The organism is Leptospira noumeaensis (genome assembly GCF_004770765.1).
GTDB lineage: Bacteria > Spirochaetota > Leptospiria > Leptospirales > Leptospiraceae > Leptospira_A > Leptospira_A noumeaensis.
In genome coordinates this window covers 115344-172397 of the sequence record NZ_RQFK01000033.1, presented here as the reverse complement: position 1 = coordinate 172397, position 57054 = coordinate 115344, and the positions used below count along the sequence as shown (strand labels likewise).

Here is a 57054-nt window from a genome sequence, read left to right as displayed (position 1 = left end):
AATTTATTAAAAGGTTTTAAAAGACCCAAAAAAATCGAATTCACTACCGATGTGAATACTCCAAACTACGGTAAGTTTGTTGCAGAACCTTTCGAAAGAGGAATTGGTACTACGATCGGTAACTCCCTTCGTCGTACGCTCATGTCTTCTATTGAAGGTGCAGCAATTTCCGCGATTCGGATTGAAGGAGTTTCTCACGAGTTCTCCTATATTGAAGGTGTAGCAGAAGACGTAACTCGTATCATTCTTAACTTAAAACAAGTTCGAATCAAATATGAGCCTGAAGACAAAGAAGCAAGCAAAGTAATCCACCTAGAACTGAAAGGTGCAGGTTACTTCCGTGCTGCTGACTTGGCAGTTGATTCTTCTATCGAAATTATGAATCCTGACCTTCATATTGCCACTCTCAATGAGGATGCCAATTTGATTATGGATTTGGAAATCCAAAGAGGACGTGGTTACGTTCCTGCGGAAGACAAAAAGAAAGACATCGAAGTTTTGGGAACTATCCCTATCGATTCTATTTTTTCACCAATCCAAAAAGTATTGTTTGAAGTATCGGAAACTCGTGTTGCACAACGTTCTGATTACGAAAAACTCACGATGGAAGTTTGGACTGATGGATCTGTTTCTCCAGAAGATGCAGTCGCACAAGCAGCAAAAATTCTAAAAGACCACTTAACTGTTTTCATTAATTTTGAAGAAGAGATTGAAGAAGAAGAAGAAGAGTTGGATGAAGCTGATGAAAAACTAAAAGCAGCTCTATCTAAACACGTAGAAGAGTTAGAACTTTCTGTTCGTTCTACTAACGTTCTTCGTAGTTTAGAAATCGACTTCATTGGTGAACTTGTTAAGAGATCAGAAGACGAAATGACTAAATCAAAACATTTCAGCGAACAAAGTTTACAAGAGTTGAAAGCGAAACTTTCCTCTATGGGACTTTCTTTCGGTATGAGAGATTTTTAAGATGAATAAACGTAATAAAGTTAAACAACTCAATAGATCAGCAGATCATAGAAAAGCTATGATCCAAAATATGGTAATCTCTTTACTTCGCCACGAAAGAATTGAATCTTCTGTTGCAAAGTTGAAAGTGGCTCGTTCTTACGCGGAACGAATCATTACTAGAGCGAAACGTAATTTAGATGCTAACCTTGCTAACCTTGATGAACAAAAGAAAAATGCAGCAATCCTGCACAACACACGATACCTTTATAGCCACCTTGGTGACCAAGAAATCGTAACAAAACTTTTGAAAGACCTTGCAAACCGTTATGCGGAAAGAGTGGGTGGATACACACGGATCATTCGTTTGGTAAACCGTCCTTCTGACAATACGGCAATGGGAATTTTGGAACTTGTGGATCGCAAAACTCAAGATGAGTTGAAAGCAGAAGTGCGAGCGAAACGCGAAGAAAAGAAACCTGCTAAAAAGGAAGAAAAACCTAAAAAAGCCAAAAAAGAAAAAGTAGCTGCGAAATAAGCTAAATTTTTTCTATCATTGGAATAAGAAGCCTACTCTAGTTTTGAGTAGGCTTTTTTTTTATTGCATTCGTTTTGTATTCTGATCAAATACTAGATTCCAAACGAATGTCATCCTCTCAGTCTATATCCGATTCCATTTGGCATACAGCCTTTAGTTCTAGTCCCATTGGGATGTCACTCACTGATATGCAGACGGGATTGTATGTGGAGGTAAATGAAGTATATTGTCATTGGCTTGGTCGGACAAAGGAAGAGGTGATTGGAAAATCCACTCTAGATTTAGGGATTTATTCGAATACAAATGATAGAGAGATTATTTTAGAAAAACTAAAAACGGACGGCCATATTCTCAACAAAGAAGTTTCCCTCATAACAAAATCCGGAGCTACGGTCGTAATTCTCTTTAGCGGTAGGATTCTGGAAAATGGGAAGTATCTATTATCTGCTGGACAAAACATAACGGCGCTTAAAGAGAAGGAAAACTTGGCGAGTGCATTACAAAGTGAACTCGTCATTAGCAAAGAACTTTTTGAAAGTGTCTTTCGACTGAACCCAGCGGCCGTTAGCTTATCTGACGCGGAAACAGGCAAATACGATGATATCAATGAAGCCTACTGCCGGTTGATTGGATTTGAAAGGGACGAGATCATTGGAAAAACATCGCATGAATTGAATATCTGGATCACCAAATTAGACCGGGCCAGGCTTCTTGCGGAAGTGCAAAAAAAGGGTTGGAGTACGGGGCTGGAGGCCAGTGTAAGAACCAAAACCGGTGAAATTCGTCATGTGGTTTCAGGGAATACGATCCTCAATAATCATGGAAGGCCTACTTTACTTGCGATTCTAATCGATATTACCGAATCAAAACAGAGTAAAGAAGCTCTTGAATATGCTGTTAAAGAAAGAACCAAAGAACTCAATCGGATTTTAGAAGATTTACAGAAAACCCAAGACCAATTGATCCTTGCTGAAAAAATGGCAACCTTAGGTCAGTTAGTTGCTAGTGTTGCCCATGAAATCAATAACCCTCTGGCAGCAATTTCGGCATTTAGTGAACAAATTTACAACCGCATTGGAAATTTCGGAAATCGTTTGTTCCAGATCAAAGAATCTTTTTCTAAGCATTCAGAAGAAGAAGTTAATGAAATTGTCACTTGGGTAACAAATTTATTTACTATCAAACCCAAATCTTATGCCTTTGCGGAAGCTCGTAAGGCAAAAAAGAATTTGGAAGGTATATTTAATCGATTCGGAATTGAACCGGCCTATGATTTGGCTGACCGTATTGTTGATTTAGGTGTTCCTGATTATTTTCTCGAAAACCAAAGTTTTTTACTTCGTTTCCAATCTTCTCTTTTACTCGACTTAGTTCTTTCTGAACTAAACACATTACGTAGTATTGAATCCATTCGGTTGGCAGTAGAAAGAACATCCAAAATTGTTTATAGTTTAAAGAGTTATGGAAGATTTGATAAAAATGAAGCAAAATCGCCAATCAATATTGTGGATACAATTGAAACAGTTCTAACTTTATACCAAAGTAAAATGAAATCTGGAGTTGATTGTATTCGATTGTATAATTCGAGTCCTACCATTTTAGGATATCCTGATGAACTCATTCAAATTTGGACCAATCTCATTTATAATGCCTTACAGGCCATGGCTTTTAAGGGAATTCTTACCATCCAAGTGGATGAATTCGAAAAGGAAGTTGTGATTCAAATTAAAGACAATGGCCCAGGAATTCCTATTACAATCCAAAAACGAATTTTTGAACCGTTTTATACAACCAAAGAAAAGGGAGAAGGGTCAGGGCTTGGGCTCGGGATTGTAAAACAATCAGTAGAAGAAAGACACCATGGCCGGATTCAGTTCCAATCAGAACCCGGCAGTACGGTATTTGAAGTTTTTTTACCTAAAACCTAGCGAGCTGCATCTGCAATTTTTCTGCCACCAAATCAAACTCTTCGTTTTGGATGACCGTCCTGTAAGCAGCTGTCACAATCGGATGCCTTTTTTCATCTAATTGAATGAGATTTGGTAAAACCTTTAATCCATAAAATCCATTGGTGATTTTTTCGGGTCTTGTGCCATAAGCTAGATCATAACCATATTTTCTATCTCGTGTATCAGATCCGAAACAAGCCAACATAAAGTCTGTCATTCCCGAAAGGCCATTGAACGTGGTTGGATCCCCCCCGAGTAAAACTCCAATGGAAACCATTTCATTGAAGAAACGATTACTCAAATGGAAAAGTGTGTTGTCTACATTTCCACCTAACTCTCGTTTGAAGTATCCTTCTACCAAGCCCATAGCAACGGCATAAATTGTTTTTAAAGCTCCTCCGAGTTGTACACCTTTTGTGTCGCGGGAATTGATCGCGGCCCTTGTAAAAACATAATTGTTGGAGAGAAGTTCCTGGAGTTTTGGAATGAGTGAATCTTCAAAAGCAGATATTTCAAATCCGGATATTTTCCTTTCCATAATTTGATCGGGGTAACAAGCACCGGATACGACAGCCAATCTTTCCCTCTCAATTAGTAAAAGTTCGTTCAAATCTTCTAAAATAAGACCTTTTTTGGAACCTGTAAATCCTTTGATGACATTTACCATCGGGGATTTGTTTTTCTGCAAATAGGTTCTGATTTTAGAATAAATTCCATCAAATTCCCATGGATTGGTTCCTTGGATGAATAGTGTGGCTGATTCCATCACTTCAGGTTTGTCCGAGAATTCAATGTTTGGTGGAAGTTTGTAAATTGGATAATGAACCACATCACGTCTTTCTTCGTTACTTTGTTTTACAATATCTGAATCAGGTGTGTAAATCGTAACTTTTACATTTTTGTTTGCCATTACACAAGCAAAAGCCACTGACATATTGGACGATCCAATGATGACTACATGTTCTTCCGGTTTTTTAGGAAGCGAAATGAGTTGGTTGGTTTCACGAACATCCCCTTTGTAAAGGTTACGATAGGTTCCATGTTTGTGTTTGTTTAAATTGCTACCGACAAGGAGTGCTAGGTTATCAATGATGAACTGTTTTTTATCACCAGTCCCTGGAAAAGAAATTTGTTCGATGTGTTTCGGAAAGGTTTCCATTTCCTTTTTGGTAAGTTCACCAACAAGCACTGGTTTGCCGATCACAAGTTTTCCAACTGCTTGGTTAAAAAGTAATCCTTCAATAGGAAGAATTTTTTCTGTTCCTTCTAGAGAAATTGGGAGGATGACTTTATTGGCAACATAATGGTACACAGTGTCAACAAATGGCATAAGCCTTCCATCCCGAGACCTCGTTCCTTCAGGAAAAATAGAAATCACCTTTCCATCAGATTGTAATTTCTGTGAATTACGAAAGGCCCGCATATTGATTTTGGTCATTACATCCGAAAGAGAAGGGTTGTCGGCCATATCCTTTTTGGAACAAACAAGTAGGGTTCCAAACATATAGAGTCCAAGACGAGTGAAGTCAGGTTCGAAGGCGAGGCGTCCTGCAATAAACACAAGAGACTCGGCAATTTTCCTCCCTTCTGGCCCTGAATTATATAGAAGAGTAAAGATGGCAGGTGCATCTAAATGACTTAAGTGGTTGGAGATTAAAGTGACTGGATATTTCCCGATGACTCCATCTAGAAGTTTCAGGTTTTCTATACCTTCCACTTTGAATTTTTTCATAATGGGATCTAGAAATTTCAACATAAAGTCACGAGGTTCGGGACGTATGTCAGTGAAAACTCCAATCTCTTCCAAACGTTCTGGTTCTTGAAAGATATCCATTACCTTTGGTTTTGGCGTACTTTGTGAAAGGACTAAAAACTCTTCTAAAATGGACTTTGCTTCGGACTCGGACAGTCCCGATTTTACAAATAGGTGAATGTTCTCAAAAAATTCTTTATGCCAGCGTCCCAAAGTGGCTTCTTTTTCTGTCATGTATGCCTCTAAACCGACATTAAATTACTGAAAACTTTCGATTTGTCTATTCGATTTTTACAATTGATTGCGTAAATCCAGGATTTCTCTAAACTGACTTCTTGGGTGATCGAGATCCCGGTATGAATCAAAAACACAAAGCAATTTCCTCGGAACAAAAATGGATTCCGGATGGATTTCATTTTTTAGGCCCCGAAGAAAGCAAAAACCGGCGGATTTTACTACAAACTTTTTCAGAGCTCTTTGAAAGAGAAGGGTATGCTGAAATCAATTTACCATCTTTTGATTATTCTAATTCATTTCGTTCTCATTTGGATCATGGTGTGGAGAGTTTACTTGTCTCTAAAGATTGGGATGGGAATGAAATTTCTCCAGGTGTTGACCTAACACTACAGGTGGTAAAGGGAATGGCCGCTCGTTCCCATTGGGAAGAGAATCAAAATGTATTTTACTTTGCACGTAAGATTCGTGACCACAAAAAACGTAATGCGTCGAGGCGTGAAATCTTACAAATTGGTGTGGAGTCGCTTGGAAAAAGTGATACAAACCAAATTTTATCTCAAATCAAAATTTTAAATAAACTTTGGCAAAGTGCAGCACCCAAGGTTCCCTTCACCATTGTTTTTGGACACTCTGCTTTTTTTCGTTCTGTTGTGAATATTCTTGGTTGGAATGAAGAACAAACCAAAGTTTTACGCCAACTTTTATATACCAAAAACTTACCGGAACTTGTTTCCCTTGCCGCTAGAGAAAATACCTCAGAACCGCATATGGAAATGATTCAAATTTTGCTCAAAGCAATTTCTGTCAGTGAAATGCCAAAATTTCAAGAGTCATTGAGAAATGTATTAGATCCCAAGGAATGGGAAATTTTGAAAGGTGATTTGGAATCGATCACTTCTTTTTTTGCCGAGTGGTCAAAGGTTCTTGGTGGGATTCCTTGCATTTGGGATCCATCCTTACTGAGAGATCTATCGTATTACACTGGATTTATGTTTCAGGGTTATGTAGAAGGTGATCCAGAGCCGGTTTTGGCCGGCGGTGTTTATAATGAATTGTATGAAAGTTTTACTGGAATTAGGAAAGATGCCTGTGGTTTTGCCCTGCATCTTGATTCCATAGAAGAAATTGTAAATAAGGTGAAATGAGGGAATTATGCCTGCAAATTTAGTTGTCGGAGCACAATGGGGTGATGAAGGAAAGGCAAAGGTAATTGATTACCTTTCCAAAGATACAGATATCATTGTAAGATACCAAGGCGGTGCAAACGCGGGTCATACGGTCGTAGTGGGTGGAAAAAAATACATTTTCCATTTGGTTCCGTCTGGAATTATTTATGACAATACGACTTGTGTGATTGGAAACGGTGTGGTTTTAGATCCAGAATATTTTTTAAAAGAATGCGCTGATTTAGAATCCCATGGATTCAAAGTAAAAGAAAAAGTTCTTATCAGTGATTCTTGTCATATCCTACTTCCTTACCATCGTTTGATCGATGAAGCAAGGGAAGCAGGTTCTTCTCCAGAAAGAAAAATTGGAACTACCAAAAAAGGGATAGGGATGTGTTACGCGGACAAAATGCTTCGTAATGGAGTCCGTGCGGGTGATCTTTTAGATAAAGAAAATTTAAAAAAGAAACTCACTCATATCTTGGAAGTCAAAAACCAAGAACTAGTAAAATACTATGATTTAGAACCTGTGAATATCAATGAAATGTATGACCATCTTTTGGACTTCGCGGATAAAATTGGTAAAAACATTGTGAACACAGTGTACTACCTCAATTCGGAACTACAAAAAGGAAAACGGGTATTACTCGAAGGGGCACAAGGGACTGGGCTTGATATCGATTTTGGAACCTATCCTTACGTGACAAGCTCGAACCCTACGACTGGCGGGGCCTTGGCAGGTTCTGGGGTGAGTTTCAGATACTTACAAGATGTGATTGGGATTACTAAAGCCTATGCTACCCGAGTGGGAGAAGGGCCATTTCCTTCTGAAATTTTGGGAGAAGCCGGGGACGTACTTCGAAAGTTAGGTGGAGAGTATGGATCTACCACAGGGAGACCAAGACGTTGTGGTTGGTTTGATGTTCAGATGATCAAACATGCTGTGACTGTCAACGGGATCAACTCTCTTGTTTTAACTAAAATAGACGTACTCAGTCATTATGATTCCATTCCTGTCGTTGTTGGATACGAATACAAAGGCAAAAAGTTAGATTTTTTTCCATCCCAAGGATTAGAAGACGTCAAACCGTTGTTTGCTGAGTATAAAGGCTGGAAAGATGATATTTCTGGTATCAATTCTTTCTCTAAGTTACCTACACTTTGCCAGTCTTACATTAAGTCCTTACAAGAACTAGTGAATACGAAAATTGGAATTGTTTCGACTGGACCTGATCGTGAACACACGATCATCATGGACTAAAAAAATAAGAAACTCTGGATCTTTTTTTTAAGTAGTTGTTGACCGAGAAAGGTGGTTCGATATTCTTGGCTACAGAACGAGTCGTTAGCTCAGCTGGTAGAGCAATTCCCTTTTAAGGAATGGGTCCGGGGTTCGAATCCCCGACGACTCAAAATTAGAGTTCTTGAAACTCTTAAACACGTTCTTCACACGGTGCCATCGTCTAATGGTTAGGACACAAGGTTTTCATCCTTGCAATCGGGGTTCAATTCCCCGTGGCACTACCAAATACCAAACAAACTTCCTTCAAATAACAAGTTTCGCAAACATCCTTTTTATAAGTAGCATTACATTTCTCAATGATTCCTACTCTTGTTAGGTAAAAGTCGTATAACAAAGGATCTACGGGGTTTAGTTGTTTAAAAAACTCGCGAGTTAGATAGGATTCTTTCACTCCAAAACTTTTTCTCGTGGTGATTCCCAAAACTTGGATTAATTTTTGGATATGAACATCTAATGGGAAGGGGATTTGATTAGCGTGTATTTTTTTATAAAGACCAAAATCGGGGTAGGAGTTCCTTACCATCCATCGTAGGAAAAGGGATAATCTTTTTTTCGGAGACTTTGCTGTAGACTTACCAATTAGAAATTGGAGCCCATAGGAGAGGTTTTTTTTACCGCTTGTTTTTTTAAGTTCCTCTTCCCAAAAACTTTGAAACCTTTGGATGGACTTTGTTTCTTCAAAAACTTCTTTTGAATCTAGAAAATACGATTCTAAGAGCGGGGATTTTTTTTCTTTCTCGGCGACTACCCTTGCTAACGTTCGAAAGAAAATTTGATTGTCTTTTTTGGTTTGAAACCTATAAACCTTTAGGCCAGAGAGAACGGATTGAAACTTTGAATCTTGGCCCAATAAGGTTTGGTAGGGGGATTTTCCAAGGTTAAGAAAGATTGGTTTTAGAAAACCTTGTATGCTTTTTACATTCCCATAAGCATATAAACAGGAAATGAAAGAAACTACTTCAATATCGAGAGGATCTTGGTATTGTTTAGGAAAACAAATGGGATCTGTTTCTAAATAACTTAGATTTTGATACTTCTTTTTTAGATCTTCTAACTTAGTATGGAGAAGGTATAAATCAATCGGCATTCTTCATGGCAACGTATGTTCTAGAAGTCAGTTTCCTTCCAATTTTTTCTTCCATAAATTGGCTTGCTGAAACCAGAGAGTCCAATTGGATTCCTGTTTGGTATCCTTCTCTATGTAAAAAATAAACTAAGTCCTCAGTCGCAACGTTACCAGCGGCACCTTTTGCGTAAGGACATCCACCCAGGCCTCCCGCAGAACTATCAAAACTTCGGATTCCCATCACAAGCGCTTGTTTGGTGTTCGCAATTGCCATTCCATAAGTATCGTGGAAGTGCCCTGCCAAATATGTTTTTGGAATTTTTTTCAAAAGGACTTCCAGTAGTTTTTCTACTTCCGTTGGAACAGCAACTCCAATGGTTTCTCCTAGAGAAATTTCATAAGCACCTGCATCTAATAAACGTTCAGCGATCTCAAGAGTTTTTTCTGGTTTGATTTTTCCTTCGTAAGGACAAGCGATGACTGTAGAAATGTATCCTCGCACTTGGATTCCATCTGTTTTTGCTTGGGTAAAGATGGGTTTAAAAAAATCCAAACTTTCTTCGATGGACATATTGATATTTTTTTTAGTAAAACTTTCAGAAGTGGCAGTGAATACGGCTACTTCTTTAAAACCTGCCTCCTTTGCTCCTTCATACCCTTTGGCATTCGGAGTGAGTGAAGAAAATTTGACTTTGTTTTGGAACTTCGGAAGGATGAGGGAGGAAAGTTCAGAAGCATCTCCCATTTGTGGAATTCTGTCCTTTCTAACAAAGGAAGTGAGTTCGATATGTTTCACTCCGGTTTCTACTAGACGAGATACGAATTCAAATTTATCCTGAGTGGAGAGAATGGTTTTTTCGTTTTGTAATCCATCCCTTGGTCCTACTTCTGTGATTTTAACTGTTTCCAATTCGCAACTCTCCTTACTCTTTAGTCTCCCTTTCGAAAAAAGAAACGCAATGATTTTATGGAGTGAACCCAATGTTTACTCTTAAAAATATTACTGTCAAAGTAAATGGGAAAATCCTTTTAAACCAAATCAATCTAAAGGCAGATACAAATAGAATCACTGGTCTGATTGGAAAATCAGGTTCTGGTAAATCCACTTTGATTCGGTTGGCTCTCGGGCTATTGAATCCTTCTGATGGATACACTTGGTCTGGGACTATCGATTGGAAAGGTAATCCCTTATCAAAAAAACAAAATCCTTGTCTCCAACCAGTTTTTCAAGACCCGCATGGCAGTTTTTCCCATTTGGGAAAAATGAAAGACTTACTACTGGAACCCATTCGAATCAAAAAAGGTTTTTTTTTAACAGAAGAAACAAAAAAAGAAGAATGGATACGGATTGAGGGACTTTGTTCTCGGTTTGAATTGCCATTAGATTTGTTAAATAAAACCAAGCAAGAGTTAAGTGGTGGACAGTTGCAACGTTTTGCCATCTTAAGATCTCTTTTGACAAATCCTGAGTATCTTCTTCTGGACGAACCAGTCACAGCACTCGATGTACTGGTTCAAAAAAAAATTGCCGAAGAACTGAAACAAATCAACCAAACGGATCGTTTAGGAATGTTTTTTGTTTCTCATGATTTAGGATTTTTGTCTTATATGTGTGATGAAATTTATGTTTTGGATGGGGGTGAGATTGTGGAAGTTGGGAAACCTAAGGAAATACTTACGCATCCAAAATCCAGATTGTTACAAAGTTTGGTTGCTGCTAGAAATCACTCGTTTGGTGGAGTGGTTTCTTCTTCGGAATCATCCAATTGAGTTCGTTTTGCCTCAGCAAATTTTTTCGCAATGTCACGTCTTCTTGCGATGACTTTGGAAGAGACGGTAGCAAAGAAGGGATCATTGGTAAAACTTAACATCTTTGTATATTCTTCTTCTGCAGTTTCATAGTCAGTGACTTTGGATGCAGTTTCAGCAAAATAATAATGGAATTTTTTATCGTAAGGTTTTGGTTTCCCTTCGGCTGTGGTGAGAGTGGTGCGATTGAAAATTTTATAAGCTATATGGAAATTTCCTTTTTCCATTTCAAGCCTAGCAAATCCTAATTTCACATTTGGACTTTCTTCTTCAATCTTAAGAGCTTTATTCAAATAGAGAAGGGCACGGTTTTTGAGTCCTGTCGCGAGATAATGATCCGCAAGACGGATAAGAGCCTCTGTATCATAGGGATTTTTTTCCACAGCCAATTTGTAATTCATAATCGCATAATAAACTTGCCTTGTGATTTCAGAAAGAATGGCGATATGTAAATAGGTTTTAAAATACTCTGGCATCTCTGCTTTGGCGTATTCAAATTCAACCAGTGCTTTTTCGTAATTCATTTCCAAAGAATACAGCCGTCCTAAGTTGTAACGGAAAGGAAAAAATTGAGGATCAAACCTGACTCCGGCTTCTAAACGTTTGATGACTTCGTTTCTAGTATTTGGTTTTCCGTTCAAAAGAATTTCAATGGTATCGTTATTCCATTTTCCGGAATTGGTGATGGTTTCAGTTCCATAGGTAAAACTTCCATTGGATTTGGGAGGTTCCCCTTGGAAGAGTTTTCCTCGTGCCAAGATAAAATCATCTTTTTGGTAGATAAAGGAACCGTTCGGAAAATCAGAGGTATCAAACTCCTGGTCTTTGCCCCAGAGGATTTCAGGATATTCCTGGTTCCCAATTAATTTTTGTCCCCAAATCAGACTGGGGATAAAAAACATAAGTGCGAGACTGAAGCTACGGAAGAACATGGTGTAGAATGAACCAAACTCTTTTGGAAACAAAAGCGCTTAGTATAAGTGTCGGCGAAAAGGTCTTACTTAGAGAGATCAATCTTTCATTTTTTGAGACAGGGCTTGTGGCAGTGCTTGGAGAAAATGGAGCAGGGAAGTCCACTCTTTTGAAAGAGATTTACCACCATTCCCTTTCTTCTCCCCGATGGAATTGGAACCAAGGCAAAAAAAAACTAAGTTACCTGGGTCACGAGTTAGGATTTTACTCTTCCTTAAGTTTAGAAGAAAACTTAGATTACTTTGCTAAGTTAGATGGGACAATTCCTGATCTTAAAAAAAGAAAATCTTTATTGGAAGCCTTTCGTTTGCAAAAAAGAATCTGGGATCCCATCCATACATTCTCACGTGGGATGAAACAAAAGGTAGCCATCCTTCGAGTTTTCCTTTCTTCTGCTGAAATCATCTTATTTGATGAACCCTATACGGGCCTGGATGCCGAATCTTCAAAAATTTTAAGTGAACTTCTGAATTTGGAATCGAAGTCCAGACTCATTCTAATTGTTCTCCATTCGGTTCCAAAGGAATTACAATGTACATCCCAATTAAAAATTGAGAAAGGAGGAGTGATTGTTACTCACCTTACTTAAAAAAGAATTTTATCTGATAGGCAGATCTCTCGGTGGGATTGTTTCCCTTTTTACCTTAAGTGTATCTGTAGTTTTTATTTTTTATACCTCCATTGAAGTGAATGAAATGTTATCGGAAAGAAGCATTCGTGGAATCAAATGGGCCATTATTTTTTTACTGAACTTTGTGATCGTGAGCCAAAGCCTTTGGGAAGAACGTGAGTCTATGGGTTGGGAAGCCAGTCTCTCTTTTGTAAGTCCGATTTCGCTTTATTTAGCCAAGTCCCTTGCCATTTGGTTTTGTACGATTTTGGTGAACGCCTCCCTTGTCCTTGTCCTTTCTGTTTTCTTTCAAAACATGAGTGTCGACCGGTACTTCGGTGAATGGTTATTTGCCAATTTGGGGAGTGGGTGTTTGGTTTTTCTCGGAGTTTCTCTCGGCCTCATTGCCTTTGAAAGCAGGCTGAAAGAAATCATCATTCCTCTCTTACAACTTCCCTTTTCCATTCCACTTTTTCTTTTTGGGTTGGAAGCAGAAAATCGGTACTGGTTGGAACCAGGGTTTTACCTACCTTCTGTGGGTTTGCTTCTCTTTTTTATGTTATTTTACGCAACCCTTGGTTCGGTGATGATTGAGATTCTAAGGAATGAGCATTAGGTCCTTGTTTTCTCGTAGAATTTCTTTCTATCTCTGAAAATCTGGAAAAAAATGGAACGTAAGATTCGGATATTCCACCCTGTTTTCGACATCGGTTTTTATCTTGTTGTATGTATCTCACTTGTGTTTGCCGTTATTTTTTCGTTAGTGTATCCCAATGTCATTTTGGAACAGGGTTTGAGCCATAGAATTTTTTACTTACATGTTCCGGTCGCATGGGTTGCGTTATATGGCCCAATTTTGTCCTTTTTGTTCTCTTTGGTTTTTCTCTTTTCGAGAAATATGCTTTGGGATAGGCTTGCCTTCACGGCCAATCAACTGGCTTTTTTATTTGCTGTAGGTGTTTTGTTTTCTGGTCCCATTTGGGCTTATAGTGCTTGGGGAGTGCCTTGGGACAAAACGGATGCTAGATTGCAGTCCTTTTTTATCCTTTGTATTTCGCTTGTTAGTTATTTTATTTTTCGTTATTTAGTTCCGGGTAAAACCAAAAAAGCCATCCTTTCGGCTTACCTTTCTGTTCTTTGTGCTGTGAGTGCCATCCTCACTTGGGGTGCCATCCGTTGGATTGAAAATCCAGGAAATCATCCGGGAAGTGTTCTCGGCAAAGGAGGGATGGATTCTGATATGAAACAAAGTATGTGGCTCGGGGTTCTAGCCTTCCACTTTCTATTTCTTTTCCTTTTTCTTATTTCCAATCGCAGTGAAAAAATCCAAGATATCAGATCCAAATTAAAATCGGAACTGGATTGAACTATGGCAACAGAAGAATCCATTCATACCATCCTGATAGTTGATGATGTTCCCGAAAACGTGGAACTATTGAAATACCTTCTGCAACAAGAAGGATTTAAAACTTATACTGCTTATTCTGCGGAAGAAGCAAGGCTCGTATTATTAAACACAGCCATCGATACACTTCTCTTAGATGTCAATATGCCTGTGCAAGACGGATTTTCCTTTTGTAGGGAACTTCGTACCATGGACCAGTTCAAACTCCTTCCCATTCTTTTTATTACATCCATAGAGAGAGAAGTTGGATTTCAGGAAGCCATGAAAAATGGTGGAGACGATTTTATCAATAAACCCTTTAATAAAAGGGAACTTGTGGCAAAAATTCGTTCTGTGATTCGTTTGAAGGATTTACAGGACGAGTTGTACACACAAAAAAGTAAATACGAAAAAGAATTACAAACTGCAAGAAGAGTCCAAGATCAACTCATCCCTGAAAAAAGTTTTATTTGGAATGGAATCAAAGCCCAAACCTTATTCCATCCCTATTTACAAATTGGTGGGGACTTTGTCGATACTTGGATCGAAGAAAAGAAACTTCATATCGTGATTGCTGATTGTTCTGGGCATGGACCGAGTGCAGCTCTCATTGGTGCGATGTTCAAAATGCAATTATTCAATTTAGTTACTTCTATGGGTCTCCATGCACGAGTAGAACATTTACGTAAAAACATGGAACTCGTTCTTCCGGAAGATTATGCCATTACTTTTTGTTATGCGATCCTTGATTCCGATTTAAAACTTTCTTATATCAATGGAGGTCATCCCGCTCCTATTGTTTATATCGATGGAGAGACAAAATTTTTAAAAGGAATGAGTCCTATGATTATGGGGATCAATTTCACTGCTAACGATGAAGTACAAACTGTACAACTAAAAAACGGTTCGATGTTTTTTATGTATACAGACGGTGCCAGTGAAGCAATGAATTCCAAGTCTGAATACATTACCGAAGAGGGAATGAAAGAGATCTTTCATAAATCAGTTAAGTCAGGTGATGATATTTTGTTATCAGTCCAAAATCAAATTTTAGAATTTTGTGGAACTTCCACTCCCAGTGATGATATGGCCATGGTGTGTATACAGTTATGATTCCTAGTCCCAGTTATAAAGGCAAAGTCAGAGATGTTTATGATTTAGGAGATTCGCTTCTCCTTGTGGCAACCGATCGAATTTCTGCATTTGATGTTGTATTTGAAGAACCAGTCTTGGATAAAGGAAAGATCCTGACCCGTATCTCCACGGCTTGGTTTCGACATTTTCCAGAGATCCAAAATCATTTGATCACGGATGATGTGTCCAAATTTCCACCTCCGTTTCAAAACGAAGAGTCCTTACAAGGTCGTTCGGTCCTTGTCAAAAAAGCCAAACGAATTGATTTTGAATGTGTGGTTCGTGGATACTTAACCGGTTCTGCTTGGAAGGAATACAAAACGGATGGAACCATCGCTCACGTAAAATATCCTCAAGGAATCCTTGAGTCTTACAAGTTTGATACTCCCATCTTCACACCGGCTAGAAAAAATGATTCGGGTCATGATGAAAATGTGAGTGAGTCCACAATGGAAGCAGAAGTGGGGAAAGAACTGTTTTCAGAGCTGAAAAACCTATCCTTACAACTTTACAACAAAGCACACGACCTTATGGCAAAACAAGGCATCCTCCTTTGTGATACAAAATTTGAATTTGGCCTCATTGACGGAAAACCCATCTTAATTGATGAAATCCTCACTCCGGATTCTTCGCGGTATTGGGACGGCTCCACTTACGAGCTAGGCAAAACTCCCGCCAGTTTTGATAAACAAATCCTAAGGAATTGGCTCGAATCTACAGATTGGGACAAAAATCCTCCCGCTCCCGCTTTGCCCGAATCCTTGATCCTAGAACTACGTAAAAAATACTTGGAATTGGAAGATAAAATCACCCTATGTTTGTCGCAAAAATAAATGTTACCCTCAAAGAATCGGTTCTTGACCCGCAAGGCCAAACCGTTCTCCGCACCCTTCATGACCAAGGGAAAAATTTGATCTCTGACCTAAGAGTGGGGAAATACATCGAAATGAAAATTAGTGCCAGTTCTCAAGCAGATGCGGAAATTTCAGCAAAAGAAATTTGTGAATCTTTACTTGTGAACCAAGTGATTGAAACTTACCGGTTGGTTGTGGAGAAAGTATGAAGGTAAGAGTGGTTACCTTTCCTGGATCCAACTGTGATAAGGATGTGGGATCCGTTCTTGAATCTGAATTTGGAGCCAAGGTCGATTATACTTGGTACAAAGAATCCTTTTCTGATACTCCTGACCTTGTGGTTTTGCCAGGCGGATTTTCCTTTGGGGATTATTTACGATGCGGGGCTATGGCAAAGTTTTCAAATGCCATGGATTCTGTTGTCAAATATGCAAACCAAGGGGGAAAGGTATTAGGTGTTTGTAATGGATTTCAAATCCTTACCGAGTCAGGACTCCTTCCCGGTGCTTTACTTCATAACCGAACTTTAAAGTATATTTGTAAGGATGTGGATCTCATTCCCGTTTCCGAAAACAAAATTGCAAAGGAAATCAAAGGAACACTTTCCATTCCCATTGCTCATGGAGAAGGGGCGTACTTTGCTGACTCCCAAACTTTAGAACGATTAGAAAAAAATGGCCAGGTAGTCTTTCGTTACAAACAAAACCCCAATGGATCTTTAAATGATATCGCAGGGATTTGTAATGAAGCTGGAAACGTTCTAGGAATGATGCCCCATCCAGAACGTGCGATCAATCCATACACAGGAAAAATGGATGGAAAACAAATCTTAGAAGTTCTATTAAAAAAATAGAAATCTTTTTAACCTTTTCTTGCTTTTTCCTCTCATTGGATTACAAGGGAAGGTATGCGATTTCAAGAAGACTCTATTGATTGTGTAGACTTCATCCTCAAAAAAGATGAAGTTTTAACCATCATCTTAGGTGGGGGAAAAGGAACTCGTTTATTACCGCTTACCGAAAAAAGATCCAAACCAGCTGTGAGTTTTGGTGGAAAATACCGACTCATCGACATTCCCATTTCGAATTCACTGAACAGCGGTTTTGAAAAGATCTTTATCCTCACGCAGTTTAATTCTTACTCACTCAACAGACATATCAACAGAACTTATGCGACAAATAATATCCACCAAAAGAGTTTTGTGGAGATCATTGCTGCCGAACAAACGGTATCCAGTGCCAATTGGTTTGAAGGAACAGCAGATGCCGTAAGAAAGGTTTTGCCTTATATCAGGGAACAAAAACCCAAATACGTTCTTATCCTTTCTGGGGATCAACTTTACAATATGGATCTTTCTGACTTTATGCAGAGCCATCTAATGGATCCCGAAACAGAAATTTCCGTAGCAACCAATGCCATCCCTGAAGACCAAATTTATGGGCTTGGGATTGTGAAGGCGGGAGTGGGTGGGTTCATCCAAGAGTTCATAGAAAAACCACAAGACATCTCTCAAGTCGAATCTTGTCGGACAAAAAATGGGAACTTCCTTGCGAATATGGGGATTTATATTTTTAACACGACCACACTGATTGATGTTTTAGAAGATCGCAATATGGCTGACTTCGGGAAAGAAATTTTGCCGAAAGCCATCCGCGAAAGAAAAGTGAAGGCTTATACTTACGATGGTTATTGGGAAGACATTGGGACCATCAAAGCCTTTTATGAAGCCAACTTGATGTTAACTGATCATATTCCTAAGTTCAATTTATACTTAGAAAAAACTCCCATTTACACGAGAGCACGAGCCCTTCCTCCATCCAAAATCATCCACGCTGTAGTGAACCAAGCTCTCATTTCAGAAGGAACCATCTTAAACCAATGTGAGGTGCACCGTTCCATCATTGGGGTGCGCCAACTCATCGCATCAGGAACAAAGATCTACGACTCCATCATTATGGGTCTTGACCACTATGGTTATTTTGACCGGAAGTCAGGGAAGATCCCCATTGGGATTGGGCCTAACTGCGAAATACGACGGACAATTGTCGACAAAGACTGCGCCATCGGAGCCAATGTTCGGCTGTTAAACGAACAGAACCTCCAAGAATATGAGGATGAATATGTGCGGATCCGAGAAGGAATCATTGTGGTTCCAAGGCATACGGCGGTTCCGGATGGGTATACAATTTAAGTCAGATTGACATATTTGTGTAAAATATAGGTCAATATTCCTTTGGATTGTCTCAAATTTAGGGATTTTGACTTGTCAGTTTTCTTCCGGGTTCTAGGCTGGACGAAAAGGAACCATGTTCACAGCGGAATCAACGGAAGGAAACCAGTTTTGGAACGAGACATATTTTGTCCCTCATTTCCAACCCATCGTCAATGCCATCAATCGGTCTATTTCTGCCTATGAAGTCTTGGGTAGACAGTTCAATCCTAAGGAAAACACCTATGAATCTCTCGGCGGTCTTTTCCACAATCGGGATCAGGATCCGGTTCCTGTTTATAATATTGACCGCATCCTTAGGGAAAAGGCAGTCAAAACCTTAAAAGAGAGTAACCTTCGCACCAAACTCTTTTTTAACATGATGCCGAACTTTCTTTCCCGTGTGCACCATACCGATCTTTTTGCCGAAAACTTTCATATCATCCAACTCATTGAAAAATACGGAATCGATCGCAACCAAGTGGTGATTGAAATCACCGAAGATGAATTTGACGGTTCGATTGACCGCCTCATCCAAATTGTCCAAATCTTTCGGGACTATGGACTCAAAATCGCCATTGATGATTTGGGAACGGGGTTTTCCAATTTAGAGCGAATTGGGTATTTACACCCCGACATTATGAAAGTCGACATTCGCATCATGCGCGAGAGTTTGAATAAAAATTCATTCAAACAAGTCCTTGGTGCCATTTCGGAAATGTCTCAAAAACTCGGAAGCCAACTTCTTTTTGAAGGGATAGAGACGGAAGAAGAGGTTAACCTGGCTCTTTCGATGGGTGCCAATCTCTTGCAAGGTTTCTATTTCTCGACACCGAATTCCCATTTTCTCAATCGCAATACTTTCTCTGATAAAATGAAAACCGTACTCGAAAACTTCTCCAGTGTTCGTTCGAACGAACTAAGGGAAAAGGGAATTAGGGAACAACGGATCATTGACCAACTCCAAGACCTATTTTATGAACTTTCCGATGTCAAAGAGGAGGATTTTTCCTACCGATTTGGGCAAATCCTAAGTGCCTTGCCGAGAGAAATCCTGAAAGTCTTTGTCTGTGATGCAGAAGGTTACCAAATCACTCCTACTTATGATTTGGACAGGATGAACGGTGGGTATTTAGAAAGATCCCGCCAAATTGGGAACAACTACGCTTGGAAACCATACTTTTTGAAACATAAAGAAGAGTCGGAACGGTTCCGCAAAAAATGGGGAGTTACGTATCCACTTTACGATATATCCAACCAAAACCAATATGTGATCTTTACCTTCTCTTTGATGAACGGAAAGATCCTAATTGCCCAGGTAGGTTGGTCGGAATAGAATCTTGTTTTTTTTGAGTGGTGCTTTTTCCTGGTAGAAGGGATTCGTCTAAATTATAGAATCATTCTAAATACATACAAAACAGGATACCACCTTGTCCGCTATTCTCGAAATAAAATCTCTACACGCTAATGTAGGGGACAAAACGATCCTCCGGGGAGTCAATCTCACCATCGGGCCCGGAGAGGTTCATGCCATTATGGGACCCAATGGGTCAGGAAAGAGCACACTTTCCAATGTCATTCTTGGACATCCGAAATATACGATCACTTCTGGAGATATCCTCTTTAAGGGAGAGTCCATTTTAAATAAAACAACCGATGAAAGGGCAAGGCTTGGACTCTTTTTGTCCTTCCAATACCCAACTTCCCTTCCTGGGGTTACCATTGGAAATTTTCTAAAGTCAATTCTCAAAGCGCATCGGGGAAAAGAAGTTCCCGTCAAAGAATTCAAACAAGAATTAAAACAGTCCATGGATCTGTTGGAAGTCCCTCAATCATTTATCGGGCGTTATGTGAATGATGGGTTTTCTGGTGGTGAAAAAAAACGTGCTGAAATTTTGCAGATGAGTTTACTCAAACCCATTTTGTCCATTTTGGATGAAACTGATTCTGGTTTGGATATTGATGCATTACGAATTGTTTCTGAAGGAATCAATTCCAATAGAAATCCGGAACGTTCCATTTTACTCATTACTCACTACCAAAGGATGCTTAATTATATTGTACCTGATTTTGTACACGTGTTTGCTGACGGACGAATTTTAGAAACAGGTGGCAAAGACCTTTCCTTAAAATTAGAGGAAGTGGGATACGATTGGATTTTGGAGAGAGAAGGGGTCAAATGAATTCCTCACTCACAAAAAATCGATTGGTTCTGACAAAAGAAAGATACACTCAATTTTATACTTCTCTATTAGAAACTTGGAACGAACTTGTTATACCCAAAGATTCGGAAGAGTCTTGGCGAAAATTTCCCATTGGTTCTGTGGATTGGAAAGAGTTACAGTTTGATCCAAAAGAAATAAGTCCAAATGTTTCTACGTCGGAAGAAAATACGGTAGAACATTCGTTATCTGAAGAGAAAATTCATTCGTTACTTGCGGATATTTTAAAATACACTCCAAAAGATTATTTTGCTTACCTTAATTTGGTATTAGCTCCTTATTATGAAATCATTTTACTCGAGGAAGGAGAAACTGATTTTTCTTTTGAAGAAGAAGGTGATAAACCAAAACATTCTGTAAGAATATTTTACCTCACCAAAGGAAAAACTTCCAAAACTCAGATTAGATTTCAAAATCATCATTCTTCAGAAGATTTACATCTCACTACTTCTTTGGATTTTTACATTGCCGATGATTCTTCTTATTTAGAAATTTTAGACCGTGAGTCCAGTGACCTAGATCTTTACCGGTTTCGAAATGTTTGTATCCTCGGCCATAATGATTCGCAAGTAAAATACCACCATTACCCGATGGGGGGCTTTCGTTCTAAACTATTTTTACATGCCCATCTACTTGGGAAAGGGGCTGAAGTGACAGTGGACGGAGTGTCAGCTCTAGGTGGGAGAAATTTAAAAGATTTAGATATGGAAATGTTCCACCATGCCGATTTTACCACGAGTAAAATCAGTTATAAAGCCATTGTGACTGACAAGGCACATCATATTTTTACAGGAAATCTGATTATCCCACCGAACTTGAAAAAGGTGACGGCACACCAAGAATCATTTAATTTATCCTTGAATAAAAAAGCAAGGGCAGAAGCCAATCCGAAATTAGAGGTTTTGGCAGAGGATGTTTCTTGCACTCATGGTGCGACCGTTGGTGATATAGATGAAGAACAGTATTTTTATCTTTTGTCACGTGGTCTCACACCAGAAGAATCTAAGTCCTTACTTGTGACTGCCTTTTACGGAGAAACCATTCATTCCATTGGATTTTCTGATGAAGTAAAGTTGTCTTTGGAATCTGAGATCAAAGAGATTCTCGTGGGAGGCAAATGATGGCCTTTAAAAAATTAATCTCCGTTTCTGAAGTCACTGAAGGCAGTTTGGTAGTTGTAAAAACTCGCCATTTCAATGTGGTTCTGACAAAAGTGGATGGGGAATACTTTGCTTTTGAAGATTCGTGTACTCATGACGGGGAAGAAATTTCCTGTGGGAAATTGGAAGGTTCTGTCATTACCTGTCCTAGGCATTTTGCAAAATTTGATGTTCGGAACGGTAATGTTTTGGCCTTACCTGCGACAGAACCACTTGTGATTTTTCCTGTTCGTGTGAATGGAACCGATTTGGAAGTAGATTTGGAGGCGGTATGAGTTTAGATCCTTACCAAATCCGAAAGGATTTTCCTATTTTGTCTCGCACTTTGCCAAATGGCAAACCTCTTGTATACTTAGACAATGGTGCCTCTTCACAAAAACCACAGTCGGTGATTGATGCAACGAATCACTATTATACAAACGACAATGCCAACATCCACCGGGGAGTGTATTATTTATCCCAACATGCAACCGAACTTTTTGAACGCACTCGGATCAAAACATCTCATTTTTTCCAGGCTCAATGTGCTAAGGCAATTATTTTCACTCGTGGGACAACAGATGCCATCAACTTAGTGGCACAGACCTGGGGCCGAACCAATATCACTGAGGGAGATGAGATTGTTTTATCCGTCCAGGAACACCATTCGAATTTGGTTCCTTGGCAGATGTTGGCCTTAGAAAAAAAAGCTTTTTTAAAATTCATTCCCATTAACGAAGATACAACTTACGATTTATCCAATTTAAACGAAATCATTACCAAACGAACAAAATTAGTCGCCATAAGCCAGATGTCCAATGTAACAGGAACGATTCATGACCTAACAAGGATTATTGATCGGGTTCGCCAAGTGGGTGCAAAAGTTCTAGTTGATGGAGCACAAGCAGCATGTCATATGCCCATCCATTTGGTGGATATGGATGTAGACTTCTATGCATTTTCAGCGCATAAGATGCTTGGGCCTACCGGTGTGGGAGTTCTTTTCGGAAAAGAAGAAATTTTAGAAGTTATGCCCCCTTGGCTTGGTGGTGGGGATATGATCGAATCGGTAGAGTTAGAAAATTCTACTTATGCGGCCCTCCCTGCAAAATTAGAAGCGGGAACTCCGAATATTGCCGGAGTCATTGGTTTTAGCCATGCATTGGATTACCTTCAAAACGTAGGAATGAAGAACATCAAAGAACACGAACGGATGTTAACCGAGTATGCTTTGGAAAAACTGAACCGAATTGGTGGCCTTCATATTTATGGAACAGAAGATTTAGACAAAAGAGGAGGGGTTGTATCCTTTACGATGGAAGGAATCCACCCTCATGATGTTGGATCCATATTAGATGAAGAAGGTGTGGCCATTCGAGTGGGTCACCACTGTTGCCAACCACTGATGAAACAATTATCAATTCCTGGAACTTGTCGTGCATCGTTCTATTTATACAATACAAAAGAAGATATCGATGCTCTCGTACATTCCATTGACAAAGTGAAATCGATATTTGGTCGTGTCGCAAGAAAGTAAGTTCGAAGATTTCCTAAAATGGAAATCTTACGGGTTATGGGAGAAACCTTCTGTCCCTTTCCAAACATTGAAAGGACTAAATCCCCTTTGTGGTGATGAGATTTATATTTATTACAAGATAGAAAAAAATCATTCCATCCAAATTCTCGGACTCGGTGGTGAATCTTGTTCCATTTGTGCTGCTGCCGCAGGATTTCTTTTTAAAAATAAATCCAAACTAGATCCGAACCAATTCCAGTCTTACTTAGAGAACCGGAAAAAATTTTTGGATGGTGAGGATTCTTGTTTGATTGAAGACAAGGAAGAGTTATCCTTTTTTACAGTCCTTCGCAATCATCCCGGTCGTTATCGTTGTGGCCTGCTTCCTTGGCAGACCTTATTAAAATGCAAAGAGGGTATTTATGATTCGTGATCCAGAAACAGAAAAGGAATGGGAAGTTTTCCACAGTGTTCGTATGGTAGAGGACCCAGAAATTGGCATTTCTCTGATTGAACTTGGTTTGATTTATGATATCAAAGTGGAAGGGGAAAAGGCAGACATTACCATGACCTATACCTCTCTTGCATGCCCTGCCGGTCCACAAATGAAACAAGACATCGAAAACCATGCCCTCCGAGTGGATGGAATTAATGAAGCTGTTGTCCATGTGGTTTGGAATCCCAAATGGGAACCTCGGGCCATGGCCAGTGAAGAAGCAAAAATGCAAATGGGGATTTTCGATTGAACTTTCGATTTCCCTTTCCTTTCCTTTTCCTCTTTCTATTCCTGTTTAACAGTTGTGAGACGATTCCTTTCTTAAAGGAATCGTTTTCTGGAAAAGAAGAGGTTGCCCTTCAGATCCCGCAAATTGAAGGTTCTGCAGAAAAACGGTCTCGTTATGAATTTTCTGGAAAAGAGATCATCATTTCTTCCGACCATCCTTTGGCCTCACAGGCAGGAATGGAAGTTTGGAAACAAGGGGGAAATGTTGTGGATGTATTTGCTGCCTCAAGTTTTGCCATTTCCGTCCTTCGCCCCCATTCCACGGGTTTATTCGGTGGAGGTTTTGCCATCATTCATTTACCACAAAAAGGGAAATGGGCTTATGACTTTAGAGAACGTTCACCAAAAAAAGGAACTTCCTCGTTTTACTTAAATCCAGACGGTTCTGTGATTCCTGGTAAAACTTTAAAAGGTGCTTATAGTGCTGGAGTGCCTGGAACGGTGCAAGGGATTTTAGCAATCCAAAAACAACATGGAAAGTTACCACTGAATGCCGTAATTGCACCTGCTATTCGTTATGCGAAAAATGGGTTTTCTGTCTATGGAGATTTGGCAAATGCGATTTCTAAAACTTGGCCTGATATGAATTTAGCCATGAAAAAAGTTTTTGGGATTGATAACAGAGCCATTCGAGAAGGAGAACTTCTCGTGCAGGAAGATCTTGCCAAAACATTGGAACGGATTGTTGAAAATTCTGATAAGGAATTCCTCGATGGAGAGACCATCCAACTCGTTTCTAAGTATTATTCTGAATACGAAAATTTTATTACTAGTGATGATTTTAAAAACTACCAAGTAAAGCTGAGTGATCCTTTAGTTTCTTCTACTTGGGGACATACGGTTCTTACTATGCCACCTCCTAGTTCTGGAGTTCATCTGGTCACTATGATGAACCTCTATTCGGAAATGCAAAAAAGAAATACTTTTCCGAAGGGAAACGTTGGTGAGATGATTCGTATTACGGAAGCTATGCGAGTGGCGTACCGTGACCGGGCAGACCTTGGCGGAGATCCGAGTTTTACAACGGTTCCTGTGTCTAAACTTTTATCTGCAAGTTATGCCAAAGAAGAAACTAGTGAGATCGAAAAGAAAATAGTCTCAGGGAGTTGGCCCGAATCTAAAGAGGAAAAACAAAAACAAGAGTCTTACAATACCACTCATATCTCCATTTTGGACAAAGATGGGAATGCAGTATCCACAACCCAATCAGTAAATGGAATTTTTGGAGCAGGCCAGATGGTTCCAGGAACTGGCCTTGTTCTAAACAATACCATGGACGATTTTGCTGTGGCGCCAGGTGTTCCGAATCTCTATGGACTTGTGGGTTCGAAGGCCAATGCCATAGAACCAGGGAAAACTCCACTTTCCAGTATGAGCCCGACCATCCTTCTGGACGCTGCAGGCAAAACCAAAATGGTGATTGGGGCCCCCGGTGGTTCCCAAATCCCAACCTCTATTTTTAATACTCTTTACCGGTATTTGATTCAGAAAGAAAGCCTTTACGAAAGTGTAGCTTATCCTAGGATCCACCATCAATTCCAACCCGATCGGATTTTTTTAGATCCAGAAATAAAAGACTCCTTTCCACAATCGGAATTACCATTTTATCAAGTCCAATATATTAGGCATCGTGCGAAAGTATTTGCCGTGACGAGAGAGGGTGACCGCCTCATTGGCGTGTCCGATCCCAAAGGGGAAGGAGTCCCTTTAGGTTTTTAAACCATGAAATCAAAGTTATTAACATCGACTAAAAAAAATTCAACACGTACATTATTATCAGAAGAATACAGAGCTTGTTTGCTAAGCGCCAAACATGGATTAGAGAGGGAAAGTGCCAGGGTAGATGGAAAATCTCAGCTGGCATCCACTCCTCATCCCAAATCACTCGGATCAAGTCTGACCCATCCTTTGATTAAAACAGATTTTGCCGAAGCACAAATTGAATATGCAACGAATGTTCACAAATCCATTCCTGATGCCTTACGAGAACTCACAGAGTTACATGCTTTTACGGCAAGCCGCTTGGGTTCCGAATACCTTTGGCCTTTTAGTATGCCTCCGGTTTTACCAACAGAAAACAAAATTGAAGTAGGAAACTATGGAACTTCTATAGAAGGTCGAAAAAAAACCATCTATCGGAATGGTCTGGGCCATAGGTATGGAAAAAAGATGCAAACCATTTCGGGAGTGCATTACAATATTTCTTTCGACACTTGTATGTTGTCTGTCGTCTCTGAAAAACGTTTTAAAAAACCTTTGGCTCCAACAACCAAATCGCAGATTTATTTTGATACCATTCGTAACTTTTATAGAATTTCGCCTGCCTTATTGTATTTATTTGGGTCATCTAGTTTAACAGATGTTACTTTTACGGAAGAATCCAAACAAATCAAAAAACGAGATTCTAAAACTTTAAAATCAGACTTTGCTACAACCCTTCGCCTATCTAGTATTGGTTATACAAGTAAAGTACAGGGAAAATATCCTATCTCTGTAAATTCTTTAGAAGAATATGCTTCTGATATGTGTCAGGTGGTTTCCAAATCCTACACTCCTTACAAAGCGTTCAATGGAAAACCAACCAACCAGTTGAATGACCATATCCTACAATTGGAAAATGAATACTATTCTCTTGTTCGACCAAAACAGGTTCCAAAAGGAGATGAACGCGTAGTGGATGCTCTTGTGGAACGGGGTGTGGAGTATTTAGAAATTAGACTTCTAGATTTGGATCCATTTTCAGCGATCGGTGTCGAGGAAAATAGACTCTATTTTTTACATATGGTTCTTCTTTATTGTATGTTGAATGAATCACCTAAAGCTGATTTGGTGGAAATGGCGGATTGGAGAAAAAACCAAGAGGTCACCACTTGGTTCGGTAGAAAAGAGGAAACTAAAATTAAATTTCTCGGAGAAGAGATGAACCTTCGGGATTTGACATACCAACTTTTTGTCGAAATCCAACCTATCGCTGATCTTTTAGATGACAATGATGCAAATGGCCCCTATAGCAAAGCCTGGGAAAGTCTTTGGGAAAAATGGAATGATCCTAGCCAACTTGGTTCTACTATGTCTGAACTTGATTTAGAAATTCATAAATCTAGTTTTCGAGACTTTGGACTAACTCTTGCTAAATTGCATAAAGAAGAACTTCTGAATTACCCACTTCCACCAAATCTTGTGAAGTATTATGAAGATTTAAGTGAACAATCCATTTACGAACAACAAAAGATAGAAAACTTAGAAGGCAGCAATTTAAAGAAAAATCAAAAACCCATTCAAATCAAACCCTTAAAACTTTGTAGTGGGGTTTGAAGTGACGGATACAAAACCATTACCTTCTGGCTTTGAAGATTTAGAAATTTCCACACAGATCATCATTCGAGATGCATTAGCTCGCGGGATCCAAGTTGAGATGGTAGACCGAAAGGAAAATTTCCTTCGGCTCATACAAGGAAATCATTCTGAATTTGTCAAGGAGGCAAGTAAAACAAGACTCGATAGTTTGATGACCTACCTCGTTATGGAGAATAAAATCGCCTCTAAACTTGTGTTAAAGGAAAATGGGATTCGTGTTCCCGTTGGCCGAAATTATTCGAATTTGGAAGAAGCCCTTGCCGACTACACTTTCTTTTTAGATAAAAAGAAAGTGATAAAGCCTGTGACAACCAACTTTGGACTAGGAATCGGAATCTCCGAACCGGGAGATAGTTTAGATAAGTTTACATCTTTTGTAAAAATTGCTCTTGGACTTTCTAATTCTATCATCATTGAAGAATTTATTGAAGGGCCTGAATATCGATTTTTAGTTCTTGGGGAGGAAGTGATCGCCGTTTGTAACCGAGTGCCGGCAAACGTGACAGGGGATGGAAAAAGTTCAATTCGGGAGTTGATTTTAAAAAAGAATGAAGACCCGAGACGGGGCGAAGGCCATAAAACCGCATTGGAAAAAATTCAAATGTCGGAAGTGGAATTACAAATTCTAAAAGACCAAGGTTTAAATTTTGGATCCATTCCTAGTTCAGGAGAACAAATCTTTCTTAGAAAAAATTCCAACATTTCTACAGGTGGGGATTCATTAGATGTAACGGACAATGTACATCCGGATTTTAAAGCCATTGCTGTCTCTGCGGCCAAAGCGGCTGGGGCTATGATTTGTGGGATCGATATCATCTCTTCTCAGATTGAATCAAAACCGAATGTAAAAACCTACGCCATTCTAGAAATCAATTTCAATCCAGTGCTTTATATCCATGAGTTTCCATACTCCGGCAAACCAAGGTTTGTTGGGGATAAAATTTTAGATTTACTGGGCTTTCATTGATCGATTGATCCAGTGATCAATGGGTTTATCCTAAAACTATGATACTATATTTGTTGTAAGATGTGCGTAAAGAAGGCTTCGTCCGAAACGTAAGCAATTTATTTCGAACTGTATTCATAAAGAAAAGATTTTTTAAGAATATTTGGATCTTAAATAGGCGATGATGTCGGCAGATTCATACATCTGGACATTGCCATCCACAAGGAATGGGACTTGGGATTGCCCTCCTAGCCTGACTACTTCTGCTCGACCAGGAGTTCCTTGAAAAGCCTCTACGTATTCTATGTCTTTTCCCACGACAAGCCCAAGCGATTCCGCAGCGCGAATCACTCTTTGGCAGTAGGGGCAAGTATCATATTGGTAGAGGCGAATCATTCGAAATTATCCTGCTTTTTTTGTCAGTTCACCGGACTGAGCCATTTGTATGGTGATGTCATGACCACCCACAAATTCACCCTTGATATAGAGTTGTGGAATGGTAGGCCAGTTTGTGAATTCTTTGATTCCTTCTCTGATTTTCATATCAGAAAGAACATTAAATGATCCAAAAGGGATTCCGAGTTGTTTGAGAGTTGTGACAACTCCTGCAGAAAATCCACATTGTGGCATTTCCGGTGTTCCTTTCATAAATAGAAACACGTTTTCTGATTTGATTAAGGATTCAATTTTATCCTTTAACTCTTGTTCCATGGTTATTCGCTCCTAGTTTCCAATGCCAATGCATGGATTTCTTCTTTTAATTCATCTTTCAAAGTGGCATACACCATACGGTGTTGTTCAATGAGACCTTTGCCGGAAAAACCAGAAAAGGTAACCACTGCCTTGATATGGACTCCGTCCCGATAGGGATCAAGAATTTCCACTTTAGAGCCGGGTAGGCCATCTTCAATTTTCTTTTGGATTTCTGGGATTGTCATCCTATAGTATTCCTCCCATCCAGGAATGGTGGGCTTTGATAAATTCAAGATATTCTTTAGGCACTTCCGGTAAAACAGAATTCTTTACCGATGGCAATGAAAGTAGAGTTTCACTCCATTTTGTAATTTTAGGAAAATCTTTTAGTAAGTAGAGTTCCGGTTTGTGGTCTGCCAAAAATTGTAACCTCATAAAAAATGGGGCAAAAGCAGTGTCCACTAAGTGCATTTTCTCTCCGGCAAAATACAGTGTTTTGCTTTCCAACGCCGGCAAACCAGCTTCTAGAATTTTGAATTTGGAAAGGAGCTCTTCGCGTTTTTTATCGGAGTCCGATTTTTCTTTGGCCATGGTCCATCCATATTGGTCCACGAGAAGGGCACTTGCAAATTCTGTCCAGGAGCGGTGTTTTGCTTTTTGAATGGGGTCTTTCGGATGGAGGGCAGGTGTGCTTGTTTCATCTAGATATTCATTGATGACTGCGGATTCGAAAATCACATCGTCTCCTACTTGTAAGACGGGAACTTTTCCAAAAGGTGATATCTTTAAAAACCAATCGGGTTTGTTTGCGAGGTCAATGTACTTGATATCGTAATCCACTTTTTTTTCGAGTAGGTTGATGACAGATCTTTGGACATAGGGGCAAAGTTTAAAGCTGATGAGAACTGGTTTGGTCATATCTATTAGACTGGGCTATGGGGCAGAAAGATCCATTTCCAATGCATGGAGGCCTTTCTTAAATTCTTCTCCGAGTTCGGCGTAGACCAATCGGTGGTTTTCGACAGTGGATTTTCCGGAAAATAACGAGGACACCATTTGCAAACGGAAATGAGTTTCTTTCGAATCTTTAGTCATTCCGGGATGCCCCGCATGTTCGAGGGATACGTCTCGAAGGGAAAGGGAACTTGGTCGGAACTTTTCCTTCAGGATTTTTTCCATCCTGCTGAGTCTTGATTCTTTAGTTTCTGATGCCATAACCAATTTTCATTAACCTCACATTGATCCAAAAAAGTAATCCTGAAAGTAGAGTGATGAATCCAAAAGAAAAGTATAAATTTACATCGGTAACACCAATAAACCCATACCGAAATAAATTCACCATATATAGAATTGGATTACAAAAAGAAACGGTTTGCCAAAATTCAGGTAAGTTCTTTATCGAATAAAACACACCGCCAAGGTAAGTGAGCGGGGTTAGGATAAAAGTGGGAATGATGGTCACATCATCAAACTTTTTGGCAAAAAGGGCGTTGGCAAACCCACCAAGAGAAAACAAAATTGAAGTCATCAGAATGGTAATGACGATCACAAAAGGATTATGGAATCTAAGGTTTGTAAAAAACAGGGAAGTGAGGGTGACTAAAATTCCCACAAAGATACCTCGAACCACTCCACCAAACGTATAACCAATGACGATTGTATAAGGTGATGTGGGGGATACGAGTAACTCTTCAATGTTTCTTTGGAACTTACTTGAGAAAAATGAAGATACCACATTGTTATAAGAATTCGTGATGACACTCATCATAATGAGTCCAGGTACAATGAATTCAATATAAGTAAAATCTCCAATTTTTCCAATTTGGCGTCCGACAAGTTCTCCAAAGATTAAAAAATATAAGGCCATCGTAATGACTGGTGGGATAAGAGTTTGCACCCAAATCCGAATGATTCGAATCCATTCTCTTCTCACAATGGTATGTAGGGCTGTGAAGTTTTGTTTCCACATAATTAGTTTTTTCCTGTTAATGATAAGAATAGTTCTTCTAGTCGGTTGGATTTGTTTCTAAGACTCAAAACTTCTAAGTTTAGTTTTGTCAGTTCCGTAAATAGCTGGTTTACCGATTCTTTTTTATCCAATTGCACTTCTAAACTATGATCGTCTAACCATTCCCAGCTGAATTTTTTTGACATGGGTTTGGATTTGATGGATTTTTTCAAATCGATGATAAAGGTTTCTTTGTCCAAACGGTGGAGGAGTTTTTTCATCGATGTATTTTCGACAATTTCCCCTTTGTCAATGATTGCGATGTTTTTACAAAGAGATTCCGCTTCTTCCAGGTAATGGGTTGTAAGGATGATGGTTTTACCTGCTTGGTTCAGTTCCTTTAAAAAATCCCACATGGATCTACGGATTTCTATGTCTACACCTGCTGTGGGTTCATCTAAAATTAATAGTTTTGGATCGTGGACAAGGGCACGTGCAATCATAAGCCTTCGTTTCATGCCTCCGCTGAGTTGGCCGGCGGCTGACTTTCGTTTGTCGATAAGTGAAAGTTTTTCTAAATAGTATTCTACTTTTTCTTTGGCTTCTTTGTAAGGGATACCGTAAAAACCAGCTTGGTTGATGAGAATCTGTTCCACTGCCTCAAAAATTCCAAAATTAAATTCTTGGGGAACAATCCCAAGAAAGCTTTTGGCAAGGTCAGGTTGAGTGTCAATATCAGTTCCGAAGATTTTGACTTTCCCTCCTGTTTTATTGATAAGAGAGCTCAAAATTCCTATGGTCGTAGATTTTCCTGCACCGTTTGGCCCAAGTAAGGCAAAAAAATCTCCAGCTTCCACTTTTAAGTCGATGGAACGAAGGGCCTTCACTCCACTCCCGTATGTTTTTTCTAAACCTTCGAGTTCGATTGCATATTTTTGCATTTATTTTCCTACTAGTTTTCTTGTTAGGTGGTGTGTTGGGTACTTTTTGTTTTTGATGTTTTCTTTTCTTAGGTTTTTTTGTGTTTCTTCGGGAAGCAAAATTATATTTTTACATTCTTCAGAGCAACAACCTAGAAGTTCTTTGGAACAATCCTCACACTGGACAAGAAGGACATGGCAACCGAGGTTTGCACAGTTGGTATGGCGGTCACTCGGTTTCCCACAAACATAACAAACGGTAAGGATATCATCCGTTACCCTTTCTCCTAACCTGTCATCAAAAACAAAATTTTTACCTTTGAATTTGGAAGGGACTCCCGCATCTTGAACAGCCTTGGCATAATTGATGATCCCACCTTGTAATTGGTGCACCTTAGAATAACCTTTATACTTTAAATAGGCACTTGCTTTTTCGCAGCGAATTCCACCTGTGCAGTAGAGTAGGATTTTTTTGTCCTTATCCTCTTTTAAAAGATCTTCTACAAGTGGTAGTTCTTCTCTAAAGGTTCCCACATCTGGAAGGATGGCATTTTCAAAATGTCCCACTTCTGATTCATAATTGTTTCGAAGGTCTACAACGATGACCCCAGGTTCTTGTAACGCATCATGAAATTCTAATGGTGTTAGGTGGGTTCCCACATCAGAAGGATCAAACTGGGAATCATCCAAACCATCGGCCACTATTTTTTTGCGAACCTTAATGGCGAGTTTGATGAAACTTTCTTTTTTATCTTCCACTGCATCGTTAAAATAAATTTGGTTTAGTTCGGGAATGGAATCCACTGCGGTGCGAAGTAAATCATAGTTTTCAGTGGGAATCGAAAATTGGGCATTGATTCCTTCTTTTGCTAAATAAATTCTTCCCAAAATTCCTAAATCCTCGAAGGCATCATAAAGTTGATCTCGAAATTGAAGAGGGTCTTCGATCTTTACATATCGGTAGAAGGAAATGACTCGGCGTTCCCTTGTGTCACTTTCCACACGTTTTTTTAAGGTTTCTTTATCGTAACGATTGAATAAAAACTTTTTCATTTTGTCCCTTTTAGTTTTTCTTCTTTTACTTTACGGAATGCATTTCTTGTAATTTCAGAAATGGCGGGATGGATGTAGATCATTCCTAAATAATCATCCAACTTTGCCTTTAGATACATACCAAGAAGGATTTGGTGGATGAGGTTTGCTGCTTCGTCCCCGATGATATGGGCACCTATCACTTGTTCTGTCTCCTTGGAAACAAGAACTTTCACAAAACCAGAATCGGACATTCTAGCCATTCCGGTTGCACTGGAGGAATAAGGGTTTACTCCCTTGTAATAAGGAATTTGTTTTTGGATGAGTTCTTCTTCTGTAAAACCCACACTGGCAATTTGCGGGTGAGTGAAGACAGCTTCTGGCATCGGTGGGTAATGGATCGGAAGATTGGTTTTTGTTCCATACAAATGGTCAAAGAGATACTCCCCTTCAAAGTTGGCACTATGCCTGAAAAAATAACGACCGATCACATCACCAAAGGCATAAATTCCAGGTTCTGTGGTTTCTAAGGTATCACTCACTTGGATATAGCCACTCGAGTTAGTTTGGATCTTTGTATGTTCTAATCCTAAGTCATCGGTGTTTGGTCGGATTCCTGTTGCTACTAGCAGACGTTCGGCGGAATGAATTGTAGATTTTCCGTCTGCCGTTTTTCCTGTTACGGTAAACAATCCATCTTTGTGTTCTATTTTTTCAATTTGGTAATGAGATTCAATCGGGAAGGGTAAATGTTTGTTTAATTCGTTTTTGATCTCTCCATCGGCTGATCGCAAAACGTCTGTTCTTGTAAGTCCTGTCACTTGGCAACCGTAAGCCTGATAGGCAGCTCCGAGTTCCAAAGAGATAAATCCAGCACCGATGATAATCAGTGATTTCGGAAACTTGTCCGGTGATAGAGCTTCTCTCGATGTCCAAAAGGGAGTTTCCTTTAATCCGGGAATTTCTGGGATATTGGGTCTAGTCCCTGTAACAATGAATATATGTTTGGCGGTATAAGTTTCTTTGCCATCGGATAGAATCCGATTGTCTATAAACCGAACTTGTTTGGGATAATAATCTATATTTGGATTTTTGTCGTAGGCGATCGGAATGGAATCAGAATCTTGTTTTACTGTTTCGTTCACTCGCTGGAATATTTGAGTCACATCGGCTACGGGTTTTTCTTTGAAAAATACAGGAAACTTTTCCGTTCCCTCTGAGAGACGAATGAGTTCCGAAGGGTAAATCACCATTTTCGATGGGATACAACCTCGGTTGAGGCAAGTCCCGCCGGGGGTTTCTTTTTCAAACACAGCCACTCGTTTGCCAATTTTGGAGGGTGGGGTGACCAGTTTGGTTCCCGCGCCCGCACCAATGACAATGATGTCATATTCTTTCATACTGGTTCCAGCATCGAAATTTGGCAGTTTTCTGTAAATGAAGCAAAATCTCTTTTCCCAAATTTAGAAAGAACTGCCGCCTCCCTTCCATTTTAAATCGATTTATAAACCCCACCATCAGCTCTGACAGAGGCTCCATTAATCATGGAAGCAAGGTCACTGGCCAAAAAAACAATTACGTTTGCGATCTCTTCCGGTTTGGCAAATCTTCCCGCAAGAGAAGAAGGTCTATTTTCCCGGATGAAATCCCTTGCCATCTCATCCTTCGATTTTCCCTTTTCTTTGGCTAGGGCATCGATGAATTCTTCTACCCCTTCGGAAAGTGTGGGACCAGGCAAAACAGAATTGACTGTAACATTTGTTCCCTTACAAACTTCGGCACTCCCACGTGCAATGGAAAGTTGAGCCGTTTTACTCATCCCGTAATGCACCATCTCTACTGGAATGTTGAGGGCCGATTCACTCGAAACAAAAATAATCCGACCGGAGTTTCTTTTTAACATTCCTTGCAAATAATTTTGTGTGAGTTCTGCGCCACTTAAGACATTGGTTTCATACATTTTTTTCCAATCCTCTCTCGAAATTTCAAAAAAAGGTTTTGGTTCGAAGTATCCTGCATTGTTGACTAGGACATCAAGATCCGGAATTTGTTTGGTTAGTTTTTGGATTCCTTCTTCCGTTGCCAAATCGGCGGACACTCCGCCTAATTTTGCATCTGCTAAGATGGATTTGATTTCGGATATAGCCGCTTCCACCGCTTTGTCCGACCGACCATGGATAAAAACTTCTGCTCCTTCCTTTGCAAAACCAAGGGCGGTTTGGAATCCAATTCCTTTTGTGGATCCTGTCACTAATACTTTTTTATCTTTTAAACCTGTATTCATTTTCTCATTCCTCCGAGTACAATTTTACCGATTGTTTTTCCTGTTTGTAAAAGTTCGTGTGCTTTGTTTAGACTCTCTTCTGTCATCTCACCCAAATCCACTTGGTTGGTAGGAATGATTTTTCCTTTTTCCACAAGTCCTGCAATTTCTTCTAACAATTGTTTTTGTCTGATACGGTCTTCTGTTTGGAACATAGACCTAGTAAACATAAACTCATTCAAATACCCATTACTTTTGGACTTGAGAAGATTCATATTGAGGGGAGAGCCGGATTCCACAATGGAACAAATATTTCCAAAGGGAAGGAGCACCTTGGCCAAATTTTCAAAATGGTCTTTCGGATCACTAAAGAGGAGGACTTCATGGACACCGTTTAATCCCAAAGTTTGGATTTGTTCCATGTAATCTTTGTTTGGATTCACGACTAGATCCGCACCGAGTGATTTGACCCAAGTGATCGATTCATCTCGGGAGGCTGTGGCGATGACATTGGCCTTTGTTTTTTGCTTTAAGATTTGGATGGCGATACTTCCCACTCCACCACCGCCGGCAACAATGAGAATATTCTTTTTTGTGAAAGGGTCTAACTTTAATTTATCAAAAATGGATTCGTAGGCTGTAATCGTTGTTAATGGAAGGGATGCCGCCTCTTTAAAATTTAAGTTTTTTGGTTTTTTCCCAACGATCCACTCGTCCACTACTTGAAATTCTGCATTACTGCCTGGTCGTTTGATGTCTCCCGCATAGAAAACTTCGTCTCCTAGTTTCAAAGTGGATACTTTTGCACCAAGTTCTGTAACAACACCTGCTGCATCCCATCCTAAAATTCTAGGACCAGGATTTTCTAATGAGATCGAATTCCTAATTTTATAATCAACCGGATTGACTGAGATCGCCATCACTTGGACTCGGACATCAAACTCTCCCAGAGGTTCTTTCTCTTTTTCTAAAGAACGTAATACTGGTTTATTTTCTTTATGATCATATACTGCGGCAATTGTTCTCATAGATTCCTCGTTTTTAAAAATGAATCAATGGAGAGGATTTGGTTTTCTATTGAGCTTAGGGCTAAAAAATAACACACCATATAAATCATTTGGATTCCAACAATCTCCCATTTTTCAAGCAAACACATTCCAAAAATGAGTGAACACATGAGTAAACTGGCCAATACCAAACTCCACTTCGTATTCCACCCTAAAATGATAAGAACACCTAATACAAGTTCCATGGGAGGGATGATATATCCCATTGTATAAATAAGAACAGACGGGAGTGGGGTATCAGAAAAAAGTGTTTTGATCCAATCCCGAAATATTTCATATTTGTTTCCCATACGAACAATGCCATGCCCTAACAGGTTGGCTCCGATAGCGATTCGTAACACTAGACTGGCTAATGTGATTCCGTTGGTTTCTATTGCATTCATAGCACCCGGTCTTTCTGAGATCCCATTTCTGTAAATTAAAAATATTCAATTATCTATTTGATTGACTTATTGTATATATTTAGTTTACAATTGAGTCATGATTTCGAATATTCGAGACCTAGATGACCTGAAAACCTTTGTTTTTGTAGTCCAAGACCGAAGTTTCACCCAAGTTGCCGCTCGCTTAGGGGTGACAAAGGCCGCTGTGGCCAAACGAATCCAAGGGTTAGAAAAACTTTGGAACACTCAGTTATTTTATAGGAACACAAGAAAGGTGATTCCCACAAGGGAGGCAGACCTCATATTTCAAAAAGTGATCGCTGTCCTTGAGAGTGTGAAAGAACTAGAAAATTCTCTAACCAACAAAGATGAGTTAGAGGGAACACTTCGGGTGACTTGTGTGAGTTCCATGTCTCAGAATTTTATATCTGAAATCATAGATAAGTTCCAAGAAGAAAATCCTAAAATTACCATCCAACTCATCGTCACCGATAGTTTGCTTGATCTTATGGAAGAATCCATCGATATCGGAATTCGTGTGGGAATGGAAGTTCCTTCTGGTTTACTGGGAACGGAGTTATTTAAAAATCGAATCTCTATTGTAGCTAGTCCCTCGTATATCAAAGCTCATAAACCAATCCTTTCACCAAAAGATTTAGAAACCCATAATCTTTTGTATTTGGATTTACATAAGGTTCTTCATTTTTCCGGAACCAATCTTAGTTTGAATGATGTCAGTCGGATAAGAAATTTTTTATCAAACGATGCGGCAAGTTTGGTGCAAATGGGGATCAAGGGAAAAGGAGTTCTTATTAGATCTTTTTGGGATATAGAGGAGGCAGTGCAAAGCGGGAAACTCATTCCCATACTAGGTGGATATCCTTTGGAAAATTTTGGTAATGTTTGGGCGGTTCATCCGAACAATAGAACACCGTCTCGGCGGATGATGGTTTTTCGTAATTTTTTAGAATCGGAATGTAGTTTGAGATTCAATCAATGAATGGGTTTTTTACTTTTTGAATCTTTTCAATGATTTCATTTTTCCTAATTTCAAATGTATCGGGTGGGTCTAATTTGTTCCAAGATTCATAGAGTTCCCTTCTATTTTCAGGAACTGCAATTCCATACTTCCACTCCATATAAAAATAAGTTCGGGCAATGTCTCCACGAATGTTAGGTTTTGGTTCTGCTGTTTGTTCTTTGAAGTTGATTTCAAAATCACATAATCCGTAATTCCTTTCTTCTCCTTCGATTTCCCCATAAGAAAAGATTCCCCGATCCGCATTGATTTCACCTGGGACAGGGACAATATTGTGTAAGTCCGCCTCTATTTTGTTAAACTCAGGATCGGTAACCTGGCAACATTTACGTCCCCGCACCAGTTTTCCATTGGATTCACAATCTTTTTTGATCCAACATTCACGGGTACTACCAAAACTATGAGCAGGGACTATATGCTCCCATTCAATCCATGTTTGGCGGTGGTTGTCTTTTCGGCTATTTAGACCGCAGGATTCAAAGTCAATTTTCAGTCTTCCTTGGACTTCCGAATCTTCAGAGAACTTACAACCGCAGTAAAAATCGGTTCCTACTTTTTTATAAAATCGTTTTAAAACACGTTTGGCTTTTTGAAAATCAAACTCTTTTTGTGGTTTTGATTCTTTGGTAAATTTTTCTTCTGAATCAGAATACAAGTAGAAACTAACGAAGGATAAGAACAAGATACTAGTTGTTACGAGTAGAGTATTCTTCCAAAAAGTCTGGGAATTTGAAAATTTTCCTTCCGCCATAAATGATTTACCAGTTGTCTCTTAACTTTCGTAAGGTTAAAAATATAGACCTGTCATCGGATATTTTCTCCTCTAGTTCTGCAAGTCTGTTTTTGACAGAACTTGTATTCCTTCTGAAAAATGGATTCAGTTTCTTTTCTATACTCATTTCTGAAACTTGAAAGGGTTGTAGGGACGTTTGAAATTCTTCGCGAAACTTGTTTTCAGGATCTATATGTTCTGCAAACTTCAAATTGTTTTCCCAATAATCATGTCCGGGATACAATAAACAAGAGTCAGGAAGGGTTTCATAACGTGATCGTATTGTATCGTACAAAACATTGGGATCTCCACCGCGAAAACAATTTCCTACCCCTACGTTAAATAAAGTATCACCCGAAAAAATTCCTAAAATAGTCTTTGGATTTTTACGAACAAAACTTAGGTGAGAGAATGTATGCCCAGGTGTGTCCCAAACAGCAAGTGATTCCTCTTCCACAGAAAAAACAATATCACCTTCTTTTAAAATTTGATCCATTCCTGGAATTTTATGTTTGGCATCTTTATGACCGTAGATGATTGCTTTTGTTTCCTCTTTTAATTCAAGATTCCCTTGGGTATGATCCCCATGTTCATGAGTATTTAAAATTCCTTTAATTTTGACTCCTAACTTTTGCGCAAAACCGAGTAGGGATTTTGCATCAAAGGGATCAATACAATAGGCTTCACCCGTTCTATTGGAATAAACAAGGTAACTAAAGTTTCTGAGAGGAGAGTTGGTAAAAATGGGAAGGATTTCGATCATTTGGATGTATCCCTCCCAAGTTTCTAGTTTCTAATACAGGATTCGCGTGCGAATGGAATGTTTATGGGCTTTGATTTTATCTTTTAGTTCATCACCCAAGTTTTTATCAATTTCCATACTCAAATAACCAATATTAGATGAGGTACTTAAGTTTTGTGTTAAAATGTTTCCACCTAAATCAGAAATGATCGAGTTGATATCTCTTAAAAACCCTGGTTGGTTTTGGTGGATGTTTAAAATCCGGTGGTATCCCGATTTTAAGTTTCCTAATTCAATATTTGGAAAATTGACTGAGAAAGTAGTGGATCCATTGTTCACATATTTTAGGAGTTTTTCAGCAACTTCTGTTCCAATGTTTTTTTGTGCCTCTTCCGTAGAACCACCGATATGTGGCGTTAGGATGAGGTTTGGTAATCCTTGGAGTGGACTAACAAATGGATCATCATTGGATTTAGGTTCCTCAGGAAAAACGTCCACACCTGCACCAGCAAGTTTTCCTGATTTTAGTCCTTCCACAAGAGCATCAATTTCTAATACTTTGCCACGAGAAAGGTTTAACAAATAAGCACCAGGTTTTACTAGATTCAAATGTTCTTTGCGGAATAGATTTTTGGTTTCATCTGTTTCTGGAACATGGAAGGTAATAAAATCAGATTGTTGTAGCAGTTCTTCGTAACTGTGTACAGAAGATGCGTTTCCAAGAGGAAGTTTGGATATGATGTCGTAAAAAACAACCTTCATCCCCATAGATTCTGCAAGGACAGAAACTTGAGATCCAATATGTCCATAACCGATGATTCCGAGTGTTTTTCCCCGAACTTCAAAACAACCTTTTGCAATTTTATTCCATTTGCCTAAATGTACATCACGCGATTGGTCGGTAGCTTTTCTCGCAAGCATAATGATCTCAGCGATGACAAGTTCCGCAACTGATCTTGTATTGCTATACGGAGCATTGAATACAGGAATCGCACGTTTTTCTGCTTCCTCAAGTTCTACTTGGTTAGTTCCAATACAGAAACAACCAATGGTCATTAATTTTTTAGCATTTTCTAAGGCCTTGGTTGTAACATTTGTTTTGCTACGAATGCCTAAAACATGTACATCCGAAATCCTTTCGATGAGTTCCGCTTCTTCCATCGCATCTTTGACGAGGGTCACGTCAAAACCGTCTCGGTGGAAAAGTTCGTAAGCATCCTTGTGGACGTTTTCCAGAAGTAGGACTTTTATTTTTCCTTTGGGATAAGATACCATAGGAACAGGATTTTTTCCTTTGCCAAACCTTGCACCTCGAAAAAGGTTGAGCTTACCATGGAAAGAATCTTCTCCCTCACCCGAATTTCCTCCATTTTTCTCATTTTTCTGGTTGTTGTTTCCTGCTCGGGAACCAAAGCCTATGTGGTCACACCGGAACCAACCTTAGAGCAACAGACGGCTATTTCTAAAGATCTCTGTTTACAAAGATTTCTTTGGTTGTTTCCAGGGAAACGTCCTTGTGTGTATTTTAAGGCAGAAAGGGACAATGGCACGGGCCTTGTGCAGTATTTTCTCCTTTATGAAATTGGAACCTTTGACGTAGACATCCCAATTGGTGTTTCCTTAAAGTTAGGGGAAACTTGGTACAACCTAAAACGCACCAACACAGATTATTCTGACACGATTATCATTAGCTCAGCTATCTCTTCTGATCTCATCCCAAAAATTGGCGAGAATCAATCGATTGCGATTAGTTATACAAATAGAAAAGAAACCATTAATTATAACTTAAATCCTGGCCAAACAGCTACCTTTCAGTCTAATCTATCAAAACTGATCCGCACCATCGAGTCAGAACCAAAATTAAATATCTACCGAAAGTAAAGTTTTCTTTCGTTCATTAAAAAGAAAAGCCTCCGAGGAGATTCTCCCTGGAGGCTTTTTTTATGTCCTGAGCTTTCCGCAAAAAATTTTAGCGAAAAGTCAGACTGTGGATTTTTGGATCGCTACAGAATTTTATTCCGGTCTCATGAGTGGGAATAGAATGGTATCACGGATGGAATGGGAGTCCGTGAGTAACATCACCAGACGATCAATTCCAATTCCGAGGCCACCTGTTGGTGGAAGTCCATATTCAAGTGCCCGGATATAATCATCATCCATCATAAAGGCTTCATCATCACCAGCTTCTCTTTGTTTCACTTGTTCTTCGAATCGTTCTCTTTGGTCGAAAGGATCATTTAACTCAGTGAAGGCGTTTCCAATCTCACGTCCAGCAACATAAGGTTCAAAACGTTCCACATATTTTGGATCGTCTTCCCCGGACTTAGCGAGCGGCGAAAGTTCTTTTGGAAAATCCGTAATAAAGATAGGTTGGATGAGGTGTGGTTCGACAAGGGAACTGAACACATCATCACATACCTTCCAAATGGAAACGGAATCAGAAGAATCCACACCTTTGGCTTTTGCTTGGGTGATAGCATCATTCAGGTCAGTAATTTTACTAAAATCGATTCCTGAATATTCTTTAATGATATCAATGTATTTTGCACGTTTCCATGGAGCCGAGAGATCTATTTGATCTTTTCCGTAAGCAAATTTTAAACCTTTGCCAATGGCTTCTGCCACCGAAACTATCATTCGTTCCGTGAGAGACAACATCGTTTCCATATCACCAAAAGCCATATAGGCTTCCATCATTGTGAATTCTGGATTGTGTTTTGTGGAAATTCCTTCGTTACGAAAGTTACGATTGAGTTCAAAGACTCTGTCCATTCCACCCACGATCAGTCGTTTAAGATAGAGTTCCGGTGCAATCCGTAGAAATAACTCCATATCTAGAGTGTTATGGTGGGTCACAAAAGGGCGAGCAGCGGCACCACCAGCAATCGGTTGCATCATGGGAGTTTCTACTTCCAAGAATCCTTCATTTGTCAAAAATTTACGAATTTCAGAAATGATCCTTGAACGCATTTTGAATGTTTCCCTTACGCTATCGTTCACAACCAAGTCCACATAACGCATGCGGTATCTTTGTTCTACATCTGAGAAAGCATCGTAGATGACCCCGTCTTTTTCTTTGACAACAGGTAAAGGGCGGATACATTTTGCAAGGAGTTGGACGCTTGTTAGGTGAAGTGTAGTTTCCCCTTTTTGTGTTTGGAAGAGCCAACCTTCGATTCCAATCCAATCTCCTAAGTCGAGTGATTTGAAAAGAGAATAGTTTTCTTCGCCTAAATCATCCCGAGTGGCATACAATTGGATGAGACCTTCGGCATCTTTTAGGTGAGCAAAACTTGCTTTTCCCATCACACGTTTTGCATGCAAACGACCACCCAGTTTGAAGGATTTTTTTTCTGTTTGGTTGGGATCAAACCCTGTGATTAGTGATTTGGAATTGGCATTGGGGAAAAAACGAAGTGGGTAGGGGTTGATTCCTTTGGTTTTTAAATCGTTAATTTTTTGAATGCGTTGTTCAATCAGTTCGTTGGAATCTTTAATTTCATCCATTTATAGGACACCTCTAATATAAGAATACAGATAACGTACAAATTCGCCGGTGATTTCCCGAACTCCATCTTCTGTTAAGAACCAATTTGATCCTGAGACCTCAGATGGAAATCCGTAAGCAGTTACCTTAATGGGCAAACTGGCTAAGGTTTTGCGATAGGTTCCTAAAACTCTTTTGGTTTCATACTCCCGACAAAGGAGTAAAATGCTTCCGAGATTGTCAGCAACGGCTATTTTTAATAGGTTTTTGGATGCCTCGTCTGTGTCACCCATTTTGGATGTTTGGATTATGAGGGAAGAAACTATAGTGGGATTCATTCCTAGAGAACTTAAAACATCTTTGATTTTGGATTCTTTTTCCAGAGGGGAATACAATTGATTTTGTGTTTTATCCTCTCGGATAACGAGAATTAGTTTTTTGAAATCAGAACGTTCTGATAGCGTAACGACTGCTTTCAGATTTTTTTTGGAAGGAAGTTTGTTTACAATTTCGAGAACCGCTACATCTGATTTTTGGTAAGTTTCCGATGATTTTAACCAATAGGGAGAAGAAAGAGTCAGACCTAGCAAAACTAATATTGGGGAAATAAAGCCTGTAAAGAGGAGTTTGAGTCGAAACGTAAGATCGGATACTTGCATACTGATGACCCCTACAACCTACCGAAAGGTAAGGGGAAGTGACAAGAGAAAATTCATCTCCTTGACGAAAGAACCCGTTTTCCTAACCTGTCCTACATACACACCCGCTCGGATGGTGGAATTGGTAGACACGCTACTTTGAGGTGGTAGTGCCGCAAGGTGTGGGGGTTCGAGTCCCCCTTCGAGCAAAATCCTAATCATCACAAAACAATCATTAACTTCAATATAGATCGACTCGAACAGTTTTGTGAGCCGAATTGTTGCGACCCATAGGGAGCAATGATTCGGATAAGCCGACCTGGATGGGAGGCGCCGAACAAAGCCGTGCCTCGAAGCGTGGTTCGGACAGGAAGTCCAAACAGCGGAGAGGGCAAGTCCCCCTTCGAGCAGAGAATATCCCGTAAGCCCACAAATTGACTTTCCCCAAAACACAATAGATTTTTCAATTCAGGAACAAAGCGTATATTCACAAGTAAACTAATCGCTATTAGCTCTAGCAGTGGCCACTTTGGAGAAATAAACCCATAACTTCGGAAAGACTGCTTTAGTATATTATTTCTAGCTTCAGCTCCATTAGAGCTCACACCTTCCTTAGTTGCCCACCTTTCCCTGGACATATTGTATCTTGGATCATTACTCTTGCGGGAGTGATTAACAGATTTGTGATTTGGTTTGTCTCAAATAAAAGTATAACCATAGCCAGTATAGAGAATAACGTTATTTGGAATCTTCTTATCTAAGTCATTTTCTGGGAAGTCTTGTAAGTAGTGTTTAATTTTCTGCTTGAGGTTATGAAAACCTTATCCAAAATGATGGCAATTATATAAGATGCACTAAATTTGTAATTTAAAGACATTTCTCATTTCTCTCTTTGTTAAATAATCGATTCTTCGACTAGCAAGTTTTTGTCTTGTTGGAATTCCCCCCACCCCGCCTTTCTTATCAACTGACATAAAATCCATCCTATTTATTATGATAATCTTATATGTATTTGATTCCTGTCTAGAGCCTGAAGTTTAATTTAGCTTCATCTGTAGGTGTTATATGGTTTTTTTCATTTTTATTTATTGTTTTTTACAAATAATGATCGTTAGTGCTTATTTTTGCGACAATTTTATTCTTTCTTGTGTAGCGAAAGGAGTTTTTTTGAAGATTGTTTGGTGTAAGGTGATTGATTCCCGTCTTTAATTTATTTTTTCAAATTTTAAAAAAATAAATTGCATTTTTTTTTCGGATACCCACATATTTGCTCTACAAATCACGCCTGTTATGTGTACAGATTGACCTCTAGGAGATGTTTATGCCGGATACCGAAAAAAAAGATGCTGTCATCGATCAAATTTATAAGGAAATTAATAAATTATTAGGAACTCAGAATCAGTTGTTTTGTATGGAGTTCCCGGGAAGGGTTTTGAATGAAGATACCTATGCATACAAGAATGACGCCATTTATTCGATTCTGACAAAACCACAGCCTGTCATCGAACAAGAATTTCGTTTAAGTGATGACTTATTCGATGTATCTCAGATTTCCGCAGGCCCGAACGGCAGTAAATTATCCACAACTTACGAGAGCGTAATTAATCTTTTGATTCCGAAATACCAAGAAAACTCTCAGTTTAACTCGGATAAGGCTAAGATGAGAAAGTGGCTTTTGGAAAAAATCGAAACAGAAGTAAACGGTAAAACACTCCAAATCAGTAGAATTGAATTATATGAGCAATTATTACAGGCTTATCTGACAGAGAAGTCGGATTGGAAACTGGAAAAGGAGAAAAAATTAGCAGAAGCAAATTCCATTGTCGATTCCGAGGAAAGAAGGGCGCATTTGGAAGAGTTTTCCAAATGGTTCGCTAATGTTGCACCGGTTCGAGATGCACTCATCGGGGCTAGGTTCGACGATTTGGTCTCAAGAGGATATTATCATGAAGTTTTGAGAATGCTTGGGTATTTAGATCAAGCTTCCGAATCCGAATCGATTGAGGCAACCAAAACTAAGATGAGAAATTCATCTATGCTCTCTTTGGACGAATCGACTACGATCTTTCCAGTACAATTTCAGCCGGTCGATTGGTTTAGCGGTTTAAATACGGATTTCACTCCCCAGGATCTACTGATGGATCCCGACTTAATCAAGTCCCAAATCATCTCGAAAGAAAAACAATTGGATGATCTGGAAAGTCAGCTCATATCCCTGCAAATGGCCAAAACCGGAGATATAGCGACCTTAGAATCGCAAGTTGCGGATGCACAAAGTAAATACGATTCCGCACAGAGCGATATGATCAAAAACTTCGGTAATGTAACTGTAAGTTTGATTCAAATGTATTACTCCTCAAAGTCGAAGAAGTCGTCAGGAGGGAGTTCTCCTCTTCAGAAGGATGAGTTCGACAAAGAAATGCAGTCACAAGGTTCCAGCCCTTTAACGGACGAACAGTGGAAGCAGTTGGTGGATATGCAGAATAAAACTGTGGATGCACAACAAAGTTTGATTCAAACTTCTCGCTCTTTGGCAGATCTTGAAGCAAAATTAGCTGCTGCGCACGCAACGAATACCTCCGATGCGCAATTGACTTTGAAGAATCAAATCCAGCAGATTATTGCCGATTTGAATAATTTAAAACAACTTTATAATTCACAATTCGATTCTTTCGGCTCCATTACTTCTGCTACAATTCCAGTGTCTCTGCCCGCCAATTTATTTGAAAGGAAAGATCTTACCGCTGCCGACCTAGCCATATTGAACGGAGCATATACCGCGGGGCAACCGACAACAAATCCCTATACGCTTAACGAGAATGCCGTTACAGCTGAGATAAGGGGGCAAATTGCCTCTATATTGAATTCGATTCATTATGTCGATAAGTCAGCGTCGAAGCCGCCGTTGCCTTCCTCCTCGCCGAAGGTAGGTAAATTTATGGATCTGGTCATGTCCTTTACGAAAGGCACTCAATATAAAGAAAGCACTTTGTCCCAAGGTTCTTCGCATACGAGCTGGAGCGTAAGCGTATTATTTGGAAGTGCGGGGGGAAGCAGTGATACTTCGTATTCGAATTTTTCTTCCAAATATAAGGCAGATAACACCAGTTTTAAAATCGGTATGAGACTTACTAAAGTGGCAATCGATCGAGGAGGTTGGTTCAATCCCGAATTGCTGAATCATACGGACGATATGTTCCGTTTGAGTAAAAAATCGATATCGAACGGAATTCCGAACGATCCGGCAAATCCCACAAAACAGGAAATGGATGCGTTTACGAATAATTTATTCCCTGCGTTTCCGATCGGTTTTGTGATCGCAAAAGACGTAACGATTCAGATAGAAATCGATTCTGTTGACCAGGAAACGGCCCAAAGTTATCTGCATAAATCTAGTTCGATAGGGGGCGGCTTTCTCTGTTTTAGTGCTTCCCATTCGGAATCGTCTACGACTCAATCCCAGTCTTTCTATTCTTCTGTAGAAAACAATAACATCATCATTCGCATTCCAGGACCTCAGATTTTGGGATGGTTTTTGGAATATGTAAATAAGGATAATAGCTCTGATTATGCTCCTATGCCAGACGGGTTTTTACCGGATGACGGAATCAAGAAGGCTGGTCTGCCAACCGTTCCCACTTTCCCGTTTCCGGAAATCCATACCGACATCGTGAGCGAACTAGGGGATCCTGCTCCTCCTAAAAACGCTAAGACAGTTGTTCTTTCCGGGCATGGAGCAATCTCCGTGGAACCAAACAAAAGTTTCAATTTCCAAAGATTACAAACTGCCAAGTCAACAATCTACTATTATACTTTTGATTCTATTAACATCCTAGATAGCATGGGTCAAAAGATAGAAAGGGCAGCATTGGATAAAAATCAAATCTTTACTCCGTATGTGAAATGTTTTACAAGTCTTGTCGGTGGAACGGAACTTCGGGATATGCTTTTATTTGATACAGCTGGTTTGCGTATTTATACCCCGCCAAATTGGAACAAGAGCAAATTTACTTTACCCGATATCAAGGGAAAGAATTGCGATGTTTTGGTCGCCTATGATGGAGTCAATTTTGCCTCTAGCACTAAGTTTCAAGTCACAATCGGAAAAACGGATTACGGAGTATTGATGTCTACGATCGTTCAGTCTTCTATGTTTGCCAATCTTTCCTGTGACTTCTTATGGGCTGCCTGTAAAACGGAACTATGATTGTTTCTGATTTTATAAAACGAATATTAGACTACGGAACCAAACAATACGGATTGCATTACAATGAATTCGTATTGTTTGGCGTAAGGGGATACTCAGTGATTGATGGATCCATGGTAAAGAACGATGACAAGATAGATGAATATAACGATCTGATTTTTCTTCTAGGAACCAATTCGATTCCGCGTTATTATATAGCCACTATGGATCCCGGTCTTACTTGGTTAAGAAAGGCAATGAATCCTTTGGGAACGGCACGTTTGAAAGAGGGGCTTTATAAATACAAAATAGGCATTCATCGAGGGCATCCTGCATTGACCCAATATGCGAGTGTTACTGTTTTGAGATATAAGGAACATACGGGAGACCAACCTTGGATCTCATGGAAAGATGAAAAACCTAGTATTTTTCAAACAGGATGGTTCGGAATCGATATTCATGCAAAAGGAGGTAACACTGCTAAAGTGGGAGTCACAAGTGCAGGATGTTCCGTGATCGACAGTACTTGGGAGGGCACCGTATGGAAGGAATTTTTTTCCTTACTCAAGTCCGCATCTCACGTCCAGAACTTTTACTATTATGCTGTCTTAGATCAAGCCACTGTTGAGAAATTGATCGTTTCGGATATTTGACCTTATTAATTAGAACAAGTATTATTGTTGCCATCCGTGAAAGATTTATCTTAATAAACGTTCCGCGAAGCCCTAGGAACAATTCTTAATTTATTTCAAATACTTCTCAAAAAACCCTACGGCTCTTGACTCTGCTTCTTTAGGATTAAAATTCCAAAGGCGTTCGTGGCGATTGCATTCAGGTGACCAGAGAGATTTTGGCTCACCAGCTTTCGCAAACAAATCTTCCGCATGATGGTAATCTACATAATCATCTTTTGTACAATGAAAGATGGCAATGGGCCTTGGACTGATCGAGGCAATTTTATCAATAGGTCTGACTGTATCAATGTCCATACTCCCACGATAGTTTAACGCAAGTTTGACTACGGGAATCAGTGGGTAGTAAGGGATTCCAAAATCACGTTTTGCTGATTCTACAAGAACATCAATGGCACTTCCATAACCGCTGCTAAAAATACCAGCTTGGATTTCTGGATGATCGGCCATTGCAATGATACTTGTGGCGGAACCCATGGAGAATCCAAAGATTCCAATTTTTTGATAACCTTTTGATTTCAAAAATTGAATGGCAGCATCCACATCTTTTTGTTCATGAAATCCCATGGATGCAAATCCTCCATGGTTACGACGTAAACTAAGCAGTAGTAAATTATAACCTGCATCGTGTAGGCTTTTGGCAAAGCGAATCCCTTCGTTCCTTTGCCCACCATGGCCATGAACTAAGATGATTGTGGCTTTTGCTTGTTTTGCGGGAATCCAGTAATTAACAAGATTCAAATTGTCCGCTGTTTTGATTTCGACTTCTTCAAATTCTAATCCAACTTCACTAGGTCCATTGCAGAAAACATGGTGGTCTGGATTACATTTTACCTTTGGATAAAGGACTAAACTGGAAAAATAATAGGCGATGCCACTGAGTAAGATGATACTAAAAATCAATCCGGAAACTGTATATTTTTTGATTTTGTTCATGAGCCGATAAAAATACGAAAAAATTGAAATTCTGCAAGTAAAAAAACAGAAGGCTTTGATTTTCGGAGATATGGAACCTACGTTAACTGCTTTTTTTATTTGTTGTATGAGTGTCCTTAGCCCTCTTTCTGGGGTGAGTGATGGGGAACTGCGAGGTTGTCCACCATCACCTAACTGCGTTTCTAGTCAGAGTATGGAGTACAATTTTGTCCATAAAGTAGATCCAATCGCTTATACTACATCGAGACAAGTGGCTTACGAAAGAATCAGCAAGTACTTTCACGATTCAGAAAACATCTGGATTCGAGAAGAGAAGGATGGGGAATACATCCGAGTGATTTTTTTCACAAAGGTATTTCGGTTTCCCGATCGAGTGGAAATCTATTTTCCAGAGGGCAAACAAGAAGCCCAGATTCGTTCCCAATCCGCACTTGGACTTTGGGATATTTTTGCCAACCGAAGGCGTGTGAATCAGTTTAGAGAATTACTCGCGAAGGAAGAATCAAAGTAAGGCGTTGTGATTCAAAAAATAGATTCCACCAATAATCCTTTCTATTTTGGATCCAAAAAGCCAATCTCCGAGGATGGTAATTCTTGTTTCTTTACATAGTTCTTTCCATTCATCGAAACTAGGTAAGTCTAGTTGGAGAGCACCTTCGCGACCAAGGAGGGGCAGTTGGGCCTGCGCATACTTCCACTTATGGTTCCAAATTAAATTGGGACGAGGAGCTTTGAACTTTTCTTTCAGTTCACCGATCAGATAATCTTTGTATTTGTTAGTTGGATTTTTATTTTGATCCATCCAATCTTCAAAATGAGATTCGGAAAAGATAACCCCGAATTGAACGAGAAGAGCAGAACCTTCTTCAAATTCCTTTGGATATTTAATACTTTCCCAACTTTGGTATTCCCAATCGGTTCCACGTTCTAAACTTGTAGTAATGGGAATGGGAGAATGTGGATTTAGGCCCAAAGCCTTCCAATTAGGTTTCCACTTGTCCCAGTAGAAATAACTAACTAGCGTTTTACGGTAGTCGTTGAATGGCTCCAAAAAGTTTGCCCATTTTTGTAATTTAGGATTTTCTTTGGAACGATTAAAAATTTCTAAAATCTGCGGAATGGGAAGGGTCAGGATGACTGAGCGTGAACAAACCGTTTCTCTTTCTTTTGTTTCCGAGTGATCAAATTCCAAGTTCCAGGTTTCTTCGTCTGCAACTTCTATTTTTTTTAGATGATGTCCTTGGATGGGTTTCACCTGACCCATCATTGCCGAAACAAGATCTGCCATCCCTTTTGTTGGATAAAAATGTGATTCGTCATAAATGGGATTCACTTTTAACTGGATTTGTTTTGATTTCCAGATTTCGAGAATCGAATACTTTGTTTCGCCGCCAAGCCACCGAACTTCCATTTGGTCACGAAACATAGTGGCACCAAAATCATAAGAAAAAGAATCTTTGCTTTTGCTTGAGACTCTTCCTCCAAACGATTTCCCTTTGTCGTAAATCACAACGTCGGGGTTCATCATGGCAACGGCGGCTCCAGAAATTCCAGATCCAACCACTACTGGAACTTGGTAACAAAAAATTGGTTTCACGGTTCACTCCAACCTTAGGGAATGATACTATAACTGTTTGATGAGAGCTTTCAAATCATTTATGAGAGAAAATGGAGCTGGTTTGATTTCTTCTGCGAGTTTAATTGTGTCCTCTATGGTGCGAGTGAGAACTTGTTTTTCTGCTGTATAAGCAGCTTGCGGAAGCCTAGATTTATTTTTTTTAAAAATTGTGACTTTGGTATCAATGATTTCGATCATTTGGTTCAAATACTGAATCTTCTGGTCCATAGGCAAATGGTGTAACATAATGAATCAAAATGAGAAACAAATTTTTGGATAAGGCTGGGAAATTCGTCGTAGGGAATCCAATGACAGATGAAATTTGGGATTCTTATCTTCCCGAAAAATTCAAAGTTCTTTCCCCTTACCAATGGACACCGATACCAGTCATTGAGAGAACTTGGAAATATCTTTCCGAAGAACAAGTGAAGTCCGTTGTGGATTTAGGTTCTGGGCTTGGAAAATTTTGTATTTACCTTTCTCTCCTTTCGAAAAGTTCTTTTCCGATCCACGGTTTAGAAGACCGAGAAGATTTAGTTTTAATTGCAGATTCTCTAAAAAGAAAGTGGGGTGTGGAAAATATAAACTGGGAAAGAACTAATTTTCTAAAACAATTTCCTTATGGCCATTCGCATTATTATTGTTTTAATCCTCTTTATGAAACAATGAAAGGAAATCATTCGATTGATATTTCCAAAGAAAAATCGGCAAACCAGTTTTTAAAAGATCTACAAACCTTTAAACAAAATTTAATTTTATTAAAACCGAAAACGAAACTCATCACCTTCCATGGGTTTGGTGGAAGTTATTTGCCCGGGTTTAAAACTCTATTGAAAGAAGAGATTGAGGGAGGAGAATTTAGAGTTTGGGAAAAAGAATGAATTTTTTCCCAAACATAATTTGATTGACTCTCTATTCAACTCTTAATGGATCCTTAGTCTTATTTTTTCCTTTGTAAATGTGGTTTTGCAACCAGTAGATAAACGATCCCTGTAGAAATGACAACGAGAGTTGTAAAAATCATTCCATAATTGATGTACCATGGTTCTTCTGGTGTTCTTGGCCAAACCATATTGGCAACAGCAGTGATCCCATAAAAAAGTGCGAGTCCATTGATCCAGATTCCGAATTTTCCTAAGGTAAAGGAGCCGGATGGTTTCCAACCTTTCAGGCGTGCATAAAGTGCGGCAAGGACTACCATTTGAAAGGCTACGTAAATTCCAGCAGATGCAAAACTAATGATGGTTGTGACTGCATCTTGTAACCAATGTCCCATACCTGTGATAAGAATGGGAATGAGTCCTGTGACGAGAAGGGCATTGACCGGAACTTTGCCTGATTTTGATAGATGGTTCAGGTGTTTACTTCCGAAGATCATTCCATCGCGAGCAAAGGAAAATAACAAACGACTTGCAGCAGCTTGTAAGCTGAGAAGGCATGATAAAAATGAAACCATTACCACAACAATCACCATTCGGTAACCTACAAGTCCCATCGCAGAGACAAGTGTGGTTGTGACGGGGTCATGGTCTTCACCCGAAATGGCTTTGTCGATATTGGGCAAAGCCAGTAGTAAGGCCAAACAAACAAAGGTGGCCGCTCCCCCTCCAATATAAATTGTCATTCTCATGGATTTAGGAATCGCCGAGCTCGCGTTTGGTGTTTCTTCAGCCACATCTCCGCAAGCTTCAAATCCATAATAACAGAACATAGCAGCTACGGAAGATGCAAGGAATGCCGGGAAGTAGTTTGTACCTTCTCCTAGAGAGAATGTATTCCAAAGTATGGAAATAGAATTTACTTTTGCAAAAAGAAGGAGGTATCCACCAACAACAATGGCTCCGACAAGTTCACATAAAAATCCAAAAAAAGCAACCTTGGCAAGGAGTTTGGTTCCACTCAAATTTAAGAACGTGGAGATCAAAATCATAATGATGGCAATCCAGATAAAACCTGTGTTCCCGAGTTCGACTCCCAATAGTTGGGTTAAAAATGGAGCTCCACCGACTGCAACAGCAGCCACTGTCGTAAAGAGGGCCCAAGCATAGACCCAAGCAGACATCCAAGCCCAACGTTCTCCTACCAAACGGAGAGACCAGGGATAAATCCCACCAGAGATGGGGTATTGGGAGACAATCTCACCAAAAACCAGACAAACTAAAAATTGTCCCAAACCCACGAGTAGGTAATTCCAAATCATGGGTGGGCCACCCGCTTGGATGGCTAGGGCAAATACGGAATACACACCAACAACGGGGGAGAGATATGTGAAACCTAGGGAAAAGTTTTCCCAAAAGCTCATACTGCGATCAAATTCGGATTTGAGTCCGAGTGCTTCTAATTGTGCTGAATCCTTGTCCAATGCCTTTTGACTCATGAAACATCCTTATCCTTTTTAGTGGTAGGTTAGGAATGGTTCTAGAGGTGGGCCCGTTTTCTACAAACGATTTTGTTTTTCCATTGACTGAAAAGCCTTTGATCCATCTAATTTTTCACAATCACGGATACTTTATATGAAACAAACACTACTCTTAGCAATGATGCTATCACTCTCCATTGGATGCGCAAGCTCTCAAACAAACGACGGAAGTTCTGAAGAACCTGGTCTTGTGAACAAACTCATCGAAAAAGCCAATTCGGAAGAAGGCCAAAAAGCCATCCAAATGGGTAAGGAAAAACTTCAAGATCCAGCCACCCAAGAGAAACTGAAAGGTCTACTTTCTAAAGATAAAAAGAAAAAAGAACCAGCACTTCCGGCTCAGTAAAATTTTCCTATCAAGAAATACTTTCACCCTAACCAATCTTTTGTTTTAAGAGTGGATAAGGGTGTTTGTTTTTATCAAAATCTACTTAGGTCTGCATTTCTACCAGACCGTAAAAAGATTTCTTTAATGATCCAATTCCTTACATTCAAATAATCACCTGGCAAACAAAAGAAAAACAAAGAATGCAATTTTGTTTTTGTATCATTTATGATATATAATGTATGTTCTTTTAAAAGAATCTCTTCCCACTCTTGAAATCTGTATTCGATTTCATTCCAATAAAAACAATCCTTAGTAATTCGAATTTCTTTTCTCTTTTTATAATTCCACCACACGTATGTTAACGGTAAAAATCCAATCACTATAGAAAGGATTAAAAATAGAATTTGAATCATTGTCGGAGGAAAACTTTCCCATGTATCGATTGAAAATTCAAAAGCAGATCCAATGACAAAATGAAAGATTAAGGTAAGAGCAAAACTGACTGTGATGGAAACAAATTTTCGGACTCATCTCTTTCCTTGTCGTAAATTTCTGTTGTCCTACTGGACTTTAAATGAACTCTTGTCTCAAAATCAAAAACCTATATGAAAATGAAGTTTATTCTCAAAATACTTATCTCTCTATCCTTAGCGATTTCCTTGGCAACAGGCAATCTTTATGCTGATGAACCAGGAACCAAACCCAATCTTCCGGACACACAATCACTGCCACCTGAGGAGGTTGCGGCCCCAGAAGAGGATCCAGAAGATCCAAAATGGAAGAAAGCAGAAATTCGAGTCATCGGGGACAGAAAAGATCTAAAACGAATTCCTGGATCTGCCACAATCATCCCTAAGAAATTTTTAGAGGAAACAAGACCTACGGACAATATGGAAGTTCTTAGAAGGGTTCCTGGTGCTAACATTCGTTACCAAGACCCTGCAGGACTCACTATGAATTTGGGATTTAGAGGTGTGAGTAGTGAAGTATCTAGAAAGGTCTTAATTTTAGAAGACGGACTTTTTACCTCACTGAACCCCTATGGGGAACCAGAAATGTACTACACTCCATCCATAGAAAGGATGGAAAGGATCGAAGTGGTGAAAGGATCTGGTTCCATTCTATTTGGACCTTCAACCATCGGTGGTGTGGTCAACTTTATCACAAGGCGTCCTCCCAAAGATCCTACCTTAAACATTCAAACTGTTGGTGGTGAAAATGCCTATTTCAGCCAGATGGTGAATTATGGAGGAACCTTTGGAAACACCGGGTTTGATGTCAACGTTCTCCGAAAACAAGGAGATGGTTTTCGGGCCAATCAAGGTTATTTTGTCAACGAAGCCAATCTTAAAACCATACATCAGTTAAATGATAAACATAGCATTACGACCAAGGTCGGATTCCACCAACAAGAATCACAAGCAACCTATGTGGGTCTAACCACTGGGATGTTTAACAATAATCCCAAGGACAACCCTGCACAAAATGATAAGAGAACCATTGAACGATATAGTTTCTCTGTAGGACACGAATGGGTAATTTCGGAAAAAACAAAATTAATCACCCGACTTTATTCTGCATATACGGAGCGTAACTGGGCTCGCCAAAACTATGCCAGAAATTCAAGAGGTAGTACCATTCCCTCTGATACGATAGCCACGTATGACGGTGAACCCTATACATCCAGAAACAATGATACCATTTGGATGCGTGGAACTAATGCCCACCGTGATAGGACCTATAAATTTGCCGGAATAGAAACTAAATTACAAACAGAACTAGAAACAGGAACCATCAAACATGAAATTGATTTAGGAACACGTTACCATGTTGATATGGCCAAAGTACAACTTTTGAATGGCCCAACCACTCCAGATTTTGTTGTGTATCCTAATGGAGTTGGAACTTCTCCTGCTGTTCTTTTACAATCCCAAACAAGTTTAGCCAATAGTGGTGAATTGAGAGACGACGAAAGACGTTCGGCAAAGGCCGTTTCAGTCTATTTACAAGATAGGATTCGCCTAACTGAAAAATTTTCAGTGATACCTGGTGTTCGTTATGAATCTTTCACACAAACCAGGTCCATACTTCGGGGAAGGCGAGATTTTGATCCGAATACTTTTGAATACTTAGGTGGAACGAATCCTACTGCCCAGTTAGATAAAACAGGAAGCACAAGAAACAATATTGTCCTTCCTGGATTTGGAACAACTTTGGATTTTGCAAAAAATATGACCTGGTTTACTGGAGTCCATAGAGGATTTTCGCCGCCAAGATATGAATCCGCCATTTCTCCCACAGCAGAAGACATTGCTTTAAAACCGGAACGTTCTTGGAACTATGAAACGGGTGTTAGGGGAGATATCACTGAATATTTAAGTGGCCAACTCGTTGGTTTTCTTTTGAACTTTGAAGACCAAATCATTAATAGTTCTGCTGCAGGTGGAAACTTTGGGGCAAGACCCGTTAACGCTGGAAAATCAGTCCATCGTGGTGTGGAAACCAATATGACATTTGACTTTGGTCAGTTTTGGAAATTAAACTATTCGATTCCTTTAGACATTATTTATACAAGAACGGAAGCAAAATCCAACCAATATACATACAACCTGAATGCTTGGGTAAACGGAGATTCCAATCCCTTTTCTCATATTGATACCAACGGAAATCGTCTACCTTATGTTTCACGCGATATCATAACTTTATCTCTCGGAATCACAAGTCGAAGCACTGGGTTTTATGCGAGGATTGAATGGCAGTATTTTTCTAAACAATTTCACGATTTAGAAAATTCGAAAACTGTCAGTTGGTATGATACCGCGGGCAGTACAGCTAGCAATCGTAGCGTTCTTAATTATGTGGGGATAAAGTCGGATGTGTCTGGACTTGATGGTGAGATTCCAGCTTACGAACTTCTGAATGCCAATATCGGTTATAAAAAAGACAATTGGTCTGTATTTCTTTCGGGAAAAAACTTACAAGACAGAAAATACATTTCTTCTAGGTTACCCGAAGGAATCCAGCCAGGACCTTTCCGTCAGATCAATTTCGGAGTCACCTTACAACTGTAATTTGCTTGAGTCAGGTAAAGCAGGCGAAGGTTTCATAAATAAATATCCTTGGGAGTATTCGATTCCCAAGGTTTCGATCATATCTTGAATGGCCGGGCGATCCACAAATTCAGCCACTACTTTGGCTCCGATTCCACGTGCCAGTTCCACAATCCCTTGGACGAGTAGGTAAGCCGTTTTATTTTCTGGTAAGTTTTTAATGAACTGACCATCAATTTTTAAGTAATCTGGGTCGACTTCTAAAAGTCTTGCTAGGTTAGAATACTGAACCCCAAAATCATCAATGGCAATTTGACAACCAATGGTTTTTAAATCTCGAATGGTATAAAGGCTGTTTTTGTTTTCGGAAAAACTAATGTCCTCTAAAATTTCAAAGGTCACACGTTTGGCATCAATTTTATAATGAGATAATCTTGCCTCTACCCATTTACTAAAACTTTTATATTCTAGTTCTGATTCTGTTAGGTTGATAGAAAAGTCATAAGGTTTGTCAGAAAAATAATTCATAGACTCATCAATCATCTGCAAACCAATCATCCGGATGCTTCCAGTCACTTTTGCTAGTTTTAAAAATACATCGGGAGTGAGGATGGTATCCCTATCTTTGATCCTTGCTAAACATTCAAACTTCCGTATTTGTTTGGTTTGGTTGTCTAAAATTCCTTGGAAGTAAGGAACAATTTGTTTGTTGGTAATGGCAGCTTGGATTTTTTGGCTCCATTGGAAATTCTGTAAATGATGGTCTGTGGATAAATCATCCGTATAAGTAACAAAGTCTGTAGAACTTTGTGTTTCTGCTCGGAACAAAGCTAGTTTTGCTTTATAATAACAATCTTCTTGTCCGTTAGCAGAAGAATAACGACATTCTAAATGGAATCCAACATCATCTAAAATCAAATCATCTGATTTTAAAATCATCCGAAAACT

General features: G+C 39.4%; 59 protein-coding genes and 3 tRNA genes (2 of these 62 running past the window's edge). 35 read left to right on the top strand and 27 right to left on the bottom strand.

Annotation, left to right across the window (positions count from 1 at the left end; translation table 11 throughout):
• The 3 genes from EHQ24_RS17580 to EHQ24_RS17570 form a co-directional block, all read left to right on the top strand.
• Window positions 1-966, top strand: the 3' portion of a protein-coding gene (locus EHQ24_RS17580) for a DNA-directed RNA polymerase subunit alpha (protein WP_002974165.1). 12 nt of this gene lie to the left of the window's left edge; the window shows 966 of its 978 coding nt (coding positions 13-978); its start codon lies beyond the left edge, outside the window; the stop codon is at window positions 964-966.
• Between the two features lies 1 nt (window position 967).
• Complete coding sequence (gene rplQ / locus EHQ24_RS17575; protein WP_135602924.1) at window positions 968-1483, top strand: 50S ribosomal protein L17; 516 nt, start codon at window positions 968-970, stop codon at window positions 1481-1483.
• A 107-nt stretch (window positions 1484-1590) separates the two neighbouring features.
• On the top strand, window positions 1591-3411 hold the full coding sequence (locus EHQ24_RS17570; RefSeq protein ID WP_135602923.1) for an ATP-binding protein: 1821 nt from the start codon (window positions 1591-1593) through the stop codon (window positions 3409-3411).
• On the opposite strand, the gene EHQ24_RS17565 is transcribed toward EHQ24_RS17570, so the two are convergent.
• Window positions 3401-5419: a 1-acyl-sn-glycerol-3-phosphate acyltransferase gene (locus EHQ24_RS17565; RefSeq protein ID WP_135602922.1), complete on the bottom strand. Its 2019-nt coding sequence runs from the start codon at window positions 5417-5419 to the stop codon at window positions 3401-3403. The genes EHQ24_RS17570 and EHQ24_RS17565 overlap by 11 nt on opposite strands.
• Window positions 5420-5541: 122 nt before the next feature.
• On the opposite strand from EHQ24_RS17565, the gene EHQ24_RS17560 reads away from it, so the two are divergent.
• From EHQ24_RS17560 to EHQ24_RS17545, 4 genes are all read left to right on the top strand, one after another.
• On the top strand, window positions 5542-6567 hold the full coding sequence (locus EHQ24_RS17560) for an ATP phosphoribosyltransferase regulatory subunit (RefSeq protein ID WP_135602921.1): 1026 nt from the start codon (window positions 5542-5544) through the stop codon (window positions 6565-6567).
• 7 nt (window positions 6568-6574) lie between these two features.
• Window positions 6575-7849, top strand: coding sequence for an adenylosuccinate synthase (locus EHQ24_RS17555; protein WP_135602920.1), 1275 nt, complete (start codon window positions 6575-6577; stop codon window positions 7847-7849).
• A gap of 78 nt (window positions 7850-7927) precedes the next feature.
• Window positions 7928-8000: transfer RNA gene (locus EHQ24_RS17550), tRNA-Lys, on the top strand.
• A 40-nt stretch (window positions 8001-8040) separates the two neighbouring features.
• A tRNA-Glu gene (locus EHQ24_RS17545) sits at window positions 8041-8115 on the top strand.
• Here the strand turns inward: EHQ24_RS17545 and EHQ24_RS17540 are convergent.
• On the bottom strand, window positions 8094-8978 hold the full coding sequence (locus EHQ24_RS17540) for a TIGR02757 family protein (protein WP_244310500.1): 885 nt from the start codon (window positions 8976-8978) through the stop codon (window positions 8094-8096). The genes EHQ24_RS17545 and EHQ24_RS17540 overlap by 22 nt on opposite strands.
• The gene (locus EHQ24_RS17535) at window positions 8968-9867 is read right to left on the bottom strand and encodes a hydroxymethylglutaryl-CoA lyase (RefSeq protein WP_135602919.1); all 900 of its coding nucleotides are present in this window, start codon (window positions 9865-9867) and stop codon (window positions 8968-8970) included. Before EHQ24_RS17535 ends, EHQ24_RS17540 begins: the two co-directional genes overlap by 11 nt.
• A gap of 71 nt (window positions 9868-9938) precedes the next feature.
• Between EHQ24_RS17535 and EHQ24_RS17530 the strand changes: the two genes are divergently transcribed.
• On the top strand, window positions 9939-10727 hold the full coding sequence (locus EHQ24_RS17530) for an ABC transporter ATP-binding protein (RefSeq protein WP_135602918.1): 789 nt from the start codon (window positions 9939-9941) through the stop codon (window positions 10725-10727).
• Here EHQ24_RS17530 and EHQ24_RS17525 read toward each other — a convergent pair.
• Window positions 10682-11698, bottom strand: coding sequence for a tetratricopeptide repeat protein (locus tag EHQ24_RS17525; RefSeq protein ID WP_135602917.1), 1017 nt, complete (start codon window positions 11696-11698; stop codon window positions 10682-10684). The genes EHQ24_RS17530 and EHQ24_RS17525 overlap by 46 nt on opposite strands.
• Before the next feature lie 8 nt (window positions 11699-11706).
• On the opposite strand from EHQ24_RS17525, the gene EHQ24_RS17520 reads away from it, so the two are divergent.
• The 18 genes from EHQ24_RS17520 (at window position 11707) to gshAB (ending at window position 27914) form a co-directional block, all read left to right on the top strand.
• Entirely contained in the window at window positions 11707-12327 is a 621-nt protein-coding gene (locus tag EHQ24_RS17520; protein ID WP_135602916.1) for an ABC transporter ATP-binding protein, read from the top strand.
• Window positions 12308-12964, top strand: coding sequence for a heme exporter protein CcmB (locus tag EHQ24_RS17515; RefSeq protein ID WP_135602915.1), 657 nt, complete (start codon window positions 12308-12310; stop codon window positions 12962-12964). Before EHQ24_RS17520 ends, EHQ24_RS17515 begins: the two co-directional genes overlap by 20 nt.
• 51 nt (window positions 12965-13015) lie before the next feature.
• Complete coding sequence (ccsA, locus tag EHQ24_RS17510; RefSeq protein WP_135602914.1) at window positions 13016-13714, top strand: cytochrome c biogenesis protein CcsA; 699 nt, start codon at window positions 13016-13018, stop codon at window positions 13712-13714.
• Between the two features lie 3 nt (window positions 13715-13717).
• Window positions 13718-14845 (top strand): PP2C family protein-serine/threonine phosphatase, encoded by a 1128-nt coding sequence (locus tag EHQ24_RS17505; RefSeq protein WP_135602913.1) that lies wholly within the window; start codon window positions 13718-13720, stop codon window positions 14843-14845.
• Entirely contained in the window at window positions 14842-15699 is an 858-nt protein-coding gene (locus EHQ24_RS17500) for a phosphoribosylaminoimidazolesuccinocarboxamide synthase (RefSeq protein WP_135602912.1), read from the top strand. The genes EHQ24_RS17505 and EHQ24_RS17500 overlap by 4 nt, the downstream gene beginning before the upstream one ends.
• Window positions 15681-15929: a phosphoribosylformylglycinamidine synthase subunit PurS gene (purS, locus tag EHQ24_RS17495; protein ID WP_135602911.1), complete on the top strand. Its 249-nt coding sequence runs from the start codon at window positions 15681-15683 to the stop codon at window positions 15927-15929. Before EHQ24_RS17500 ends, purS begins: the two co-directional genes overlap by 19 nt.
• Window positions 15926-16573 carry a phosphoribosylformylglycinamidine synthase subunit PurQ gene (gene purQ / locus EHQ24_RS17490; RefSeq protein WP_135602910.1) on the top strand — a complete coding sequence of 216 codons (648 nt, stop codon included), beginning with the start codon at window positions 15926-15928 and terminating at the stop codon, window positions 16571-16573. The genes purS and purQ overlap by 4 nt, the downstream gene beginning before the upstream one ends.
• Window positions 16574-16627: 54 nt before the next feature.
• Window positions 16628-17911 (top strand): sugar phosphate nucleotidyltransferase, encoded by a 1284-nt coding sequence (locus EHQ24_RS17485; RefSeq protein WP_135602909.1) that lies wholly within the window; start codon window positions 16628-16630, stop codon window positions 17909-17911.
• A gap of 115 nt (window positions 17912-18026) precedes the next feature.
• Window positions 18027-19265, top strand: coding sequence for an EAL domain-containing protein (locus EHQ24_RS17480; RefSeq protein WP_135602908.1), 1239 nt, complete (start codon window positions 18027-18029; stop codon window positions 19263-19265).
• A gap of 94 nt (window positions 19266-19359) precedes the next feature.
• Complete coding sequence (gene sufC, locus EHQ24_RS17475; RefSeq protein WP_100743094.1) at window positions 19360-20112, top strand: Fe-S cluster assembly ATPase SufC; 753 nt, start codon at window positions 19360-19362, stop codon at window positions 20110-20112.
• On the top strand, window positions 20109-21272 hold the full coding sequence (locus EHQ24_RS17470; protein WP_135602907.1) for a SufD family Fe-S cluster assembly protein: 1164 nt from the start codon (window positions 20109-20111) through the stop codon (window positions 21270-21272). Before sufC ends, EHQ24_RS17470 begins: the two co-directional genes overlap by 4 nt.
• A complete protein-coding gene (locus EHQ24_RS17465) occupies window positions 21272-21586 on the top strand; it encodes a Rieske (2Fe-2S) protein (RefSeq protein WP_135603127.1) in 315 nt (104 codons plus the stop codon). Before EHQ24_RS17470 ends, EHQ24_RS17465 begins: the two co-directional genes overlap by 1 nt.
• Window positions 21583-22827, top strand: coding sequence for a cysteine desulfurase (locus EHQ24_RS17460; protein WP_135602906.1), 1245 nt, complete (start codon window positions 21583-21585; stop codon window positions 22825-22827). Before EHQ24_RS17465 ends, EHQ24_RS17460 begins: the two co-directional genes overlap by 4 nt.
• Complete coding sequence (locus EHQ24_RS17455) at window positions 22811-23239, top strand: iron-sulfur cluster assembly scaffold protein (protein WP_135602905.1); 429 nt, start codon at window positions 22811-22813, stop codon at window positions 23237-23239. The genes EHQ24_RS17460 and EHQ24_RS17455 overlap by 17 nt, the downstream gene beginning before the upstream one ends.
• Entirely contained in the window at window positions 23229-23552 is a 324-nt protein-coding gene (locus EHQ24_RS17450; protein WP_135580152.1) for a metal-sulfur cluster assembly factor, read from the top strand. Before EHQ24_RS17455 ends, EHQ24_RS17450 begins: the two co-directional genes overlap by 11 nt.
• Window positions 23549-25309 carry a gamma-glutamyltransferase gene (gene ggt / locus EHQ24_RS17445; RefSeq protein ID WP_135602904.1) on the top strand — a complete coding sequence of 587 codons (1761 nt, stop codon included), beginning with the start codon at window positions 23549-23551 and terminating at the stop codon, window positions 25307-25309. Before EHQ24_RS17450 ends, ggt begins: the two co-directional genes overlap by 4 nt.
• 3 nt (window positions 25310-25312) lie before the next feature.
• A complete protein-coding gene (gene gshA, locus EHQ24_RS17440; RefSeq protein ID WP_135602903.1) occupies window positions 25313-26905 on the top strand; it encodes a glutamate--cysteine ligase in 1593 nt (530 codons plus the stop codon).
• 1 nt (window position 26906) lies between these two features.
• Entirely contained in the window at window positions 26907-27914 is a 1008-nt protein-coding gene (gshAB, locus tag EHQ24_RS17435; RefSeq protein ID WP_135602902.1) for a bifunctional glutamate--cysteine ligase GshA/glutathione synthetase GshB, read from the top strand.
• Window positions 27915-28046: 132 nt separating this feature from the next.
• Here the strand turns inward: gshAB and EHQ24_RS17430 are convergent, their stop codons facing one another.
• From EHQ24_RS17430 to EHQ24_RS17375, 12 genes are all read right to left on the bottom strand, one after another.
• Window positions 28047-28289, bottom strand: coding sequence for a glutathione S-transferase N-terminal domain-containing protein (locus EHQ24_RS17430; RefSeq protein WP_135583303.1), 243 nt, complete (start codon window positions 28287-28289; stop codon window positions 28047-28049).
• Window positions 28290-28295: 6 nt separating this feature from the next.
• Window positions 28296-28604 (bottom strand): Grx4 family monothiol glutaredoxin, encoded by a 309-nt coding sequence (gene grxD, locus EHQ24_RS17425; protein WP_002982746.1) that lies wholly within the window; start codon window positions 28602-28604, stop codon window positions 28296-28298.
• Between the two features lie 2 nt (window positions 28605-28606).
• On the bottom strand, window positions 28607-28831 hold the full coding sequence (locus EHQ24_RS17420; protein WP_100743087.1) for a BolA/IbaG family iron-sulfur metabolism protein: 225 nt from the start codon (window positions 28829-28831) through the stop codon (window positions 28607-28609).
• A 1-nt stretch (window position 28832) separates the two neighbouring features.
• Window positions 28833-29504, bottom strand: coding sequence for a glutathione S-transferase family protein (locus tag EHQ24_RS17415; protein WP_135602901.1), 672 nt, complete (start codon window positions 29502-29504; stop codon window positions 28833-28835).
• A gap of 15 nt (window positions 29505-29519) precedes the next feature.
• Window positions 29520-29801, bottom strand: a complete 282-nt coding sequence (locus EHQ24_RS17410; RefSeq protein WP_135602900.1) for a BolA family protein — start codon at window positions 29799-29801, stop codon at window positions 29520-29522.
• The gene (locus EHQ24_RS17405; protein ID WP_135602899.1) at window positions 29785-30555 is read right to left on the bottom strand and encodes an ABC transporter permease; all 771 of its coding nucleotides are present in this window, start codon (window positions 30553-30555) and stop codon (window positions 29785-29787) included. Before EHQ24_RS17405 ends, EHQ24_RS17410 begins: the two co-directional genes overlap by 17 nt.
• A 2-nt stretch (window positions 30556-30557) precedes the next feature.
• A complete protein-coding gene (locus EHQ24_RS17400; RefSeq protein ID WP_135602898.1) occupies window positions 30558-31475 on the bottom strand; it encodes an ABC transporter ATP-binding protein in 918 nt (305 codons plus the stop codon).
• Window positions 31476-32507: an oxygen-dependent tRNA uridine(34) hydroxylase TrhO gene (gene trhO, locus EHQ24_RS17395; RefSeq protein WP_135602897.1), complete on the bottom strand. Its 1032-nt coding sequence runs from the start codon at window positions 32505-32507 to the stop codon at window positions 31476-31478. It lies immediately after the preceding gene.
• A complete protein-coding gene (locus EHQ24_RS17390) occupies window positions 32504-33886 on the bottom strand; it encodes a dihydrolipoyl dehydrogenase (protein WP_135602896.1) in 1383 nt (460 codons plus the stop codon). Before EHQ24_RS17390 ends, trhO begins: the two co-directional genes overlap by 4 nt.
• A gap of 92 nt (window positions 33887-33978) precedes the next feature.
• On the bottom strand, window positions 33979-34770 hold the full coding sequence (locus EHQ24_RS17385; protein WP_135602895.1) for an SDR family NAD(P)-dependent oxidoreductase: 792 nt from the start codon (window positions 34768-34770) through the stop codon (window positions 33979-33981).
• Window positions 34767-35777 (bottom strand): zinc-binding alcohol dehydrogenase family protein, encoded by a 1011-nt coding sequence (locus EHQ24_RS17380; RefSeq protein ID WP_135602894.1) that lies wholly within the window; start codon window positions 35775-35777, stop codon window positions 34767-34769. The genes EHQ24_RS17385 and EHQ24_RS17380 overlap by 4 nt, the downstream gene beginning before the upstream one ends.
• Window positions 35774-36199, bottom strand: a complete 426-nt coding sequence (locus EHQ24_RS17375; protein ID WP_135602893.1) for a MauE/DoxX family redox-associated membrane protein — start codon at window positions 36197-36199, stop codon at window positions 35774-35776. Before EHQ24_RS17375 ends, EHQ24_RS17380 begins: the two co-directional genes overlap by 4 nt.
• 97 nt (window positions 36200-36296) lie before the next feature.
• On the opposite strand from EHQ24_RS17375, the gene EHQ24_RS17370 reads away from it, so the two are divergent.
• Window positions 36297-37199 (top strand): LysR family transcriptional regulator, encoded by a 903-nt coding sequence (locus EHQ24_RS17370; protein ID WP_135602892.1) that lies wholly within the window; start codon window positions 36297-36299, stop codon window positions 37197-37199.
• Here the strand turns inward: EHQ24_RS17370 and EHQ24_RS17365 are convergent.
• The 3 genes from EHQ24_RS17365 to serA all read right to left on the bottom strand — a co-directional run bounded on the left by EHQ24_RS17365 (window position 37189) and on the right by serA (window position 40027).
• On the bottom strand, window positions 37189-37893 hold the full coding sequence (locus EHQ24_RS17365) for an endonuclease (RefSeq protein WP_244310499.1): 705 nt from the start codon (window positions 37891-37893) through the stop codon (window positions 37189-37191). The two genes, EHQ24_RS17370 and EHQ24_RS17365, sit on opposite strands and share 11 nt — an antisense overlap.
• Window positions 37894-37996: 103 nt before the next feature.
• On the bottom strand, window positions 37997-38773 hold the full coding sequence (locus EHQ24_RS17360; RefSeq protein WP_135602890.1) for a hydroxyacylglutathione hydrolase: 777 nt from the start codon (window positions 38771-38773) through the stop codon (window positions 37997-37999).
• A gap of 30 nt (window positions 38774-38803) precedes the next feature.
• On the bottom strand, window positions 38804-40027 hold the full coding sequence (gene serA / locus EHQ24_RS17355; RefSeq protein ID WP_135602889.1) for a phosphoglycerate dehydrogenase: 1224 nt from the start codon (window positions 40025-40027) through the stop codon (window positions 38804-38806).
• A 57-nt stretch (window positions 40028-40084) separates the two neighbouring features.
• Between serA and EHQ24_RS17350 the strand changes: the two genes are divergently transcribed.
• Window positions 40085-40633: a hypothetical protein gene (locus EHQ24_RS17350; protein WP_135602888.1), complete on the top strand. Its 549-nt coding sequence runs from the start codon at window positions 40085-40087 to the stop codon at window positions 40631-40633.
• A gap of 132 nt (window positions 40634-40765) precedes the next feature.
• On the opposite strand, the gene lysS is transcribed toward EHQ24_RS17350, so the two are convergent.
• Together lysS and EHQ24_RS17340 are read right to left on the bottom strand one after the other, a co-directional pair.
• On the bottom strand, window positions 40766-42250 hold the full coding sequence (gene lysS / locus EHQ24_RS17345) for a lysine--tRNA ligase (RefSeq protein WP_208725854.1): 1485 nt from the start codon (window positions 42248-42250) through the stop codon (window positions 40766-40768).
• 9 nt (window positions 42251-42259) lie between these two features.
• Window positions 42260-42898, bottom strand: a complete 639-nt coding sequence (locus tag EHQ24_RS17340; protein WP_135602886.1) for a hypothetical protein — start codon at window positions 42896-42898, stop codon at window positions 42260-42262.
• 106 nt (window positions 42899-43004) lie between these two features.
• On the opposite strand from EHQ24_RS17340, the gene EHQ24_RS17335 reads away from it, so the two are divergent.
• From EHQ24_RS17335 to EHQ24_RS17320, 3 genes are all read left to right on the top strand, one after another.
• Window positions 43005-43086, top strand: a tRNA-Leu gene (locus tag EHQ24_RS17335).
• 1112 nt (window positions 43087-44198) lie between these two features.
• Entirely contained in the window at window positions 44199-47084 is a 2886-nt protein-coding gene (locus EHQ24_RS17325) for a hypothetical protein (protein ID WP_135602885.1), read from the top strand.
• Complete coding sequence (locus EHQ24_RS17320; protein WP_135602884.1) at window positions 47081-47716, top strand: hypothetical protein; 636 nt, start codon at window positions 47081-47083, stop codon at window positions 47714-47716. The genes EHQ24_RS17325 and EHQ24_RS17320 overlap by 4 nt, the downstream gene beginning before the upstream one ends.
• 90 nt (window positions 47717-47806) lie before the next feature.
• Here the strand turns inward: EHQ24_RS17320 and EHQ24_RS17315 are convergent, their stop codons facing one another.
• Window positions 47807-48691 (bottom strand): alpha/beta hydrolase, encoded by an 885-nt coding sequence (locus EHQ24_RS17315; RefSeq protein WP_135602883.1) that lies wholly within the window; start codon window positions 48689-48691, stop codon window positions 47807-47809.
• 70 nt (window positions 48692-48761) lie between these two features.
• Here EHQ24_RS17315 and EHQ24_RS17310 point away from each other — a divergent pair, with 70 nt between their 5' ends.
• Window positions 48762-49202, top strand: coding sequence for a DUF1499 domain-containing protein (locus tag EHQ24_RS17310; RefSeq protein WP_135602882.1), 441 nt, complete (start codon window positions 48762-48764; stop codon window positions 49200-49202).
• Here EHQ24_RS17310 and EHQ24_RS17305 read toward each other — a convergent pair.
• Complete coding sequence (locus EHQ24_RS17305; protein WP_135602881.1) at window positions 49194-50288, bottom strand: NAD(P)-binding protein; 1095 nt, start codon at window positions 50286-50288, stop codon at window positions 49194-49196. The two genes, EHQ24_RS17310 and EHQ24_RS17305, sit on opposite strands and share 9 nt — an antisense overlap.
• Window positions 50289-50315: 27 nt before the next feature.
• Window positions 50316-50555, bottom strand: a complete 240-nt coding sequence (locus EHQ24_RS17300) for a hypothetical protein (protein ID WP_135602880.1) — start codon at window positions 50553-50555, stop codon at window positions 50316-50318.
• 62 nt (window positions 50556-50617) lie between these two features.
• Here EHQ24_RS17300 and EHQ24_RS17295 point away from each other — a divergent pair, with 62 nt between their 5' ends.
• Complete coding sequence (locus tag EHQ24_RS17295; protein ID WP_341867250.1) at window positions 50618-51190, top strand: methyltransferase; 573 nt, start codon at window positions 50618-50620, stop codon at window positions 51188-51190.
• A 59-nt stretch (window positions 51191-51249) separates the two neighbouring features.
• Here the strand turns inward: EHQ24_RS17295 and EHQ24_RS17290 are convergent, their stop codons facing one another.
• Window positions 51250-52686, bottom strand: coding sequence for an APC family permease (locus tag EHQ24_RS17290; RefSeq protein ID WP_135602878.1), 1437 nt, complete (start codon window positions 52684-52686; stop codon window positions 51250-51252).
• Window positions 52687-52822: 136 nt separating this feature from the next.
• Between EHQ24_RS17290 and EHQ24_RS17285 the strand changes: the two genes are divergently transcribed.
• Entirely contained in the window at window positions 52823-53074 is a 252-nt protein-coding gene (locus EHQ24_RS17285) for a hypothetical protein (RefSeq protein ID WP_135602877.1), read from the top strand.
• Between the two features lie 74 nt (window positions 53075-53148).
• Here the strand turns inward: EHQ24_RS17285 and EHQ24_RS17280 are convergent, their stop codons facing one another.
• Window positions 53149-53469 (bottom strand): hypothetical protein, encoded by a 321-nt coding sequence (locus EHQ24_RS17280; protein ID WP_135602876.1) that lies wholly within the window; start codon window positions 53467-53469, stop codon window positions 53149-53151.
• Window positions 53470-53661: 192 nt separating this feature from the next.
• Here EHQ24_RS17280 and EHQ24_RS17275 point away from each other — a divergent pair, with 192 nt between their 5' ends.
• The gene (locus EHQ24_RS17275; protein WP_135602875.1) at window positions 53662-56127 is read left to right on the top strand and encodes a TonB-dependent receptor family protein; all 2466 of its coding nucleotides are present in this window, start codon (window positions 53662-53664) and stop codon (window positions 56125-56127) included.
• On the opposite strand, the gene EHQ24_RS17270 is transcribed toward EHQ24_RS17275, so the two are convergent.
• Window positions 56116-57054, bottom strand: partial view of an EAL domain-containing response regulator gene (locus EHQ24_RS17270; protein WP_135602874.1) — the 3' portion only. It continues 732 nt past the right edge of the window; the window shows 939 of its 1671 coding nt (coding positions 733-1671); the start codon falls outside the window, past its right edge; its stop codon occupies window positions 56116-56118. The two genes, EHQ24_RS17275 and EHQ24_RS17270, sit on opposite strands and share 12 nt — an antisense overlap.

Bases quoted from the DNA above. Each gene is read 5' to 3' on its own strand.
- gshA (WP_135602903.1), top strand. From the start codon at position 25,313: ATGAAATCAAAGTTATTAACATCGACTAAAAAAAATTCAACACGTACA.
- EHQ24_RS17460 (WP_135602906.1), top strand. From the start codon at position 21,583: ATGAGTTTAGATCCTTACCAAATCCGAAAGGATTTTCCTATTTTGTCT.
- EHQ24_RS17565 (WP_135602922.1), bottom strand. From the start codon at position 5,419: ATGACAGAAAAAGAAGCCACTTTGGGACGCTGGCATAAAGAATTTTTT.
- EHQ24_RS17320 (WP_135602884.1), top strand. From the start codon at position 47,081: ATGATTGTTTCTGATTTTATAAAACGAATATTAGACTACGGAACCAAA.
- EHQ24_RS17380 (WP_135602894.1), bottom strand. From the start codon at position 35,777: ATGAGAACAATTGCCGCAGTATATGATCATAAAGAAAATAAACCAGTA.
- EHQ24_RS17390 (WP_135602896.1), bottom strand. From the start codon at position 33,886: ATGAAAGAATATGACATCATTGTCATTGGTGCGGGCGCGGGAACCAAA.
- EHQ24_RS17410 (WP_135602900.1), bottom strand. From the start codon at position 29,801: ATGGCATCAGAAACTAAAGAATCAAGACTCAGCAGGATGGAAAAAATC.
- EHQ24_RS17300 (WP_135602880.1), bottom strand. From the start codon at position 50,555: ATGTTACACCATTTGCCTATGGACCAGAAGATTCAGTATTTGAACCAA.
- EHQ24_RS17295 (WP_341867250.1), top strand. From the start codon at position 50,618: ATGACAGATGAAATTTGGGATTCTTATCTTCCCGAAAAATTCAAAGTT.
- EHQ24_RS17375 (WP_135602893.1), bottom strand. From the start codon at position 36,199: ATGAATGCAATAGAAACCAACGGAATCACATTAGCCAGTCTAGTGTTA.
- EHQ24_RS17405 (WP_135602899.1), bottom strand. From the start codon at position 30,555: ATGTGGAAACAAAACTTCACAGCCCTACATACCATTGTGAGAAGAGAA.
- EHQ24_RS17400 (WP_135602898.1), bottom strand. From the start codon at position 31,475: ATGCAAAAATATGCAATCGAACTCGAAGGTTTAGAAAAAACATACGGG.
- ccsA (WP_135602914.1), top strand. From the start codon at position 13,016: ATGGAACGTAAGATTCGGATATTCCACCCTGTTTTCGACATCGGTTTT.
- EHQ24_RS17570 (WP_135602923.1), top strand. From the start codon at position 1,591: ATGTCATCCTCTCAGTCTATATCCGATTCCATTTGGCATACAGCCTTT.
- EHQ24_RS17315 (WP_135602883.1), bottom strand. From the start codon at position 48,691: ATGAACAAAATCAAAAAATATACAGTTTCCGGATTGATTTTTAGTATC.
- EHQ24_RS17555 (WP_135602920.1), top strand. From the start codon at position 6,575: ATGCCTGCAAATTTAGTTGTCGGAGCACAATGGGGTGATGAAGGAAAG.
- EHQ24_RS17415 (WP_135602901.1), bottom strand. From the start codon at position 29,504: ATGACCAAACCAGTTCTCATCAGCTTTAAACTTTGCCCCTATGTCCAA.
- EHQ24_RS17525 (WP_135602917.1), bottom strand. From the start codon at position 11,698: ATGTTCTTCCGTAGCTTCAGTCTCGCACTTATGTTTTTTATCCCCAGT.
- EHQ24_RS17560 (WP_135602921.1), top strand. From the start codon at position 5,542: ATGAATCAAAAACACAAAGCAATTTCCTCGGAACAAAAATGGATTCCG.
- EHQ24_RS17530 (WP_135602918.1), top strand. From the start codon at position 9,939: ATGTTTACTCTTAAAAATATTACTGTCAAAGTAAATGGGAAAATCCTT.
- EHQ24_RS17285 (WP_135602877.1), top strand. From the start codon at position 52,823: ATGAAACAAACACTACTCTTAGCAATGATGCTATCACTCTCCATTGGA.
- EHQ24_RS17450 (WP_135580152.1), top strand. From the start codon at position 23,229: ATGATTCGTGATCCAGAAACAGAAAAGGAATGGGAAGTTTTCCACAGT.
- EHQ24_RS17480 (WP_135602908.1), top strand. From the start codon at position 18,027: ATGTTCACAGCGGAATCAACGGAAGGAAACCAGTTTTGGAACGAGACA.
- purQ (WP_135602910.1), top strand. From the start codon at position 15,926: ATGAAGGTAAGAGTGGTTACCTTTCCTGGATCCAACTGTGATAAGGAT.
- EHQ24_RS17325 (WP_135602885.1), top strand. From the start codon at position 44,199: ATGCCGGATACCGAAAAAAAAGATGCTGTCATCGATCAAATTTATAAG.
- trhO (WP_135602897.1), bottom strand. From the start codon at position 32,507: ATGAAAAAGTTTTTATTCAATCGTTACGATAAAGAAACCTTAAAAAAA.
- EHQ24_RS17420 (WP_100743087.1), bottom strand. From the start codon at position 28,831: ATGACAATCCCAGAAATCCAAAAGAAAATTGAAGATGGCCTACCCGGC.
- EHQ24_RS17500 (WP_135602912.1), top strand. From the start codon at position 14,842: ATGATTCCTAGTCCCAGTTATAAAGGCAAAGTCAGAGATGTTTATGAT.
- EHQ24_RS17470 (WP_135602907.1), top strand. From the start codon at position 20,109: ATGAATTCCTCACTCACAAAAAATCGATTGGTTCTGACAAAAGAAAGA.
- EHQ24_RS17385 (WP_135602895.1), bottom strand. From the start codon at position 34,770: ATGAATACAGGTTTAAAAGATAAAAAAGTATTAGTGACAGGATCCACA.
- EHQ24_RS17520 (WP_135602916.1), top strand. From the start codon at position 11,707: ATGAACCAAACTCTTTTGGAAACAAAAGCGCTTAGTATAAGTGTCGGC.
- purS (WP_135602911.1), top strand. From the start codon at position 15,681: ATGTTTGTCGCAAAAATAAATGTTACCCTCAAAGAATCGGTTCTTGAC.
- EHQ24_RS17430 (WP_135583303.1), bottom strand. From the start codon at position 28,289: ATGATTCGCCTCTACCAATATGATACTTGCCCCTACTGCCAAAGAGTG.
- EHQ24_RS17370 (WP_135602892.1), top strand. From the start codon at position 36,297: ATGATTTCGAATATTCGAGACCTAGATGACCTGAAAACCTTTGTTTTT.
- rplQ (WP_135602924.1), top strand. From the start codon at position 968: ATGAATAAACGTAATAAAGTTAAACAACTCAATAGATCAGCAGATCAT.
- EHQ24_RS17275 (WP_135602875.1), top strand. From the start codon at position 53,662: ATGAAAATGAAGTTTATTCTCAAAATACTTATCTCTCTATCCTTAGCG.
- EHQ24_RS17360 (WP_135602890.1), bottom strand. From the start codon at position 38,773: ATGATCGAAATCCTTCCCATTTTTACCAACTCTCCTCTCAGAAACTTT.
- EHQ24_RS17465 (WP_135603127.1), top strand. From the start codon at position 21,272: ATGGCCTTTAAAAAATTAATCTCCGTTTCTGAAGTCACTGAAGGCAGT.
- serA (WP_135602889.1), bottom strand. From the start codon at position 40,027: ATGGTATCTTATCCCAAAGGAAAAATAAAAGTCCTACTTCTGGAAAAC.
- EHQ24_RS17350 (WP_135602888.1), top strand. From the start codon at position 40,085: ATGGAAAGAATCTTCTCCCTCACCCGAATTTCCTCCATTTTTCTCATT.
- EHQ24_RS17540 (WP_244310500.1), bottom strand. From the start codon at position 8,978: ATGCCGATTGATTTATACCTTCTCCATACTAAGTTAGAAGATCTAAAA.
- EHQ24_RS17505 (WP_135602913.1), top strand. From the start codon at position 13,718: ATGGCAACAGAAGAATCCATTCATACCATCCTGATAGTTGATGATGTT.
- EHQ24_RS17485 (WP_135602909.1), top strand. From the start codon at position 16,628: ATGCGATTTCAAGAAGACTCTATTGATTGTGTAGACTTCATCCTCAAA.
- EHQ24_RS17290 (WP_135602878.1), bottom strand. From the start codon at position 52,686: ATGAGTCAAAAGGCATTGGACAAGGATTCAGCACAATTAGAAGCACTC.
- EHQ24_RS17280 (WP_135602876.1), bottom strand. From the start codon at position 53,469: ATGATTCAAATTCTATTTTTAATCCTTTCTATAGTGATTGGATTTTTA.
- EHQ24_RS17310 (WP_135602882.1), top strand. From the start codon at position 48,762: ATGGAACCTACGTTAACTGCTTTTTTTATTTGTTGTATGAGTGTCCTT.
- EHQ24_RS17340 (WP_135602886.1), bottom strand. From the start codon at position 42,898: ATGCAAGTATCCGATCTTACGTTTCGACTCAAACTCCTCTTTACAGGC.
- grxD (WP_002982746.1), bottom strand. From the start codon at position 28,604: ATGGAACAAGAGTTAAAGGATAAAATTGAATCCTTAATCAAATCAGAA.